Genomic DNA, 57,671 nt, shown 5'->3' on the forward strand with positions numbered 1-57,671 from the left:
TGGCTGCGGTAGTATCACCGTTTTTAAGGGTTTGATTGGTGATTGGATCAGTCACCGGTAATGCATTTATTCTGCCTGTTACCGCCGTATTCTGGCTTGTGACTCCAGCTGAACTCAGCACGACGTTGCCTGATATGCTACCTGCCGGTGCAGTAGCTGCCGACCGCACATACACCGTGGTGCTGCTTATTACGCCGCCTGTCTGTGAAAGCGTTACAGTGCCGCCATAACCGCTGCCCGCCGATAGGGACACTTCGAAGCCGGTTGGGGCAGTTGCTATTATACTACCTGTTAAACCGGTGCCGGCAACTTTAAACTGCTGGATATTTGGGCTTGCCGAAACCGTACCTAAACATGCAGAAATATTGCCGGTAGCAGCACCTGCGTTAATAGTTTGTGCTTGTACTTTGGAGAACACGGCAGATAATAATATTATTAWACTCACAGTGAACAGGCGGTGTAGGTTTTTTTTCATAATGTTGGTTTAAAAARCAGGAAATTTTAATAGCAATTAATACCTCTGCCACTRTATATAAACCGGGAGTCGGGGATAAAAAATAAAACCATGCCCATTTACACCGATAAGYGCAGCCTACGGCCTGGGTTGATCAACTTTTACCTGTACTTTTTTTGATTTTTGGTTCCTGGTGCTTGATTCAATTTTTTTTATAAAGTGACTAAGGTCAGATATGCCCTGTTCCTAAAAAAAGATATAACCCCAAAACAGCCGTAAAATAACATCGTGTTTTAACTGTTTGGTATGCCTTATTTAGGAATAGTTAATATTCAGTCGAAAATACTTAAAATGTTTTTAATCAGGCAGTAATTAGAAAAAAAAGTGCGCTGTAAAATAACGGGGAGGAAAAACCGTTGCCAGGCCTTTGAAGTCATGATCATTACGTATTGAGAGCTTGTGGAGCGGCCCTGAATGTTGCGTTTGTTATATTTGAAAATCCGCCGCAAATTTTAAAAACCAAACAACCCAAACCCAATTCTCACCAATGACCAATGACCAATGACCAATGACCAATGACCAATGACCAATGATTAAAGATTTATTTCAAATTTATCGGCGTCTTTTAAAAACGGCAGGGCACGGCGGGCTTTTTGCACCTCATCGGCGATGATGGAGAAGGTGTATACATCGTCCTCATCGCGCTTGTAGTAAACCACGTTGCCGTTTGGATCGATACAGGTTGAATCGCCTGAATGGTAAACTTCGTTGCCATCATGGCCTACCCGGTTTACACCAATTACATAGGCCTGGTTTTCAACGGCGCGGGCGGGCAGTAAGGTACGCCAGTGCGGGGCCCGGCGTTCGGGCCAGTTGGCCACAACTATTAGCAAATCGTAGGGGTTATCGGCAAGGTTGCGTAGCCAAACCGGGAAACGCAGATCGTAGCAAATCATGGGGCATATTTTCCAACCATTCAGCTCTACCATAATTTTTTTGGTGCCGGCAGTGTACGTATTGTGTTCTTTGCCTAAAGCAAACAGGTGGCGTTTATCATAATACTCATAAGTACCGTCAGTACGCATCCAAATCAGGCGGTTGTAGTAATGATTGTTTTCTTTGATGATGATACTTCCGGTAACCACGCAATCGTGCTGTTTGGCAGTTTGGTGCATCCATTGCATGGTTTTGCCTTCCATTGGTTCGGCAAGTGCAGCGGCATTCATGGTAAAGCCGGTGCTAAACATTTCGGGCAGGATGATAAGGTCTGTTTTTTCCCTTATTCCGCCAGATAAGCGTAAAGTGATATTTTGTAAATTTTTATCAGTATTTTCCCAAAAAAGGTAGCCTTGAAAAACGGTAATTTTAAGATTATCCATAAGCGGTGTTTAGTCGATAGACCATAATTGATGGCCTATAGTTTTTAAAGTTAATGGATGATAGCTAATTATCTTTAACCAGATTGTTCAATTCTGTGCTTTTACCATGGACTATCGACCATGGTTTATTAACTCAAAATTAAACTTTCAATAACCTATCAACGGCTTTATCTAAAGTTTCTTGCCTTTTGGCGAAACAAAACCTTAACACATGATGATCAATCCCCTTGCTGTAAAAGGCCGAAACCGGTATCGCAGCTACCCCAAACTCCTTGGTGAGGCGTAGTACAAAATCGGCATCTTTCTCGTCGGTGATGTTGCTGTAACGTACTGATTGAAAGTACGATCCATAGCAAGGTAGTAGTTCAAAACGTGTTTGTTCCAACCCCTGGCGAAAGTAGTCTCGTTTTTGCTGAAAAAACTCTGGTAAACCCGTATAAGTTTCTTCATTTTTTAAATGCTCGGCAATGGCATATTGTATCGGCGTATTAACCGCGAATACTAAAAACTGGTGAATTTTCCTGAATTCCTGCATCAGGTAAGCCGGCGCCATACAGTAGCCAACTTTCCAGCCGGTAGCGTGAAAAGGCTTGCCAAATGATGCCACTATAAAGCTGCGCTGCTGTAAATCGGGGTAGCGGGCCATGCTGTGGTGCGTTTGGCCGTCATATATCAGGTGTTCGTAAACCTCGTCGCTTAGTATTAAAATATCCTGGTTTTTAACCAAGGCGCTTAATTCGTCAATATCCTCCTTATGCAAGATAGTTGCAGTGGGGTTTTGCGGCGAATTAAGGATAATCATTTTGGTTTTATGATTGATGAGCCTTTTTACCATATCCCAGGCAATGCGGTAGTTTGGCGGTTCAAGCGGTAATGATTTTACCACGCCGCCCATCAGCTTTATGGCAGGGGCATAGCAATCAAAAGCAGGCTCAAAAATAATAACCTCATCATTAGGGTGTATAACTGCGCTAATGGCTGTAAATATAGCCTGGGTACCGCCCGCGGTGATGGTTATTTCAGTTTCGGGGTTGTAAACGGCGCCGTAAAGTTTCTCGGTTTTTTCGGCAATGCGCTCCCTTAAGCTCATTACACCGGCCATAGGCGCGTATTGATTATGGCCATCATTCATTGCCTTGTTAACCAGCCCGATCAGGTCGGCCGAGCAATTGTAATCGGGAAATCCCTGCGACAAGTTTATAGCACCAACCTCGTTGGCCAGGGCAGACATTACCGTAAATATGGTTGTGCCCGTTTGGGGTAATTTTGAAACTACAGAAATCATCTAAGGGCTAAAGTAAGCAAAAAACCACGAACCGGTAAACGTAATAATACGTATTTTTAGTTTTTTGAAAGTATTTAGCGTTGTAAGAAAAATAATAGCGCTGTTATAAAACTGTAGGTGAGCAGTATTTTAACTTGATAATGATTATTAATGCCGATGCGCAATTTACCCCTTAATTTTACCTCGACATCGAACAGCAAGGTTATAAAAAGTGCTTCACGATCTCTCAAGCCGCAATCCCAATTCAAAAAATAATCCTATTTTTGCACCTCAAAATATACAATCACTTTGTAGGTGATTGTGCAAACGTAATTTTATAAACTTTAAATCATAGTTGTAGATGATTAGTATTACACTTCCCGATGGTTCCGTTCGTCAGTACGACAAGGGGATTTCTTCTGCCCAGATCGCGTTGTCGATCTCTGAAGGGTTAGCACGTAACGTTTTAGCAGCCGAAGTTGATGGCGAGGTTTGGGATTCCAGCCGCCCTATCGAAAAAGATTCGCACGTTAAATTATTAACCTGGAACGATGCTTCAGGCAAATCAACCTTCTGGCATTCATCAGCCCACTTATTGGCCGAAGCTTTGGAAGCGCTTTATCCGGGCACCAAATTTGGTATTGGCCCTCCGGTTAAGGACGGTGCCGGGTTTTATTACGATGTTGACTTTGGCGATAAGGTTTTATCAAGCGATGAGTTTAAACAGATCGAAGATAAAATGATCGAGCTGGCTAAAACCAAATCGGAATACATCCGCAAACCGGTTAGCAAAGCTGATGCTGTTGAATATTTTACCGAGAAAAATGATGAGTATAAGCTGGACCTGATTAAAGACCTGGCCGATGGCGAAATCACATTTTATACACAAGGAAACTTTACCGATCTGTGCCGCGGGCCGCATATCCCAAATACAGGTTTTATAAAAGCTGTGAAGATCATGAGCCTTGCCGGTGCTTATTGGCGCGGCGATGAAACACGCAAGCAATTAACCCGTATTTACGGTGTTACTTTCCCTAAAGCCAGCGAGCTTACCGAATACCTGCACATGATTGAAGAAGCCAAAAAGCGCGATCACAGGAAACTAGGTAAAGAGCTGGAACTGTTTGCCTTCTCAGAAAAAGTAGGCATGGGCTTGCCCTTATGGTTGCCTAAAGGAACAGCCCTGCGCGAACGCCTGCAAAACTTTTTGCAAAAAGCACAGGTTAAAGCCGGTTACGAGCAGGTAATTACACCGCACATCGGCCACAAAAACCTGTATGTAACATCTGGTCACTATGAAAAATATGGTGCCGATTCATTTCAGCCGATAAAAACCCCGCAGGAAGGGGAGGAGTTCTTTTTAAAACCAATGAACTGTCCGCACCACTGCGAAATTTATAAAACAAAACCTCGCTCGTACAAGGACCTTCCGGTTCGTTTGGCCGAGTTTGGTACTGTATACCGATACGAGCAAAGCGGCGAATTGCATGGCTTAACCCGTGTGCGTGGCTTTACACAGGATGATGCGCACTTATTTTGCCGCCCCGACCAGGTGAAAGACGAATTTAAAAAAGTAATTGACCTGGTATTATACGTGTTTAAAGCACTCGGTTTCGAAAACTATACCGCGCAGGTATCGTTACGCGATCCGGAAAATAAAGCCAAATACATCGGTACAGACGATAACTGGGCCTTGGCTGAGTCGGCTATTATTGAAGCCGCCGACGAGAAAGGCCTTACTACCGTGGTAGAATATGGCGAAGCGGCATTTTATGGCCCTAAGCTCGACTTTATGGTGCGTGATGCCCTGGGCCGCAAGTGGCAATTAGGTACCATCCAGGTAGATTATAACCTGCCCGAGCGTTTTGAACTGGAATACACCGGCAGCGACAATTTAAAACACCGCCCGGTAATGATTCACAGGGCGCCGTTTGGGTCGATGGAACGCTTTATTGCCGTGTTAATTGAGCATTGTGCAGGTAATTTTCCGCTTTGGTTATCTCCTGAGCAATTTATTATTTTGCCGATATCAGAAAAATACGAGGAATATGCAAAAAAACTTTCTGATGTGTTAAAAGATTCCGATATTTGCGGGCTGATTGATTTCAGGGATGAGAAAATAGGGCGTAAGATACGCGATGCTGAAGTCAAAAAGATCCCTTATATGTTGATAGTGGGTGAAAAAGAAGCTGCCGAGGGCATGGTTTCTGTAAGGAAACATGGTTTGGGCGACTTGGGAAGTATGAGCATAGAAGATTTTAAAGAACAAATAATTAAAGAAATAAAAGTATAACTTGGCATTAAACAAACCTTTCAATAGAGGACCAAGGCTTCCTTTCAAGAAGAAAGAAGCTGAACACAACATCAATCAATTCATTAGGGCTCAGGAAGTTCGCCTTGTAGGTGATAACGTAGAGCAAGGTATTTTTTCATTAAGAGATGCCCTTGCTATAGCGCAGGAGCAGGAACTTGACCTGGTTGAAATATCTCCGAACGCCGTACCTCCGGTTTGTAAAGTAACGGACTATAACAAGTTCATTTACGAGCAGAAGAAAAAGCTTAAAGAGATAAAGAGCAATGCCAAGCAAACTGTTATAAAGGAGATCCGTTTCGGGCCTAATACTGATGACCATGACTTTGAATTTAAATTAAAGCATGCCATTAAGTTTTTGGAAGCCGGCGAAAAGGTAAGGGCTTACGTACACTTTAAAGGCCGCGCCATTGTTTACAAGGAGCAAGGCGAGATATTACTACTTCGTTTTGCGCAGGCATTGGAGGATGTAGGTAAAGTAGAGCAGTTACCAAAGCTTGAAGGTAAAAGGATGTTTTTAACCCTTGCGCCTAAAGCTGCGAAAAAATAAATTAAAGATGTGCTGATGTGTAAATTGTGGATTTACACATCGACATAATCTATTATAAAGACATTTACAGGTCTGCAGGGTTGCACATTTGTAAGTTAAACAAACAATTAAATAATAGTTATGCCAAAAATGAAAACCAATTCCAGTGCTAAAAAGCGCTTTAAGCTTACTGGAACAGGTAAAATCACTCGGAAGAATGCATTCAAAAGCCACATCTTAACCAAGATGTCGACTAAACGTAAGCGTAACCTTGGCCACACCAGCTTAGTTTCTAAAGCTGATAGCGGCAATGTTAAACGCATGCTTTGCATCGGAAAGTAATTCACAATTTTTTTTAACCAGGTATTAGAGTTTTAAGTTCGGCTGTAAAGGCAGGCACTCACTACCAAAATCAAACAACATGCCACGTTCAGTTAACGCAGTCGCGTCGAGAAGACGCCGGAAAAGGATCATGAACCTCGCCAAAGGTTATTGGGGTTCACGCAGCAAGGTTTATACCGTTGCAAAAAACACAGTAGAAAAAGGTTTACAGTACGCTTATCGTGACCGTAAAACCAAGAAAAGAGAGTTCAGGGCTTTATGGATCCAGCGTATCAACGCCGGTGCCCGTCAGCACGGAATTTCTTACTCTCAATTAATAGGTAAATTAGCAGCAAAAGAAATCGGTTTAAACCGTAAAGTATTGGCTGATTTAGCGATGAATCATCCTGATGCCTTCAAAGCCGTTATTGATGCAGTAAAATAATAACATTCGCCGGCCACTTTGCCTTTGAATTTAGAAGCCGCCTTGCATTTTGCAAGGCGGCTTTTTTAATGTACTTGTTTTTAACTTTTAAGATATGATAATAACCTCCGGTGTGTCAAAAGATGCTTCGAATCCGTTATCAAGATCCATATACTGTTTAAAGTTTTGTACATCTTTATCAACCATTTTTTTAAATAACGGGTTCAATACATGAGCTATACCGGCGCCTATGCCTCCTGCAGGTGGCTGGTAACTGATCACAATATCAACTACAGTGCCGGTTCCGTCGATGGTGTCCTGGAAACGTACTTTGCCTGCATTATTAATGGCCGAATCGGGCAACGAGCTCCAGCCTATCATTTCGTTTGGCTCATCCTTTACAATTTCGGCATGCCAGCTTACGGTTGCCATATCAGCAGGTAATTTTAAAACCCAGTAGGAATATTTAGAGTCAATCATTTCCACGCTTTCCAGGTGTTTCATAAACAGCGGCAGGTTATCCAGCTTGCGCCAAAAATTGTAAACCTTGTGCCTTGGCTGGTTTACGGTGAATGACGACCGGATATTAACGTTTATAGGGTTGGTAGAAAGTTTGCCGATGCGCTTATAAAGCTCACAATGCCCAGTAAGGCCGCGGTTTAACAGGTAACCACCCGCGCCAATTTTTAAAACACTTGAAAACGGGCTCGAGAAAATGTTTTTAAAGCCCGACCAGCCGAGTTTTACACCACCAATGATAGATGTATAACGTTCCGGCCAGTTCAGGTTTACCCTGTCATCGCCATAAAGTATGGGGAAATTATCTTTGTATTCAATTATGGTAGTTGCCATGTGCTTGTTTTAATGGTACTAAAACTAAACGCAGGATGGCGAGGTAAGTTTTGTTGAATCGAATTTTATTTAACACTAATTGCACTAATTGAGGCGAATTGCACGAATTAAGAAACGCAAATATTAACACTAATTGACACGGATAGTATCTAATTACACAAACTAAGAAACACAAATTGACTTTTTAATTGGTGTAATTCGATACCATTCGCGGCAATTCGTGTTTGTTTTTTTTAGGCCGGTGCAATTCACGTTGATAGATTACCTGCCCAAGGTTTTTCAGAAAGGGGAGGCATACAGTGGCGTACTCGTACTTGTTATCATTGTAAATACCATCCTCGTTTGACTGAACAACGGCTGTGAGTAAAAACTCCACCTTATTTTCAAAATCAACTATATAAGCGTTGTCAATATTGTAGCCGTAGCTGTCGCCATATTTATTAAAAATTCTAATGTTTGCATCGGGCACCGCGGTACTATCGGCACCATAAAACAACAGTTTGCTCATAACAGGATAATTGTGTGGCCGGTTATAGGTGGGTTTAGTACTTTCTGTGGGGAACATGCTCATATACTTGTAGATAAGCCGGTAATCTGCCTGTGTTAAATTGAAGCGTTGCGCTGCAGCGAAGGCTTCTGGGAAAAGCAGCCGTTTTAAAACCATTTGCTGATCTGCAATAGTATAAACGTTTTTCTGGCTGAAATCGAAGGGCTGCATTACCAGCTTGTCGTTTTTATCCAGGTAGCCTTTTCCTTGCAGCATGTTATCCAGCTGCATGGGGTAATCGTTGCTATCAAACAAGGCTGGTTTTTGGTAAACCAGTTTATCGCCATTATAAAAATCAATGGGGTTAGTGTGTTTGGTGCCTTCGCCGGTATCGTTTATCGCCAGCCTGCCAATAATGCGGGTATTGTTAAGCCGGTATTTTTTTAATTTTTTGTTAATCTCTTCGCGTCCCACAAACTCGTACAAACGGTTATAAGCATCATTATCGCTTACCAGCAGTATCTTTTTTATATAGTTTTCTATTGATGGCAGGCCATCGGCCGACGATGTATCTGTTTTAACTTTAGTTTGCCCAGCGAAAGCGCTGTCGGTTATCATTGTCGCGCTTTTTGTAAGGCCCTTAATTTTAAGCTCGTTAATTTTTTCGAGCGCGAAAATACAGGTTGGCAGCTTTACCGTACTTGCCGGATAAAAATATCGCTTTGGATTAAGCCGGTAACTGTATGATTTAAAATGTGGTATATTGTGTTTGTCCCGGTTGATTTGCGTATACAGGATCTGTACTTCGTTATGCGTTGGATGATTGAGGATACCTTGAAACAACTCCGGGCGAGATTGCAGCAGATTTTTGAGGAAGATGGTATCGGGTTGTTGGGCTAATGTTTTTAAACCGGTTACAATCATTATTAACAGGATGCAATATTGTTTCATTATGATAAATATACACTATGTAAATAAGTTTACGGGTATAATAACACAAATGGCCCCGTAAGAGCCATTTGTTATAAAAAAACAGTTAATGCGCCGGCTTAGTGGCGGCGCCCGTTATTAAACGAATTATACCTTTTTTGGAGGCAAATCAAAAGCGATTGCATCATGCTCAAAATGACCTTTGTGCGAGCCATCGCAAAATGGTTTGTTAGCCGATAAGCCACAGCGGCAGATGGAAACTACTGTTCTGCCTTGTAAGCCGTAGTTGTTGCCCTGCATATCTACTATTTCAAAATCGCCATCGATTTTTACAGATCCGTTGTTATTGATAGTAAGTTTAGTTGTTGCCATAAGTTAAATTTTGTCGCAAAGTTAACCAATGCCATGGCCTTTAAAGGGGCTATTTACTATTTAGAAGGGTTCCGGATTGAAGGGTAGAGCCAAGAGAAAAGAATCAAGAGTTAAGATGGGAGTGTCTGCTGCCAAAATCACAAATGACAAAATGATGATGCGCGATATCCACGCTACAGAAACAGATGTTTTAGCTTTGTTATATGCGATAAAGGCTTTCGGCCTTTTGCTTTAAAACTTTCTGCTTAAAATTACACTATGGAATACAGACAATTAGGAGCATCGGGATTGAGGGTTCCCGTATTAAGTTTCGGAACAGCCACATTTGGCGGTGGTAACGAATTTTTTAAAGCCTGGGGCAATACCCAGGTTGACGAAGCCAAAGAACTGATTAACTTATGCCTTGATGCGGGTGTGAACTTTTTTGATACGGCGAATATATACTCAAGCGGAATATCTGAAGAAATATTAGGAAAGGCATTGGAAGGCCTGCGTAACCAAGTGCTTATCAGCACAAAGGCTACGCTCCCCATGGGCGATGGTGCCAATGATTATGGTTCATCGCGCCTGCATTTAATAAAACAGGCAGAGGATAGCCTTAAGCGCTTACAAACCGACCATATAGATATTTACCATATGCATAGTTTTGATGCCACAACCCCGGTTGAAGAAACCCTGCGCGCACTTGATGACCTGGTAACCAGCGGCAAGGTGCGTTATGTTGCCTGTTCGAACTTTTCGGGCTGGCATTTAATGAAATCGCTGTCGGTATCTGAACGTTATGGCTGGAGCAGGTACATTGCCAACCAGGCTTATTATTCGCTGTTAGACCGTGAATTTGAATGGGAGCTGATGCCTTTAGCTATCGATCAAAATGTGAGTACCATAGTTTGGAGTCCGTTGGCATCGGGCAAAGTGAGCGGTAAATTCAGGAGGGGACAGCCCATACCGGCAGATTCAAGAACGGTACAAGGCGGCGCTCATGGCCCGGCAACCAACTTCGATCGCCTTTACAACATTGTTGATGTTTTGGATGAAGTGGCCGAAGAAACAGGTAAATCTGTAGCACAGGTTTCCATTAACTGGTTATTGCAAAGGCCAACCGTTGCCAATATCATTATAGGCGCACGTAACCAGGAACAGCTAAGGCAGAACCTGGGTGCCGTTGGCTGGAATTTGACTACCGAGCAGGTAAAAAAACTGGATGCAGCAAGTGATTTAACGCCAATATATCCATACTGGCACCAACGCCAAAATCCCAAACTCATACCTCCACCAATACAATACTAATATTATTATTTATTCAAGTGCCTTAGAAGCGGGCTTTAAAGTGGTTGGTATGTGAGTTTGAATCATCATGTTCAATTGCGTAAAATTACGCGTGTAAACTGCTCAAATACCGTGTTTATACTAATCTGATAACAACAGGGGATGTCTATTTTTACAAAGTAGACAGTTAATAGTTAATAATTTAATGCTCCTAAACATTTATCATTTAAAAAACAAGCAAGGCTACCTGCCGGCTTGTTTTTTTGTTTTCAGGCAAGCCAATTGAGATAACAACGGGTTGAGGTAACAGTTAAATTACAATGGTATTCAAAAAAAACGGCCTGTTTTCTTCGATGCTTTACAAAACTTAGCTAATTTGCCTGCCTGCCCTAACGGGCAATGCATTATAAACCAATTTACCTTTTACCTATGCTTAACCGAAGACAGTTCATTCAGAATACGTCAGTTGCCGGGACAAGTTTTTTACTTGCGCCCCAACTTTCAAAGGCAGCTGGTTTTTTCAAAGGTTCGCCCAACGAAAAAGTAGTTTTAGGCGCTATGGGCACCAATAGCCGCGGCCTTTACCTGGCGCAGAGCTATGCTAAAATTCCTAATGTAGAGATAGGGTATATCTGCGATGTGGACTCCAAAGTAGTAGACAGAACCATTGAAGAGATTTATAAAATAACGGGCAAACGGCCAAAAGGAATTACCGATATCCGCAAAATGCTGGAAATAAAGGATATTGATGCCGTTGTTGTTGCCCCGCCCGATCATTGGCACGCCCCGGCAACCATAATGGCTTGCCAGGCCGGCAAACATGTTTATGTAGAAAAGCCCTGCAGCCATAACCCACACGAAGGCGAAATGGCTGTTGAGGCTGCAAAAAAATACAATCGCCTGGTGCAAATGGGTAGTCAACGGCGCTCATTCTCCAATGTGCAGGCCATGGTGAAGGAATTGCATGACGGCGTTATTGGGCGTACCTATTATGCCAAAGGCTGGTACACCAACCACAGGCTAAGCATTGGCCATGGCAAGCAAGTGCCCGTACCCGCGAATTTAAACTACGACCTGTGGCAGGGCCCGGCCCCGCGTAAACCCTACCAGGATAACTTGATTCACTATAACTGGCACTGGTTTTGGAACTGGGGAACCGGCGAGGCGCTGAACAACGGCACCCACGAACTGGATGTAATCCGCTGGGGTTTGGGTGTGGATTATCCTAACAAAGTAGTATCCACCGGCGGCCGCTTCCATTTTAACGATGACTGGCAAACGCCCGATACCCAAAATATCCTGTATAATTTCCCCAACAATACTGCTGCCGAATGGGAAAGCCGCAGCAGCAACGGTTTTAATATTGAGCAGTTAAGCCGCGGGGTGGTATTTTATGGCGATAAAGGCACCCTGTTTTACGGCAGCGGCAACGGCTACCAGGTTTACGATGGCGATAACAAGCTGGTGAAGGAAGTTAAAGACGATACCAAAGTTGATGGCACCAACAAAGTAAGCCCCACCGAAGCGCTTGATGGTTTTCACCTGAAGAATTTTATCGATGGCGTTAGGGGAGTAGCGCCGCTGAACTGCCCCATTGAAATTGGTTTTAAATCAACCCTGCTGCCGCAATTGGGTAATATATCATACCGGGTTGACCGCGTGCTGCACATTAACCCAACCAACGGCCATATCCTGAATGACCCCGAAGCCCAAAAACTTTGGAGCCGGGAATATGAAAAAGGCTGGGAGGTGAAGGTGTAAACGCCATTATTGCCTCATTCCTCACCAGTATGTCATTGCGAGGAACGAAGCAATCCCGTAGAAATGCATCTCCGCCAAGTAAGCGAAGAGGTTGCCGCGCTACGCTCGCAATGACATAGTTTAATAATTTGAATAACAATACCATACCATGAAAAAATACATCTATCCTTTAGCTCTTTTACTTGCAACAGCCTCATTAACCCAGGCGCAAACAAAAATATTTGACGGCAAAACGCTCAAAGGCTGGAAACGCCTTGCTGGTACCGCCGATTACAAGGTTGAAGACGGGGCCATTGTGGGCACCGCTGTTTTAAACTCTGGCAACACCTTTTTGGTTACCGAAAAAGAATACGGCGATTTTGTTTTAGAGCTGGATGCCAAAATAGAAAGTAAACTGAGCAACTCCGGCGTTCAAACACGCAGCCATTATAACCCGGCCGGCCACGATGGCAAGGGGTTGGTTTATGGGCGACAGTTTGAGATTGATCCGTCTGACCGTAAATGGACAGGCGGTATTTATGACGAAGGCCGTCGCGACTGGCTATACCCGCTGGATTTGAATGCCGCCGCCAAAGATGCCTTTAAAGTAGGTGAGTACAACCACATCCGCATTGAGTGTATTGGTAACGAAATGAAAACCTGGGTAAACGGAATCCCGACCGCTGATGTGGTGGATACCATCGACACTAAGGGTTTCATTGCCTTACAGGTTCACGCCGTGAGCGACGAAAAACAAGCCGGTAAAAAAGTATATTTCAAAAACTTTAACCTGCAAACTACCAATCTAAAATCAAAACCATTTCCTAAAAATGTGTATGTGGTAAACCTGCAACCCAATAGCATCACCTCTGCCGAAAAAGCCGCCGGTTGGAAACTGTTATATGACGGCAAAACCAGTGCCGGCTGGCGTGGTGCAACCCTAAAAACTTTCCCGAACCACGGCTGGGAAGTTGCCAATGGTACCATGCATGTACTGCCATCTGCCGGTAAAGAAGAATCGGGCGGTGGCGATGTGGTTACTGATGATAATTACAGCGCCTTCGATTTGTCGTTTGAGTTTAAGTTGACTCCGGGAGCCAATAGCGGTGTTAAATACTTTGTCACCCTGAGTGAAGTTACCACAGGCTCGGCCATAGGCCTGGAATACCAGGTATTAGATGATAAGCTGCACCCCGATGCCAAACTTGGCCGTGATGGCGACAGAACGCTGGCTTCATTATATGACCTGATTAAAGCCAACAAACAGGAACGCTTTGTACATCCCATTGGCGCCTGGAACATTGGCAGGGTAGTGGTTTATCCCAACAACCATGTAGAACATTATCTTAATGGTGTAAAAGTACTGGAATACGAACGCGGCTCAAAGGCATTTAAAGACCTGGTTGCCATCAGCAAATACACCATCTGGAAAAACTTTGGCGAAGCCCCTCAAGGGCATTTGTTATTGCAGGATCACGGTAACGAGGTGTTTTTTAGAAGTATAAAGGTGAAGCCCCTCTAAATCTCCCCTAAAGGGGAGACTTCAAAAAGGAAGCATCGAATAAAAGTTCTCTTAAAAGTCTCCCCCTGAAGGGGGAGATTATTAGCATATGATTTGATTTTTGAAGGAACTAATGAGGGCTTCGCCGTTTAGAGGGGGCTTACAACGAATTCCTCAACGTTACATTAAAAGGAACCGCGAAATGTTCATGGCAATTGCTCAACGCAAACTCTGCTGTTTTGCTGCCCATGAGTTTAAAATCGGTTGATATGGTGGTGATACCATCCAAAATGATCTCCTTAAGGGCGGTCTCGTTATAAGATATAACGCCCACATCCTTAGCTACTTTCAGGTCGGATGCTATGATCTTCTTAATCAATTCCACCAGGTCATCTTCGGTTAGGCTGATGTATACGGTATCTTTCTGGATGGTTTCTATTGCCGACGACTCAACTACTTCGTAATCAAACGCGTATTGCCTGCAAAAGTTCAGGAAGCCTTTCAGTATCTCTTTAGAATGGTAGGTTTTCCCTGGAAAAATCAGTTTAATGTTATGATACTTAGTTAATTTGTGTGTAAGGCTTTTAAGTGCTTCATAAACATCCGACGCAAAATTTTCATAAATGGCGGCAAACTTGCCGTTTATAGCCGGTACCAGGTTATCTAACAAGATCAGTTTATCCTTGGGGATCGTGTTGATGATCTCGTGAGCCTTGGTCTCATTATCTAAAAAATGGGGGATAATAATGTATTTGGCGTAGTCGCTGTTAAAGCTTTCGGCCATAATCTTTTTAAAGAAGTAAAAGTCGTTATTGTAAATGTAAAAATCGATGGTTGCCAGTTCGCCAATTGTGTCTACAAAGGCATCGTAAATCAATTTTTTATGGGCGCTTAACTTGTTGAATAACAGGAAGATTTTCAGTGGTTTCTGAAAATCGGTGTTCGATATAAAAAAACCTTTACCCGGAACTGAACTTACTATCCCTTTGTCTTTCAGTTCTTTATAAACTCTTTCTATGGTATTGCGTGAGGTATCTAAAGCAAAACTTAAATCATTGATAGATGGCAGCATATCATCTTTAACGATATCACCACTTTCGATAGCCCTGATAATGGCGTTTGAAAGCTGCAGGTATTTAGGAGTGATGGAATACTCGTCGATAGATAATATTTTAAGATAGTTCTTCACGCGTTACAATTGGGTTACACAAATGTAATATTACCGGATTGTATTTTTTGTTTAAAAAGATAGTAGGGGATAGTGGAATGTTTGAACCGGAATTTGTCGAATTGAAGAATTTATTGAATTTCAATAATTCAATAATTCAATAATTCAATAATTCAATAATTCAATAATTCAATAATTCAATAATTTTCTCTATTACCTCTCCTTCCGCTGAAAGCTATAATACAAATACCCCAAAGCAGGCAATATAAACATACTGCCAACCAATAAACCAATCCCCAAATCATTTATAGTATTTACGGTTGCGTGGTCTGTCAGCAATGACATCGAACTACCCCCTTTAAATATTACAAACCTTGGGAAACGGGTTGATCCTACCGATATCAGGATCATACTTACCTGGAAAGCTGCCAAGAGTCTGATCCATTGCCTGTTTTTCTTTTCAGAGATAATAAACCAAAGCAGTACGAGCGATGAAGTGGCAGCTATTACGGCTACCAAACTAATAGTATTGCCAAAAATCCATTTGGATAAGCCTACGTGTTCAATTTCGGAAGCTATAAAAACCAGCCCCCCGCAAATAACGGCTACTACGTTAAATATTTTTGCCTTTTTGATATAGCGTTTAATATCGTCAATGCTATCTGTTTCTCCCACAATATAAATGGCCGCGAGGAAACCGCAAAGCGCCACGGTAAACAGGCCTACAGCTACCGAGAACCAGTTAAACCAGCTGAAAATATAGGCATGAACAAAATCTTTGGCTGCCGGGTCAATCTGACCAGATAACGCGCTACCGGCTATAATACCCAGGAACATTGGTGTGACAAAACTCGAGTAGATAAACAGGTGGTTATAAAGATTTTGCGTTCTTTCTCCTTTAATGGCATCGTAATTTCTAAAAGTGAAGGCGGTTCCACGTGCAATGATGCCTAATAATAAAATAAGCAACGGGATATGCAGGTCAGTACACATCTCGCTGTAAATATCCGGGAAACCTACAAACAGTATTACTACCGTGATGATGAGCCACATATGGTTGGCTTCCCAGATGGGGCCAATGGCCTGGTACATGGTTTTGCGGGTGCGGTGCTTATTATCATCGGATGTAAAAAGCTCGATGATACCGGCGCCAAAATCGGCCCCGCCCAATAAAAAGTATAGGGTAATGGACGCAAATAAAAATAATATAACGATGTATAACATAATATCAGCAGGTTATTTGTCGTACAATTTGGGCACCATCTCAATTTGTCTTTTCAGCAGGAAAATAACAAATACGCTCAGGGTGAAGTAAATAAATGTAAACAGGTAAAAAGTATACTGGATGCCCGGCATTTTGGTAACCGCCTCGCTGGTACGCATCACACCCTCGATAATCCACGGCTGGCGGCCAACTTCGGTCACTGTCCAACCGGCCTCTAAGGCTATAAAACCCGTTGGCGTGGCAATAATAAACAGCTTTAAAAACCACGGTTTGTTTAACCATTCTTTCTTCTTCCACAGCGCTATAAAGTATAGGATGCCGATAAACATCATCAAAGTACCAATACCCACCATCACCTGGAAGGCGTAGTGTGTAATGGCAACAGGCGGCTGATCTTTAGCCGGAATTTTATCCAGGCCGTTTACAACTGTTTTAAAATCATCATGAACCAAAAAACTCAGCAGGCCGGGTATTTCCAGGCCGTAATTAACTTTTTTAGCAGCCGTATCCGGGATACCGCCAATCACCAGTGGCGCATATTCCTGAGTATGGAAATAAGCTTCCATTGCGGCCAGTTTAGCAGGCTGCCGTTTAGCTGCTCCTTTGGCAGATATATCGCCGCTTAGGGGCTGTAAAATGGCTGCAGCCGCGCCAAATACGATGGCTATTTTAAATGATTTGGTATGAAAAGTTACATTCTGTTTCCGGTAGATCATCAGCGCGTGAATGCCCGCCACGGCGAAACCCGTTGCCGAAAATGCCGCTATCGTCATATGTAATGCTTCAGAAAACCAGGCTTCGTTAAACATGGCCTTCAGTGGGTCTATGTTGAGGTATTTGCCATTTACATAATCAAACCCCGATGGGCTGTTCATCCAGGAGTTGGCCGCAACTACCAATATGCCCGATGCTATCCCGCTTACGCCCACCACAATACCCGTAACCCAATGAAACCAGGTGTTCAACTTGTTCCACCCGTACAGGAAAAAGCCCAGGGCTATCGCTTCAATAAAAAAGGCGGTACCTTCTAAAGAAAAGGGCATCCCGAAAATAGGCCCGGCATGCTTCATAAAACCCGGCCAAAGCAGCCCCAACTCAAACGACAACATGGTGCCCGATACTGCACCAGTAGCAAAAAAAATAGCAACGCCTTTACTCCAGGCGATGGTAACGTTTTTGTAAACCGGGTCTTTGGTTTTTATCCATTTATAATGCGATATGGCCATAAAAACAGGCATAACCATACCAATACAGGAGTAGATGATGTGAAACCCTAAGGATAAGGCCATTTGCGACCTCGCTGCTATAAAGTCATCCATAGTTGTGATATAAATTATGGTTGAAAGTTAAAAGCTATATCGCACAAATGTAACAGAAATGTTAATTGATATTGAATATGAATTATAGGTATTTTAAGGTGGAGTATTGTATTTGTGGGTGAGATTTTGTAAAAAAATCTGTAAATGGTAGCTTTCAAAATATTTTAAAGAGGACAGCACAGGACAGTTTTGGAAATTATTAATGATAGTTTAGATTACCCAAATCTGGCAGGCATTTAAATGGATGCTGCCAACCCTTTATAACCTATAAGCAAAAACAAAATGAATCGCCCAAAAAATATATTATTCACGCCGTTGTTGGCTGTTTTGTTGACGATGGTAAGTTTTTTTTCATCAACGGCCCAGGTAGCGCCCATTTTGCCGCCGGCGCAGCAGCTTAATCGTAGTTTTGGCCAATATGATAAGGCAGCCTTTATGTCGCCGCCAAAAGTTTACTATCCCGAAACCTGGTTCCATTTAATAGGGGGCAATGTTTCAAAAAAAGGCATCACCGCCGATTTGGAAGCCATTGCAAGGTCGGGAATTTCGGGCATCCAGCTTTTTCACGGGCAGTTCGGCGGGCCATGGCCGGGTGTTAGTCCGCAAATTGCATGTTTGAGCCCGTTATGGGAGGATGCTATACGCCATACCGCACAGGAATGCCGCCGACTGGGTTTGCGCTTTACCATGCAAAATTGCCCCGGATGGGCAATGGCCGGAGGGCCCTGGATAACACCCGCCAACGCCATGCGACATTTGGCCTGGAGCAGAATCGATTTAGCAAGAGGGAAGGGAGTAATAAACATACACCTTGACCAGCCGCAGCCCAGCAGCGAACCCTGGCGCGATTACAGGGATATCACCGTACTGGCATTTCCAACTCCATTAGGTGATACCGGAAAACCACTTGTAGCACAAACTGTTAAGGGCAGCAGTAATATTTCATGGGAGGATTGTTTCCTGAAACAAGCAAAAGAAGCTGTGCGCCTTAAACCGCCAGCCGCAGGCGAGCCGTATTGGGCTGAAGTGACCTTTGCCGATACCGTGACCATCCGGACTATCGAATTTCCGAGTGTTAACAGCATGGGGCATGCCTGGAATTATGAGCCCGGCGTAAAAATAAAGGCGCAGGCTATCATGGCCAACGGCAAAGTAATAGATATTTTAAATACCAATATCCCCGAAGGGAACTGGCAGGATACGCAGCCGCTCTCTTTTGCCTGCACGGAAGTAAAAGGTGCTAAAACGATAAAGCTCTACATCGAAAACAAACACGATATGGCCCTCGGCTTCATCCGTTTCTTTTCGGCTGCCCGCAAAAATAGCTGGGAATCAGAAGCCGGGTGGACCTTGCGCAGCATTGACCGCAGCGGCAAAAAGTACGGGCAATCGCCTAAAAGCTATATCGATCCGGCCCAGATTCGCGATATCACCAACATGATGGATGCGCAAGGCAATTTAAAATGGGCTGCCCCACGCGGTAAATGGACTGTTTTACGCATAGGCCATGTAAACAGCGGCAAGCAAAATGGCCCCGCCCCGGCAGAAGGTACCGGCTGGGAGAGTAATAAACTTTCAGAGGCCGGTGCCAACGCACACTTTGCCGGTTATATCGGCAGGCTATCCGGATCAAATGGTGTGCTGGGCGATGGCCTGTTAAAAGGCATGCTGATGGACAGCTGGGAGTGCGAAACCCAAACCTGGACACAAAATATGGAACAGGAGTTTAACCGTGTGGAGGCCTACCCGCTGCGCAAATGGATCCCTGCTTTGTTTGGCTATGTGCTGAAAGACCAGGAAACCACATTCAAATTCCTGCGCGATTGGCGTTCGACCTTGAACGACTTGTATACCAATAAGTTTTATGGGCGGATGGCGCAGCTGGCCAAGCAAAATAACCTGGCTGTATCGTACGAAACTGCCGCCGGGGATGTTTTTCCGGCTGATATTTTAGAGTATTACAAGTTTGCCGATGTACCCATGTGCGAATTCTGGCAGCCTTTTACCAATGGCTACGTAGGCTCGTTCAATTTTAAACCTATTAAACCGGCCGCCTCCGCCGCACATATTTACGGCAAACCCAGGTTGGGTGCCGAAGCTTTTACCTCTTTCGCACTCACCTGGGATGAGCACTGGCAGGATTTAAAGGAAGTGGCCAACGTGAACATTGTTGAAGGCGTAACACACCTGGTATACCATACCTACACACATAATCCCAAAGCCGATTCGCTGAAACCCGGTACCTCATTTGGGTCGGGCATAGGTACCCCGTTCCTGAGGCAGCAAACCTGGTGGAACGATATGCCACAGTTGAACGGATATTTTGCGCGTATTAGTTATTTACAGGAGCGTGGCAGGCCTGTGTCAGATGTGCTTTGGTATCTGGGCGACGAGATAGATCATAAACCCGATCAAAACGCGCCCTTTCCCGAGGGTTTTAAATATGATTATTGTAACCCCGATGTTTTGCTGAACAGGCTTACTGTGGCAAACGGCATGCTGGTAACGCCCGAAGGGATAAGCTACAGGGTGTTATGGTTGCCATCAACCATCCATATGCTGCCACAAACATTAGAAAAACTGGAGGCATTGATCCGTGCCGGGGCAACAATTATTGGCGATGCCCCACAATACCTGGCAACACTAAGCGGCGGCCAAAAATCGCAAGTCCGTTTTAATACAGCCGTGACAAACATTTGGGGCAACGGGCGAACAACAGGCATACGCAAGCTTGGTAAAGGTACTTTAATATCAGGAACTTCGCTGGCCGATGCCTTACAGCAAATGCAATTAACGCCGGATGTTACCGGCGGGGAAGCCATCTGGACACACCGCAAGACAGAAGGTGCCGACTGGTATTTCATATGCGCGCCAAAAGGAAAAGCATTTAAGGGCACGCTTGTTTTCCGCAATACAGGTGCTGCCGAAATGTGGGATCCCCTTAACGGCACAGCCAGGGCCATAGCTGCCGAACAAAAACAAGGCCGTACATCTATAGCTTTTGATTTGCCGCAGGCGGGCTCATGTTTTGTAGTTTTTAATCATACCCAGCAACAAAACGGCGCAAATAAACCCATCCAATCAAAAGTAATTGCCACCACCAGCCTCACTGCTCCATGGGAACTATCTTTCCCGGAAGGCTGGGGCGCGCCGCAATCAACCTGGATCAATGAATTAAAAGCCTGGAAAGATCTGGACCTATCGCCCGAGGCAAAAGCATTTTCGGGTACTGCCGCGTATACCACCACGTTTATCATTGATAAAATTGAACCCGGTGCGCATTTTTTGGTTAACCTCGGCTCGGTAAATATGATTGCCAAAATTACCCTGAACGGGAAGTTTATCGGTACTGTATGGTGCAACCCTTACCAGGTGGATTTAACCAATTCTATTGTTACCGGTAAAAACACGCTTAAAGTGGAAGTAACCAGTACGTGGTTCAACAGGTTGGCCTATGATGCCGGGCTACCGGAAGATAAAAGGAAAACCTGGACGATAAGCGGGCCGGAAAAAGGTTCGCCGTTGAGGGAAAGCGGGTTGATTGGCCCGGTAATGTTGGTGGTGGAGAAGGGGTTGTAGATCTAAATGTGTACACTTCTTTTCAATTGAAGAAAATGTCATTTCGATAGAGCAGGGGAGGGCAAAGAGCGGGGCGCGAAAGAGAAATCCTATACGATTTGCATCCCACCACGCAAGTTTGAAAGCCTGATGTCGAAGATTTCTCCTCACCCCACCGCTTAAATCCACCTCTGATTCGTTCGAAATGACAACTTTTTTGATGATGATGAGTTCCAAAAGGATGTACGCCCCGGGTGGGTAGTGGGTGCAATTTTAAACTCCTCAGCTTATCCTTACTTGGCTCAAGTCGGGTTACCGTAAGTAACATTATGGTAACTTCTTATATTATATTTGTACAAATGATGATACAATGCCCGAAGTGATTATAAAATATAAAACAGAAAAAGCTTTAAAGGCCTTACAGGACCTGGCAAAACTATTTGACATGAGTATTAAAACGTCGTCAACCGGTTCTGCGATTAAGGAAAAATCAAAATCCAAAGATTTGCCAATAACTTTTGCTGAAAACCCTGATGTTACCGCTTTGGCAGGTATTTGGGAAGGAAAGGATATCACATTAGAACAATTACGTAAAGATGCCTTGGGGGATAGAATTTGAGTCTTGCGAAACCAATATTTTTATTTCACTGTTTAGAAATCTAAGTCACATATTTTCAATAAATTAAACCTCGTCGTTGATATTTTTTGCATAACAACTTGCCATTAAATAGTTGTACGACTGTCTTCTTTTATTAACGTTGCCAATTTGTGCTATATTATTATTTTGACTTACCTTCTTTAGAATATTTAAGTCGTTAGTAGCAGAAAGATAGTCTTCTCTATACTTTGACTTTTCCATTGCAAGACTCATTTCTTTAGTCCAACATTTAATTTCTTTGAGAGTTTTGTTTTCAAAGGTTGATAGAATGCTTCTTTTTCCATTTGTTAAACTTTGCAATATAGTACTTATGAAGTAGCAACATTGGTTTGGATAATCGGTAATTTGTTCTTCTGCAAATCTAATAACCACCCAATTATTGGTCGTAAAAAAATAATTGCGGTATCCGTCGATATGGCTTTTACTTTCTTCTTCATAATAATGTATAGGCTCTCTAGTTTGATAAGTATAAGGCTCGTCAATTTCGATATCAATATATAAGTTGTTTTTTTGATCGAATATTATAAAATCTGGAATCATCAAATTTTTATTATATTGTTTGATAGTCAAATTAGTTTTGATTTGAAGGTCGTTAAAATACTTTACCAAATAATCATGAAAGAAATCCTCTGTAATGCCTTTATTTGTTAAACAAACGATCTCCGGCCTGGTAGCCTTTAGGAATATATCTTTAACTAATTTATTTTTATAGTCGCTTTTCCATTTAGGATTTTTAAGGTTTTCAATAAATTCTTTACGGATTTTCATTTTGGAATAATACACCGCTATAGCCTCTAAATATTGATCGTCAATTTTTTTGAAGCTTTTTTGAGCTGATTTTAAGTTCGCTTTTTCAATAGAAAGAAATATGGAGGAAAATAGCACCAAAAATGATGAAATGATCGACACTATTGCTGAATCTGAGATTGCTCCAATTATAAAAATTGCGATACTAAACCATATGTAAGGCACACCAGTAACTTTGGGTAGGGTGTGATCAGGTTTAAGAGGTTGTGACGCGATATCGGGAAGTTCAAAATCTTCACTAAGAATCCTATGAAGAGCAGCCGGATAACATACGTACGGATAATTCATAAAGCTGAAATTTTAAAAATAACTCTACGATACCTTTTTGTTTATACTATCAAAAATTATGTTTACAAATCAGTTGCCACATCTTTCATACGTTAAATATACTTTTAATTGGGTATAAATTGAATTTGTTTACAAGAAGAAAGAATTTAAATTCCAAATATTTTAATATTATATATTCGACCGACATTTTTTTTCTTTCCATTTTTACCCCTTCCCATTCCTCGCCGTCGATCCCCTAATAATCAATTCAGGTTTTATGCTGATGATTTTTGGTTTGGATGTGGTATCGGTATTGCCTTTTTCCTGGAAGTACAGGTTGGCAACCGTATTGCCCATATAAATACTAAACTGATCTATCGTGGTTATGGATGGGCTGGTAATTTCCGAGAATCCTTCGTTGGCGTAGCCGCAAACGCCTAAAGCTGATGGCACTTTAATTTTCATCGCGTTAGCAACCTCCAAAACACCCAGGGCCGAGAAATCGGAGGTAGAGGCAAATATGGCATCGGGAGGCTGGGGGAGGCTTAATAGTTTGCGGGTACCTTCGGCGCCCAGTTCTTTTGTCCAGGCGTTTTCAACTATCAGTTCGTTAATTACTTCTATGTTATAAGCATTTAAAGCCCGCAGGTAGCCGGTTTTACGCTGTTTAAAAATGCTGAGGTTTTGTGGGCCTTCCAGCAGGGCTATGCGTTTGTAGCCGCTTTCTATCAGGTGCGATACGGCCTCGTACGATGCCTGTTCGTTATCGTTTATTACTTTCAGGGTTTCCAGTTCCTCGGCCACACGGTCAAACTGGATGAGCTGGATGCCGTGGTCAATCACGTTTTGCAGGTGCTGGTAGTCGCTGCCATCGGCCGATACCGATATTACAATACAATCCACATCCTGGTTTATCAGGGTATTTACACACTGTATCTCTTTATCATGCGATTCGCCCGATTGGCAGATGATCAGGTTGTAGCCTTTTTGATAGGWAGCTWCCTCGATACCTGCAATAACGTTGGCAAAAAAGTTTTGGTTAATGCGCGGCACCACAATGCCAATAGTTTTGGAGTGCCCCTTGCGCAGGTTTGATGCCAGGACGTTACGCTTGTAGTTAAGTTCATCGGCTGTTTTCATGATCAGCTCCTTGGTTTTTTCGTTTACCTGGTTGCTGTTATTCAGTGCGCGAGACACCGACGAAGCGGTTATGCCCAGTTTTTCGGCGATGTCATAAATGGTGGTGCGTTTTCCCTTTTTCATTATAAAGTGCAAGTTGGAAAAAATATTTTACGCAATCGATTGTAATTTTAAATATTTATTTAATTTCGTGAAGTTAAATGCCAAAAAATAAACCCGTTTTTACTATTCATGCTAAAACCCAAAACAAATCCATGTTATTATTAGGGATTGATATAGGTACTTCTTCAGTTAAAGTTAGTGTTGTTAACGCTGATACGCAACAAATTATAACGTCAGCACAGTTTCCGGACGAGGAATCGCCGATAAAAGCCGTACACCCGGGATGGGCCGAGCAATCGCCGCTCATGTGGTGGGACCAGGCGCAACAGGCACTGGCGCGCTGCCACGCCAAAGGTGGTTACAACTCACAGGATATTGCCGCCATAGGTATAGCTTACCAGATGCACGGCCTGGTTTTGGTTGATAAAAACCAGAATGTTTTACGCGATAGCATTATCTGGTGCGATAGCCGCGCCGTTGCTATTGGCGATAAAGCCTTTGCCGCCATAGGTGAAGAAAAATGCTTATCGCACCTGCTAAACTCGCCGGGCAACTTTACCGCATCCAAACTGGCCTGGGTAAAAGAGAATGAGCCGGAGATTTATGCTAAAATAGACAAGATCATGCTGCCCGGCGATTACATCGCCATGAAGCTAACCGGCGAGATCACCACCTCGGTATCGGCTTTATCCGAAGGGGTATTCTTCGATTTTAAAACCAACGGCATCTCTAAAGATGTTATCAATTACTTTGGTTTTGATGAAAGCTTGTTCCCGGTTATCAACCCGGTTTTTTCATCTCACGGAGCCTTAAAAAGCGATGTAGCCGAAAAACTTGGCCTTAAAGCCGGCATCCCGGTAACCTATAAATCAGGCGATCAGCCAAATAATGCTTTATCATTAAATGTATTAAACCCGGGCGAGGTAGCTGCTACGGCAGGCACATCCGGCGTAATATACGGCGTAAGCGATCAACTGGCTTATGACCAGCAATCGCGCATCAACACCTTTGCACACGTAAACTACGCCGAAGAGGAGAGACGTTTAGGCGTATTGCTTTGCATAAACGGAACGGGAAGCTTATACCGCTGGGCCAAATACAATTTTGGCGCAGGCTTAGGTTACAATCAACTTAACCAGGAAGCAAAAAAAGCGCCCCTGGGCAGCGATGGCCTGCGCGTACTGCCATTTGGCAACGGTGCCGAGCGCATGCTGAACAATAAACAGGTAGGCGCCCATTTCCAAAATATCGACCTGAACCTGCATACCCAGGCGCATATTTTCCGCGCAGTACAGGAGGGCATTGCCTGCGCGTTCCGTTATGGTTTTGATATCATGCGCAGCAACGGCATGAACCCAACAGTTATCCGTGCCGGCAAAAGCAACTTGTTTTTAAGCGAGCTATTTACCGAAACTTTCGTGAATGCCACTGGTGTTCCCGTTGAACTATACAATAACGACGGCAGCGTAGGCGCGGCCTTAGGCGCAGGGATAGGTGCAGGCATCTTCAAATCGCCGTCAGAAGCATTCAGCAACACCAAAGCCATCCAATTAATAGAGCCGGATCTTTCCGTTGATTTTGAACCTATTTATAATGAGTGGAAAGAGCTACTTGAGATTAGGTTAAAGGCGAAAGGTTAAAGGACAAAGGCAAAAGGACAAAGGGTTAAAAGCGAAAGGTCGGAGCCGACCGGTTAAAACAGAAGAAATTCAATAATTCAATAACTCAGTAATTCAATAATTAAACAATCAGTAATTCACTAATTAAACAATATGAAAATCATCACAGGCGAAAAGGAATTTTTCAAAGGAATAGGGCAGATAGCTTACGAAGGGCAGGAATCAGATAACCCGCTGGCGTTTCGCTGGTATGATGCTAACAGGGTAGTGGCCGGTAAAACCATGGCCGAGCATTTGCGTTTTGCCTGCGCTTACTGGCATTCATTTAATGGTAACGGCGCCGATCCGTTTGGCGGACCAACCCACATTTTTGCTTGGGACGAAAAAGCCGACGCTGTAGAACGCGCTAAAGACAAAATGGATGCAGCATTTGAGTTTATCACMAAAATGAATATCCCTTACTACTGTTTCCATGATGTAGACGTGGTAGATTACACCAACGATGTAAACGAAAACGACCGCCGCATCCAGGCTTTGGTTGAATATGCCAAACAAAAACAAGCCGAAAGCGGTGTTAAATTGCTTTGGGGAACATCAAACCTGTTTAGCCACCGCAGGTATATGAACGGTGCCGCTACCAATCCCGATTTTCATGTATTAGCCCACGCTGGCGCACAAGTTAAAGCGGCAATTGATGCGACTATCGCTTTAGGCGGCGAAAACTATGTTTTCTGGGGTGGTCGTGAAGGTTACATGAGCCTGCTTAATACCGATATGAAACGCGAGCAGGAACATTTTGCTAAATTTTTACATACCGCTAAAGATTACGCGCGCAAACAAGGTTTTAAAGGAAACTTCTTTATCGAACCAAAACCTTGCGAGCCTACCAAGCACCAGTATGACTATGATGCGGCTACCGTTTTCGGCTTTTTGCAGAAATACGATTTGCTGAATGACTTTAAATTGAACCTGGAAGTTAACCACGCTACATTGGCCGGCCACACTTTCCAGCACGAATTACAGGTAGCTGCCGATTCGGGTTTATTAGGTTCGATAGATGCCAACCGTGGCGATACCCAAAACGGATGGGATACCGATCAGTTCCCGAACGACATTAACGAGATCACCGAATCGATGATGATTATCCTGGAGGCAGGTGGTTTACAAGGTGGTGGTATTAACTTTGATGCCAAAATTCGCCGTAACTCAACCGATCAGGCCGACTTATTCTACGCCCATATTGGTGGCATGGATATCTTCGCCCGCGCCCTGGTAATAGCTGATAATATTTTGCAAAAATCGGAGTATAAAAAGATCCGTACCGACAGATATGCCTCATTTGATGCAGGTTCGGGAAAAGATTTTGAGGATGGTAAGTTATCGTTAGAAGATTTGCGTAACTATGCAATAACCAATGGTGAGCCAAAAACATTAAGCGGCCGACAAGAATATTTAGAAAATTTGATAAATCGCTATATATAGCTTATAATTGTCAATCTAACATTATTAAAACCAACTTAACCAAACAATGAACCTGAAAACCCTCTCGTACGGCGATTATGCTGTATTTTTTATCTACTTTGTTATAGTATCCAGCTATGGCTATTGGGTATACAAGCGTAAGCATAATGCCGACGCGACCTCGAAAGACTATTTTTTGGCCGAAGGGTCGCTTACCTGGTGGGCAATCGGTGCTTCATTAATCGCCTCCAATATCTCTGCCGAGCAGTTTATCGGCACCAGCGGATCGGCGTTTAAGATGGGTTTGGCTATATCAACCTACGAGTGGATGGCAGCAATTACGCTGATCATTGTGGCGGTGTTTTTTATACCGGTGTATCTTAAAAATAAGATCTTCACCATGCCGCAGTTTTTGCATCAGCGCTATAATGGCACGGTGGCCATGATCATGGCTATCTTCTGGCTGTTGCTGTACATTGTGGTTAACTTAATGTCAATCCTCTACCTGGGCGCATTGGCTATCAGCGGTATCTCTGGCTTAGATATTCACTTGTGTATCTGGCTGCTGGCTATATTCTCGGTAGTTATTACACTGGGAGGTATGAAGGTTATTGGTTATACCGATGTTATCCAGGTTGCTGTGCTTATTTTAGGAGGATTAATGGCCTCATACCTTGCATTAACGCTTCTAAGCGAAAAAGAAGGTACAACAGGTTTATTAAATGGTTTCAAAATTCTGCATACCGAAGCTACAGATCACTTCCACATGATATTTAAGAAAGATAATCCAAACTATATGGATCTGCCGGGTTTATCGGTGCTGATAGGCGGTATGTGGATTACTAACCTTAACTATTGGGGTTGTAACCAGTACATTACGCAAAGGGCGTTGGGTGCAAACCTTAAAACCGCGCGTGGCGGTATCCTGTTTGCGGCTTTCCTTAAGTTGCTGATGCCGGTTATTGTAGTATTGCCAGGTATAGCTGCTTATCTGTTGTATCAAAAAGGCATGTTCCACCAGGAAATGATGAGCTCATCGGGCGTTATGGATCCTAATAAGGCTTACCCTTCACTGTTAAATTTATTGCCAACCGGGCTAAAAGGTCTTTCATTTGCCGCTTTAACAGCCGCTATTGTAGCTTCGTTAGCCGGTAAAGCAAATAGTATTGCTACCATCTTTACTTTAGATATCTACAAAAAAGCTATTAACCCTGGTGCAACCGACAAAAAACTGGTAAGCTTAGGAAAATGGAGTGTTGTTGTGGCCATGGTATTGGGTATTCTTTTGTCCGAGCTTATTGGTAAAGCATTAATGGGCGAAGGTAAACAAGGCTTCCAGTACATACAGGAATATACAGGCTTTGTATCGCCGGGAATTTTTGCCATGTTTATCCTTGGCTTCTTCTGGAAAAAGGCTACTTCAAACGCGGCCCTGTTTGCAACCATCGGTGGTTTCATTCTGTCGTGTTTCTTTAAATTGTTACCTCGTTTTGCCGACCTGAGCTTCCTGTCGCCGTACGGTTTCTCGAAACTGGCTTTACAGGACGATAAAGTGACCCAACTGTATGAAATCCCTTTCCTTGATCGTATGGGTTTTGTATTCATCGTTTGCGTTATTGGTATGTATATCATTTCAAAAATTGACCAGGCAAGAGGTATCACTACTAACGGACTGGAAATTGATGCATCTATGTTTAAAACTTCAAGAGGCTTCCTGGCAGGTGCAGTAATTATTACCGGCATCGTGGTTGCGCTTTACTCTGTTTTCTGGTAGTGGCCAATTTTGTTGAAATATTTAACGAGCGGCGGGTTTTACCTGCCGCTCTTTTTTTTAACCGGTTTCTGAAAATAAAGTTAAAGCTGAAAATCAGAACCCTCTCCTTTGGAGAGGGCAGGGTGAGGCTCCGCAATCGTTATCGTAGATTGTTGCAAATATCGTTTCCATCCTAAACTAATGATGTGTAATTTGCCCGTTCAAACTACAATACCATTAACCTATAGTGAATAATTTAGAAGAAACATTCCGGTGGTTTGGCCCTGCCGATCCGGTTACACTAACAGCAATTTCGCAATCCGGAGCTACCGGCGTTGTTACAGCACTTTACCACATCCCAGTTGGCGAGGTTTGGAGTTTGGATGAAATCATCCAGCGTAAAAATATAATTGAGGCAGCTGGTTTACGGTGGTCGGTTGTAGAGAGCGTAAACATTCATGAAAGTATAAAAACCGCCGGTGCCGATAGGGATACATATATCCAAAACTATGTGGCTACGCTTCAAAACCTGGCGCAGGCAGGCATCAATATTGTTTGTTACAACTTTATGCCCGTGCTTGATTGGACGCGTACCGACCTGGATTACCTGCTGGCCAACAAAGCAACTGCTTTAAGGTATGATGCTAAAGCTTTAGCCGCTTTTGATTTGTATATCCTGGAGCGCCTTGGTGCCCGCGATGATTACAGCGCTGCCCAACAGCAGGTTGCCAAACAATACCTGGACAATATTGCTGCCGAAGAACGCACGCAGCTGATCAATAACCTGATGGCTGGGTTACCAGGCACCAACAAAACACTAACCATTCCCGAATTTAAGGAGCACCTGAAGCGCTACGCGGATGTTGACGCCGCGGGTTTAAAGGAAAACCTTGCATACTTTTTAAGGGGCATTATACCGGCGGCCGAAAAAGCAGGCGTTAAAATGTGCATCCACCCGGACGATCCTCCCTTCCCGATACTGGGTTTACCAAGAGTGGTATCTACCGAGCAGGATTTGGCCGATCTGGTTAACTATTACCCTTCGCCCAGCAATGGCATCACTTTTTGTACTGGGTCATTAGGGGCAAGGGCCGATAATGATTTGCCGGGAATTGTTGAACGTTTAGGCGAACATATCCACTTCCTGCACCTGCGCAATGTGCAGCGCGAGGCTGATGGCAGCTTTTACGAGGCCGAGCATTTGGGCGGCAGTACCGATATGTATGCCGTGATGAAAAATATTGTATTGGAGCAACAAAAACGTGTGGCCGATGGTCGTGATGATATTGCCATACCCATGCGCCCCGATCATGGACATAAACTGTTGGACGATTTTAACCACAAAACTTACCACGGCTACTCGGCTATAGGCAGGCTGAAAGGGCTTGCCGAGTTACGGGGGCTTGAAATGGGCGTTAAACGCTCTTTATTGGATAAAGCATAACCTACTATTGATGAAAAACTTTTTAGATAAAGACTTTTTATTAACTACCCAAACCGCGCGGCACCTGTACCATGAATATGCCGCGGATTTGCCTATTATTGATTACCATAGCCATTTGCCGCCCGACCAGATTGCCGGCGATATCAACTTTGAAAACATAACCCAGGTATGGCTCAACGGCGACCACTATAAATGGCGGGCCATGCGTGCCAACGGCGTTGATGAGGATTACATTACCGGGACGAAAACCGACCTGGAAAAATTTGAACAATGGGCGGCTACCGTACCCTATACACTGCGCAACCCCCTTTACCACTGGACACACCTTGAACTGCAACGATATTTTGATATTCACGACCTGCTGTCGCCGGTTACGGCCCGGCAGATTTATGACGAGTGCAGCAAAAAACTCCAATCGCCGGCGTATAGTATCCGCAATATCATCAAAAGCAAAAATGTTGAGGTAATTTGCACTACCGACGATCCGCTTGACAATCTGGCTTATCATCAAAAAATAAAAGCCGATGGTTACGAAGTACGGGTGTTGCCAACTTTCCGGCCGGACAAGGCAATGAATGCCGATGATTTGGTAGGATTAAACCTGTACATTGATAAACTGCAGGCAGTAGCAGGCACCGCTATCAATACCATTGATGCTTATTTATGGGCTTTAAAAGGCCGCCACGATTATTTTGCGGCAAACGGAGGCCGTTTATCCGACCATGGTTTGGAGCAGGTATATGCGGAAGATTATACCGATGCCGAGATAGCTGATATATTTATCAAGATAAGGAACAACCAGTCTTTGGATGCAACCGAAGCCCTGCAATTTAAATCGGCCATGCTGCATAATTTTGCCTTGTGGAACCACGAAAAAGGCTGGGTAATGCAGTTGCACCTGGGTGCCTTGCGCAATAACAACGCCCGCGGATTAAGCGAGCTTGGGCCTGATACCGGCTGGGATTCAATAGGTGATTTTTCGCAGGGCAGGGCTTTGTCTAAATTCCTGAACCGCTTGGATACAACCAATCAGCTTAGTAAAACTATCCTGTATAACTTAAACCCTGCCGATAACGAATTGATGGCATCCATGACGGGTAATTTTAACGATGGTTCGGTAGCCGGTAAAATCCAGTTTGGCTCGGCCTGGTGGTTTTTGGATCAAAAGGACGGCATGACCAAACAGATGAATGCGCTATCCAACATAGGCTTGCTCAGCAGGCTGGTAGGGATGCTTACCGATTCGCGCAGCTTCTTATCTTTCCCAAGGCACGAGTATTTCCGCAGGCTGGTTTGTAACCTGTTTGGCGATGATATCGAAAACGGCGAGTTGCCAAACGATATCGCATGGACGGGTAAAATAGTGCAGGATATTTGTTATTATAACGCGAAGAATTACTTTAATTTCGATCAGAGCAAATGAGTGCACCATTTGAGATAACAGCACCAAAAGGCCGCATCCTTTCATTCGGAGAACTGCTTTTGCGGATATGCCCCGATGCAGGTGGTCAATGGCTGAACGATAACCAGCTGCCATTTTTTATAGGCGGTGCCGAACTGAATGTAGCGGGCGCACTGGCGCTTTGGCAATTACCATCGGCATATTTTACGGCCCTGCCGGATAACGCCCTGTCGGCCCAGATAATTGATCACCTGGAGGCAAAAAAGGTTGATACTTCGCCCATACTTAAGCAGGGCGATAGGATAGGGTTGTATTATTTAACCCAGGGTAAGGATGTTAAAAACAACGCCCTTATTTATGACCGTGCCGGCTCGGCATTTGCCACGTTAAAACCCCGACACGTTAACTGGAACGAGGTTTTGGATGGCGTAAGCTGGTTCCATTTCAGCGCCATATGCCCGGCCATAAGCCAGGATGTGGCCGATGTTTGCCTGGAAGTGCTGGAAGCTGCTTCGGCAAAAGGAATCACCATTTCTGTTGATTTAAATTACCGTTCAAGATTGTGGAAATACGGCAAACAACCGGTTGATATAATGCCACAGCTTGTAAAATATGCCGATTTGGTAATGGGTAATGTTTGGGCCGCCGAGTTGATGCTCGACATCCCGGTAGCGCCGGATATCCATGAATCGGGACAAAAAAGCATTTACCTGAAAGAGGCACTAAAAACATCGGAAACCATCATGGCTCAATACCCCAAATGCAAGGCTGTTGCCAATACTTTCAGGTTTGATGCCGGCGAGGGTATTAACTACTATACGGCCTTATATACCGGCGATAAACTATACAACTCCAGCCAGTATGAAACCGACAAAGTGGTTGACAAAGTTGGCAGTGGCGATTGCTTTATGGCCGGGCTTATTTATGGTTTTTACAATAACGTTGGGCCGCAACAAACATTACAGTTTGCAACGGCCGCCGCATACACCAAACTGTTTATTGAGGGCGATGCCACCACTAAAACGGTTGAAGAAATTATTAATGTGATCTCAATTTCGAAATGACGGATAGTTTTGAATCTTAAGTTCTAAGTCAAAAGTGACAAATTAGATTTTGGACTTAAGACTCTCGACTTAGAACTCAAGACTCAGAACTCAATACTTAACAAAATTATGAGCAAAAAAGATATAGTACTGGATGCGATATTAACACAGGGCACCTTGCCGCTGTTTTTTTATCCCGATGCTGACGTTAGCCTTGAAATTACCCGCACATTGTATAAAGCAGGGGTGAGGGTATTTGAATATACCAACCGTGGCGCAGCTGCGCTGGCTAATTTTAAAGTGTTAAAACAGGCGCAACAAACTGAAATGCCCGATTTGCACCTGGGTATCGGCACCATTAAAAGTCTTAACGAAGCAACAGCTTTTATTGAAGCCGGGGCCGATTTTATTGTATCGCCAATTGTGAATCCAGAAGTGGGCGAATTTACCGCGAAACAGGAGTTACTATGGATTCCGGGATGTATGACGCCTACCGAAATTTATACAGCGCAGCAGCACGGTGCGGCGTTAATAAAAATTTTCCCCGCCAATATTTTAGGGCCGGAGTTTGTATCGTCAATCCGCGATTTGTTTGCCGGGCAGTTGTTTATACCAACGGGCGGCGTCGACTTGAATATCAACAGCATTAGCGGCTGGTTTAGGGCCGGCGTTTGCGCGGTGGGTATGGGCAGCAAATTGATCAGCAAAAATGTGTTGGAAAATAAACTGTACGACCAATTATACAGTGATACCATAACACTGCTTGACATGGTTAAAGCTGCCCGGTAACTTTTGTGCTGAAAGCCGAAGGCATAGTGATTAAAGCCTGATTTTAGCGCGAATTGCCCCTCGTTTGCGCCTATAAACCAATAAAATATAAACCAATTATATAATGAAAGAAGCAAAAGTTGGAAATTACAGATGGGTGATATGTTCGCTTGTTTTTTTTGCAACCACCATTAATTACCTTGACAGGGCTGTAATTAGCCTGTTAAAGTCGCCGCTAACAGATGAATTCAAATGGAACGATGGGGATTATGCCAATATTGAAATTGCATTTAAAATAGCATATTCTTTAGGTTTATTGGCTGCGGGTGGCATTATCGACAAAGTAGGTACCAAGCTGGGCTATTTTTTGTCGACTTTTTTTTGGAGCATAGCCGCAGTGTGCCACGCTTTTGTTACCAGTACATTTGGTTTTGGCGTTGTTCGTTCGGCGTTAGGGATAAGCGAGGCCGGTAACTTCCCGGCTGCCATCAAAACCGTAGCCGAGTGGTTCCCTAAGAAAGAAAGGGCTTTTGCAACCGGCATCTTCAATTCCGGATCAAACATCGGGGCCATTGTTGCTCCTTTAACGGTGCCATTTATAGCCGTTATGTGGGGCTGGCGTTGGGCATTTGTAATTACAGGTTCAATAGGTTTTATCTGGCTGCTACTTTGGTACCTTTTTTACCAAACCCCTGCTAAACATAAATATGTAACACAAGCAGAACTTGATTATATCAACAGCGACGAGGAAACAGCAACGCCGGACGAAAAATTAATTGAGGGCGAAAAAATATCATGGGGCAAACTGCTCACCTTTAAACAAACCTGGGCATTTGTTATCGGCAAGTTTTTAACTGACCCTATCTGGTGGTTTTACCTGTTTTGGCTGCCAGATTTTTTGCAAAGCCAGTATGGTTTAAAAGGTACAGATGTAGCATTCCCCGTGGCGGCTGTTTATACCATGTCGACAGTTGGAAGTGTTTTTGGCGGTTGGTTGCCAATGCGGCTGATCAGGAATAACTGGGCGGTTTTTAAGGCCCGGAAAACATCTATGTTTATTTACGCTTTGTTTGTGATCCCTATTGTTTTTGCACAGGTTTTGGGCGGCATCAACATGTGGCTTGCTGTATTGGTTATAGGTATTGCCGCATCGGCACACCAGGCCTGGAGCGCCAATATATTTACAACAGTATCGGATATGTTCCCTAAAAAATCTATAGGATCAGTTACCGGCATTGGAGGCATGTTTGGGTCGATAGGTGGTGTGTTTTTGTCAATGGCGGTACAAAAAAATCTGTTTGTACATTACCGCGCTATTCATAAAATAGAAATTGCTTATTACATCATGTTTTTTGTTTGCGGCAGCGCCTACATACTGGCATGGTTAATTATGCATGCGCTTGTTCCTAAAATGAAGCCTATAAAACTTTAACCTTATATAATAACTGCAAACGCATCCAATTGGGTTAACATAACTTAACACATTTCAGATAAATGATTTATAAGTAATTGATAATCAATATTTTATATTTAATCATGGTTAACATTGAATTGATTGCGCAATTTAGGTAAATCCCAAAATTTGTGCCTGATCCTGTTTAATAATCCAGGTCCCTTCCGTACCTGGATTATTAAACAGGATCAGGCAATAAAAACAAGGTATCGTTTGTTGCTTATATCTTCCTGATGCTATCGCTGTTAACGATTAGATGCGTTTGCACTGCTTATATAATCAAGCACCGGTGTTTGCAGCCGGTGCTCGATTATATGATTTTGTTTAAGTTTTTTAAAGCCGGCTATTTTTTTGGATGAAGTGACTAAGTCGGGTTAATTGCCAATAATTACTTTCTGCTTTTAACTATATATGAATTCAGCCCACCTGCTCTGCAAGTTCGTCAATCCAACTTGACAGGTATGGCTCAGTGCCGGTTAACCTGATCCATTCTCCATCGGCTTCCTGCGCTATCACCAGGTACAGTGTGCCATCAACCGACTTAAATTCATATGCTTTTGTAAAATTACCGTAAGCGATGGGTTGTAATGTACCATCAATTGTACTGTCGGTGCCGGTTAATGTGGCTTCAATTTGCTGTTCCATAATTTATAATTTTAATACTAACACATGTTACTGCTTTGTGTTTGCAGTATATGGGTTAGTATCAGGGTAAATCTTCAATCCCAAAAACATTATCTTTAACGCGTGAAAAACTTACAACCCGACCCCAAAGTATTGATTGATATTGTACAAACACAAATGCCTTATGGTAAGTACAAAGGCACAATAATTGCCGATATACCAATTAGTTACCTGGAGTGGATGAGCGGTAAAGGTTTTACAAAAGATAAGCTTGGGATGATGTTATCTACCGTTTTCGAGATCAAGACCAATGGATTAGGCGAGATTTTGTTTATGGTGCGCAAGTCATTGAATAAAGGCCAGGGCATTAGCCCGAAACTAAAATAGCTTAACGTGACCAATTGATGACCATCCGCTTGTAAGGTATCCTGCGTATATCCGACTAAGAGTAAAAACATAAATAATTATGAAAAAGTTGATGTTATATATTGCCGGCGTATTTTTATTTATAGGCTGCGCAAACGGACAACCTAACCAGGATGGAATGGCCCAGTTGCCAAAACCCAAAACAGGCGAAGCCCTGGCTACCTTTGGCGGCGGGTGTTTTTGGAGTATGAGCGAGGCCATGTCCGAGCTTAAAGGGGTAAACAAAGTTATTTCGGGATATGCCGGTGGAAATACCAAAAATCCGACCTATGAAGATGTTAGCACCCGCACCACCAATCATGCCGAAACAGTGCAGATTTATTATGATCCTAAGGTGATTAGCTACGCTACAATTGCCGAAGCTTTCTTTTTTGCCCACGACCCAACTACGTTAAACCGCCAGGGGCCTGATGAAGGTACAGATTACCGCTCGATAGCTTTTTACCGTACACCCGAAGAAAAAAATATCCTGCTGGCTACAATCAAAAAAGTAAATGAATCAAAGCATTATAATAATCCGATAGTTACACAGGTTGTTCCGTTTACCGTATTTTACGCCGCCGAAAATTATCACCAGGGCTATTACAAAACGCATTTAAGCCAACCCTATATTGCCTCGGTATCAACACCCAAAGTGCTGAAATTCAGGAAAGCGATGGTTGCAGAATTAAAGCCGGAGTTTGCGAAGTAACACCTTTTTAACAAAAGAAAATTGTCATTTCGATAGAGCTTGAGGGGGGAAGAGGGGGCGCGAAAGAGAAATCTTTAACGACTTGCATCGCAACCAGCCTATTGGAATACAGGGTGTCGAAGATTTCTCCTCACCCCCTGCTCTCAAGCCCCTTTCTGGTTCGCTCGAAATGACATTCGGTTTTATTAGTTCGTAAAATCTAAAAGTTGCGGATACACGGTAGACTACAGGGGAGGATCCAGGTGGGGCTTACAATTTATTAAACCACCCCTTTTTCCAAAATACATATACCTGTACAATGGCTATCAAAAACATAAAAACTATGGCATAAATATATCCATGATGCCAGTAAAGCTCGGGCATATTATCGGGGATAAGGTGGCCTTTATCGTCTTGCCGTGCAAAGTTCATCCCGTAAATACCGGCTATAAATGTCAGGGGGATGAAGATTACCGAAATAATAGTCAGCACCTTCATAATCTCGTTCATGCGGTTGCTCACCATAGATAAGTAAAGATCGATAATGCTGGAGGTTACCTCTTTGTAGTTTTCAATCAAATCCATAGCCTGGATGCAATGGTCATAGGCATCGCGTAAAAACAGCTTTACCTCGGGTGTTATCAGCGGACTGTCGGAGCGGATCATGTCGTTTATCTTATCACGCTCGGGCCAGCTTGCCCGGCGGATGATGATAAGCGTACGCTTAATTTGCTGCGAATTAAACATGATGCTTTTATCAGCATCGGTATAAACCTTATCTTCAATGGCATCCAGTTTATCGCCTATCTGCGCCAGCAAAATAAAATAGGTGTCAATTATAGTATCTGTAAGGGCATAACACATATACCCGGGCCCCGCCGTGCGGATAGCCCCTTTACCAGCCTTTAAGCGGGCTTTAACGGCCTCAAAGCACTCCACATGGTCCTCTTCGAAGCTGATGATCAGGTTATCCTTTATAATGGCCGAAAACTGGTGGTTCACCAGTTCGTCTTCGCTGTTAAAATGTACAATGCGGCTGGTACTAAAGGCATAATCTTCGTACTCATCAAACTTTGGGCGTTGATGAATATTGGCAATATCCTCTAAAACCAAGGGGTTGATATTCAGGTGCTCGCCAATTTGTTCAATCAGTCGGGCATCGCCAAGGCCATTAATTTTTATCCAGTGGGTATGGTTATCGCATTTTTTCAACTGCGCTAATATCACCTTAATGTCTTTGCCTTCGGAAGTTATCAGCTCATCCTTATTATAGCTAAACATGGCTATATGCGGCTTAAGTGCGCCATCGGGCACTCGTATCATTCCGGGGCTGTCGCCAACATTTCCTGCATTGCGGCGGGCATTGTACTTAACCCTTTTTATCACATTATTCATTTACAAATAATTTATGGCCTGTGGGCCCTGGTTAAACAGTAAATCGACAATGCTCAAATTTTGCAGGAAGCCTTGCCGGTCTTCAAAAACCTGAAAATACGGTTTTTGTTGTAACTCTGTTTCTTTTTTTGGGTGGATGGACGTACGAAAGTCTGGAATGGAAAGGTATTCGGCATGATATTCGGATGTGTACTGCGGTTCCGTTTTAATTTTGAGGAATTTTAGCAGCATTTGTAACAGCTCCTGGTTGTAATCAAATAAATAGGTTACCTGTTTTTGCTTATCATAAAACCGGGCAAAATCGGCCTCGTAATATTCAAAATAGGCCGAGCTACGGTAACACGCACCCAGGCTAAGCCAGTGCAGGCGCTGCCAGTCAAAATCGTAGCTTATTTTAACATCCTTAACTTTGGTATGTGTTTTTGAACCTTTTACCACCGGCACCACCAGTGTAAGGATACCCTCGGGCGAATAGATATTTGCCCGGTTACGATAAGTTTGTTTGGGGAAATGTTCTTCTCTTTCTATCAGTATATCAGGCTTGTACGTGTTTAATTGTACAAAGTATTCAACCGGCGGAAGATAAAACATAGGTAATACAGCACCTTTTTCAATCATATATTTTATGTTTGTGGTCAAAATTGGTTAAAATAATGGTAAAAAAAGGGTTTATAAGGTTAGGGATTTTATTTTTATACCTTACCTCGTTATTGCCCTTTTGGCTTTTATACATCATATCTGATGTTTTGTTCGTTATTATATACCACATTGTTCATTACCGCAGGGCAGTTGTACAGCAAAACCTGGCCAACGCCTTCCCCGAAAAAACAGAAAAGGAACGCCAGGATATCGAACGCAAATACTACCATTACCTGGCCGATTTGATTGTAGAAACGGTAAAAATGATTACCGTATCTGAAAAACAAATTCAAAAAAGGGTGGTAGCCACCAATGCCGGATTAGTGCACGAATATTTTGCAAAAGGCAAAAGCATCATAGCGGTAGCAGGCCATTATTGCAATTGGGAAATGGCTGCGTTGAACTTTAACTTTGTGACTAATAACAGGTTCATGATTGTTTACAAGCCCCTGAATAACGAAATTTTTAACGATTTTTTTATCCAGATCCGGTCGCGGTTTGGCGGGCAGCCCATTGCCATGAAACAAACCATGCGTAAAATGGTAGAGTACCGTAAAGAATTAACGGTGAGCGTATTGGTAGGCGATCAAACGCCGGGCGTAAACGAAGTAAACTATTTTACCAGTTTTTTAAACCAGCCCACAGCAGTTTTCCTGGGCATCGAAAAAATATCGAAAACAATTGATGCCGCTGTTGTTTTTTACGATATGAAACGCGTTAAACGCGGTTATTATACTTATACATTGGTTCCGCTGACAGAAAACCCGAAACAGACCGCAGAGCATGAGTTAACCGAAATGCATGTGCAATACCTGGAAGGAATGATCAGGAAGGAACCTCAATATTGGCTATGGAGTCACCGGAGGTGGAAGTTTAAGCCGGAGGACAAACATAAATGATCAGTGCACCAAAAGTTGCCGTAGTAATTTTAAACTGGAACGGTATCAAATACCTTAAACAATTTCTTCCTTCGGTAATGGCGTCAAGCTGGCCTGGGCTTGATGTTGTTTTGGGAGATAATGCCTCCACAGATGATTCGGTGGCGTTTGTGAAAGAAAACTATCCCACAATAAAGATCATCCAAAACGATGGAAATTATGGTTTTACCGGCGGCTATAACCGCGTGCTGGCCAAGGTTGATGCCGATTATTATATCCTGCTAAACTCCGATGTTGAGGTGGTACCCGGTTGGATTGAGCCGGTGATAAGCCTGATGGAAAGCGACGAAAAGATAGCCGCGGCGGCGCCCAAGCTATTAGCTTATGCCAATAAAGATACTTTTGAACACGCAGGCGCTGCAGGCGGGTTTATTGATGCGTACGGTTACCCGTTTTGCCGTGGCCGCATGTTTTATGAAGTTGAGAAAGACCATGGCCAATACCAGCAATCGGGCGAGATTTTTTGGGCCTCGGGTGCATCGCTGTTCATCAAAAAGAAATACTGGGACCTGGCAGGCGGTTTTGACGAATACTTTTTTGCCCACATGGAAGAGATTGACCTGTGCTGGCGACTAAAAAATATGGGCTATAAAGTGATGTATTGCGCCGAATCTACCGTTTACCATGTTGGCGGTGGTACACTTAATGCCGAAAATCCGTTTAAAACATACCTTAATTTCAGGAACAACCTTTTATTGCTAAAAAAGAACCTGCCTTTCTGGCGAGCATTCTGGGTTATCAATATCCGCTTTTTAATGGATTTGCTTGCCCTTATCCGGTTCATGATGGAAGGTAAACGTAAAGATGCCTGGGCCGTAAGCAGGGCACATCAGGCCTTTGTTTTAGGCTTATTTAAGGTGAAAGGTAAAAGGCAAAAGGCAAAAGGATTAAATAACTCACAACTCATAACTCATAACTCACAAGGCACTTTCCAGGGCAGCGTAGTGTGGCAGTTTTTTGTTAAAAAGAGACGAAAGTTTACTGATTTGCCACAACAGGATCTCGTTTGATTTCTGTCTTGATTCTTAACTCTTGATTCTTGACTCTTCTTCTACCCAACCAGGTTTTCTACCCCCAGCCTGTATGAGTCCATGCCAAAACCGGCAATAACGCCCTTACAGCTCGCGGCCAGCATGGAGTGATGCCTGAACTCTTCGCGTTTGTATACGTTGGATATGTGCACTTCGATAACCGGGGTATTGATAGCCGCGATAGCATCGGCAATGGCGATAGAGGTATGGGTGTAAGCACCCGCGTTTATCACAATGCCATCATAACTAAAGCCAATTTCATGAAGTTTATTTATAATTTCGCCTTCAACATTACTTTGGTAGTAGGCTATATCTACGGCCGGGTAACGTGCACGCAGTTGTTCAAGGTAACCTTCAAAGCTGGTATCGCCGTAAATGGATTTTTCGCGAACGCCGAGCAGGTTTAAATTGGGGCCGTTTATAATTTGTATCTTCATTGCTCCAAACTTAAGTATAAAAATGCGAATCAAGAATCAAGGAATCGAGACAAACACCCAAAAGCCTGATGTAAAAATGTCGCTTTACAAACTATTTTCTTCATCGAAGCTGCGCAGAAATACCCTAATATTGTTTTTTTCTTGATTCTTGACTCTAATATCTTGACTCTTTTCTTAAATACATTAAATTAAAATCAATTTGGATTGGCGTTCGGCAATAAAAGGTTTCCAGGCTTATTTGAAATTAGAGAAATCGCTGGCCGATAATTCTGTGGAGGCCTATAGCCGGGATATAGAAAAACTATACCAGTTTGCCGAAACCAAACCCTTTAAGCTGAAGCCGGAAACCATTACCTTAACCGATTTGCGGGAGTTTATTACCTGGGCGGCCGAGCTGGGTATGATCCCATCGTCCCAGGCGCGCATCCTATCGGGCATCAAGGCTTTTTACAAATACATGCTGATGGAGGATCTGATAAAAAGTGATCCATCGGAGTTATTGGAATCGCCCAAAATTCGGCGTAAGCTGCCCGATACACTCAGTTACCATGACATTAATAAACTGATAGCCGCCATCGATCTATCTAAACCCGAAGGCCCGCGCAACAAAGCGATATTAGAAACCTTGTACGGCAGCGGTCTGCGGGTTTCTGAATTAACCGAGCTAAAGCTATCAAACCTGTACCTGGATATTGAATTTATAAAAGTTACCGGCAAGGGTAATAAAGAGCGCCTGGTACCCATAGGTGCCGAAGCCATCAAAGCCATTAAAATTTATATCGAAAACCTGCGGGTGCACATTCCCACTAAAAAAGGCGAAGACGATATTGTATTTTTAAACAGGAGGGGGGCAAGGCTTAGCCGCCAGATGATATTTTTGATGATACAGGACCTGGCGCAAACTATCGGCCTTAAAAAAACAATCAGCCCGCACACCTTCCGCCACTCCTTTGCCACCCACCTGGTTGAAGGCGGCGCCGACCTGCGCGCCGTACAGGAAATGCTGGGCCACGAAAGCATCACCACAACCGAAATTTATACCCACCTGGATAGGGAGTATCTGAAAAGCACGATAAGCCAGTTTCACCCGAGGTCGTGAGTTGTGAGTTGTGAGTTGTGAGTTGTGAGTTGTGAGTTGTGAGTTGTGAGTTGTGAGTTGTGAGTTGTGAGTTGTGAGTTGTGAGTTGGATTATGTTAAATAGTCAAAACAATCTTCTTCAAAAGAACTTTTCCCAATGACCAATGACCAATGACCAATGACCAATGACCCTAAATAGTATAATGCGCAATCACATCCTCAGGTACCTTGGCGCTTCTTCCGGTAGCCATATCAATCATCACGTAGTCAAAATAGCCGTCGCAGCATACTTTGCCGGTGGCTTTGTTGCTTAGGCTGAATTTTACGCGGCAGCCTTTGTCGTCGATACTTTCGATGCCGGTTTTTACAATGAAGTAGTCGCCCATGGCGAGGGCACGTTTATAATCAACATGGGCAGTGCGTACTACCCAGCCAAAACCGCGCTCCATAAATTTTTCCATAGCCATGCCGTAGCAGCGTTCCATCTGATCGTACCGGGCGGCCAGTACATAATCAAAATATTTGCTGTTGTGTACGTGCTGAAACATGTCGATATCGTCCGGGCGCACACGAAACTCACTTTCGAAGGTAGAGTAGATTGGAGTATTCATGGAGGCAAATATAGTGATTGGGTTGGAGAGTGGTTGATTGGGTAAGGGGTTGATTAGGTGAGTGGTTGTATTTTAAGTTATAAAGAGGGGTGGGCTTAGTGCGATAAAAATATATTTGAGCGTTACAAAGTTGCGGCTGTTTTTCTATATTCGAAAAACTCTTATCTGCGATGAAAATACAATACAAATGGTGTTGGCTTGCCACCCTGTTTTTAAGCGTTAACTCCTTTGCACAGCAGCAACCGGTAAATATGCAATACGCTGTTTCGATGGAAAAGGCAGCCGATCATCTTTACCACGTTGAGCTTACCAATAAAACGCCAGGTAAAACACTCGATTTTAAAATATGTGCCTGGACTCCGGGTTATTACCAGCTTATTGATTTTGCCGCCGCGGTACAAAATTTTAAAGTAACCGATAGCAAAGGCGTAAATCTGAAGTGGCAAAAAGCCTCGGAAAATACCTGGCGCGTTTACCATAACAATCCTGGCGCTATAAAAATTTCATATGATGTTAAAGCCACGGTGCCCTTTGTAGGCAATATTTACCTTGATGAAACCCGGGGATACATTACTCCCGGCGGTTTGTTTATGTACCTGGATAATGAACTGCGGCATCCGGTTACCATAAAAATGACACCTTACAGCAAATGGAATGCGATGGTGGCCACGGGCTTAGATACCGTTGCAGGTAAATATCACCTGTACAAAGCCGATAATTTTGATGTACTGTATGATAGCCCTTTTTTAATGGGCGAACTTGAAGTACTGCCGCCGTTTACAGTTAAAAATAAACCACACAATTTTATTGGTTATAAGCTGCCGGACTTTGACAGGCAGGCATTTATGGACGATTTGAAAAAGATTGTGGTTACCGGCAGTAACATCATTGGCGAAATACCCTATACGCACTACACCTTTTTATCGATTGGTGCAGGCGGCGGTGGTATCGAACATCTAAACTCATCGTCGTTAAGTTTTAGCGGGGGCGAGGGCTTTAATTCGCCCGAGGCCAGGAAAAAGCTTTACAACTTTATAGCGCACGAGTATTTTCATCATTATAATGTTAAACGCATCAGGCCGGTTGAACTGGGGCCGTTTGATTATTCGAAAGCGAACCATACCAACATGCTTTGGGTATCTGAAGGGTTTACGGTTTATTACGAATATATGATAACAAGGCGCGCCGGTTTAATGACTGGCGAAGATATGCTCAAAGATTTTGAAGAAAATATTAAAAACTATGAGAATAAGCCGGGCCATTTTTACCAGTCGGCCACCCAGGCCAGTTATAATACCTGGAACGATGGGCCAAACGGCCGGGTAAATGAAGATATTAATAAAACCATATCCTATTATGACAAAGGCCCTGTGCTTGGCCTAATGCTCGATTTTAACATCAGGCATGCCACGCAAAATAAAAAAACACTTGATGATATAATGCGGCTGCTTTACTACAAGTATTATAAAAAACTTAACCGCGGTTTTACCGAAAAGGAATTTAGGACCGAGTGCGAAAAAATGGCCGGCACACCAATGCCCGAGCTGTTTGAATACGCATCAACCGTTAAGCCGCCCAATTATCCTAAATACTTTGCTTACGGTGGCTTACGGATCGATACCAATGCTACGGTTACTTATAACTCATGGGCCGGCATAAATTACAGGCAGCGACGCGATACATTAACTATTGGCACTGTTGAACCTAATTCGCCCGCATGGGAAAAAGGCATAAGGGGTGGAACAAAAATATTAACTGTTGAAGGCCAGCCGGCGACACAAAAATTGCTAAGCCAAACGCTGGAAGCAAAAAACACGGGCGATGCTTTAACCCTCACCATACAAAAAGGCACCGATAAACGGGATGTAACTATTATACTGGGCAGCAAAAAAGAAAAAACCTTTAAGATAAGCCCGCTACCCAACCCCGACCCGTTGCAGGCGGCTATTTATAAAAGCTGGATAGGGAGTCTGTAAAGTCAAAATTCAAAAATGACTTACAATTTTAAAGGTATTTGTTTGTAGCATTGTGGGGGGTAATTAAAACGTTATGAAAATTACAGAACAAAGATACCGGCTTGTTCAACTTGGTCTTGATGCGGACATACTAAACCATTACCGCGAGCCGCACCGGTTTTACCATACGCTGGAGCACCTGGACGATTTGTGCGGGCAACTGGAATTAAAAGGTTTTGCCGATAATGATACATTATTGCTTGCTACAGTATTTCATGACATTATTTATGATCCGCGTTCGGCTACCAACGAAGAGGATTCGGCGAAGTTTTTTAAAGAAGTGTTTAGTGGCGAACAGCGATTAAAGGATGAAGTTACGCAGATCATCCTCGATACCAAAACTCATCAGCCCAAAACAGAACTGTCAAAAGTGTTTTGTGATGCAGATTTAAACATTCTCACGCAGCCGTTTTATAAATTGCTGCAATATGAGCAGCAGATATTTAAGGAGTTTCAGTTTGTTGATTATGCCATTTACCGCGAAAAGAGGGCAGAGGTGTTGCGGAGTTTACAGCAAAATGTAAACAACCCCGCGCTGGAGTATTTAATTGATTACGTGCGTACCCGCCAGCCCAGGATAGCGGTTTACCCTGGTAGTTTTAACCCATTCCATAAGGGGCACTTTAATATACTGCAAAAAGCCGAGCAGGTTTTTGATAAGATAATTATAGCCCGCGGTGTTAACCCCGGTAAAGATGCCGCCAGTTATGCTTTACCCGATATTTTAAAGTACCGGCAATTAGCCACGTACGAAGGTTTGCTCACTGATTTTACTGGTAGCCTGGGCTACCCGGTAACAATAATCCGAGGCCTACGCAATGGATCGGATTTGCAATACGAATTAAACCAATACCGCTACATGCAGGAGCTTGGCGATAAAAGTATCAATATGATTGCCATATTTTGTGATATGGAGTTTGAGCATATCTCCAGCACCGGCATCAGGCAGCTGGAAAAATATGGGAAAGCCGGGGAGTATTTGGTTTAGCGGGGTGTTAAATGAGTAGTTAATTAGTGTTAAATCCGTTATTTTTTTATTCTGTTTACACATTAAACAGCCAAATTCAACGTTTACCTATTATACTAAACTTATAATCACCTATACCCATCTATGAAACCTTTTACCCTGCTATTATTAAGTATAGCATTTTTGGGCTGCCAAATTGTATCGGCCCAGGTGCAATATAACGGCAATATGGAACAATTATCTGCCGACAAAACCAAAGCCGCAGGCTGGTCTACCTATTTTCAGGCCGAACAACAAAAAGCTTATCCCGTAAAGGTTGATAGCCTGGTGAAACAGGATGGCAAATACTCATTATCAATTGAAAAGGTAAGTAACGAAAGTAGTTTCGGGGTAATTGATTACCCGATATTGAAATCATTTACCGGCAATAAAATACAGCTTAGGGGTTATATCAAAACAGAAAACGTTAAAAACGGCTATGCCGGTTTATGGCTGCGGATTGATGGCACCCCAGCCTTTGATAATATGCAAAACAGGGGCGTTACAGGTACTACCGATTGGAAGGAGTATGTGATTGATTTACCTTATGATGATGCCGCTGCCATAAATATTCATGGCGGCGCTTTGCTGGTTGGCGATGGTAAGGCCTGGGTTGATAATTTACGATTGTTTATAAACGGTAAACCCATTGAAAAGGCTACCAAAGTATTAACCAAATCCGGGATGGATACTGCTTACAACACAGGTTCAAAAATTGATACCATTCCGTTAAGCAAACAGCAAATAACTAACCTTACTGCTTTAGGCCAGGTTTGGGGCTTTTTAAAATACCACCACCCGGATGTGGCCAAAGGCAACCACAACTGGGACGCCGAATTATTCAGGGTGATGCCGCAGGTTTTAAAAGCAACAGACAACGCAGCTCTGAGCCACGCTATCGAAAAATGGGTAGATGGCTTTGAAGTTCCGCCGGTATGTGGCAACTGTAAAATCAAAGCCAGTCCGGATGAAATTAAGCTAAAACCCGATTACGGATTGTTGTTTAATAACCAGGTGCTATCGGCATCGCTTACCCAAAAACTTCAGTATGTTCTTGATAACCGTAACACGGGCGATAATTATTATATAGATATGGCCAGGTTTATTGGCAACCCGGTTTTTACCCATGAAGCCGCGTACTCCCAATTTACTTATCCCGATGCAGGCTACCGCTTGCTTACCTTGTACCGGTATTGGAGCATGATCAATTATTTTTATCCTTATAAATATTTGATAGGCGAAGACTGGAACAACGTACTCACAGATTGTATCCCCAAATTTGCCACGGCTGCCAATGCAAGCGACTATGCCCTGACTACGCTGGCATTGATAGCTCGCATTCATGATACGCACGCCAACATCTGGGGCTACAATAAAGCGCTAAACGCATTTAAAGGCAAATATCGCGTGCCTTTTGATGCTAAATTTATTGAAGACAAACTGGTAGTGACCGGCTATTTAAATGATACCCTTAATGTAAAGCAACTGGTAAAGGTTGGCGATGTTATAAAAACTATTAACGGCCAGCCTGTAAGCCAACTGATTGAAAAATATCTGCCATATACGCCTGCATCCAACTATGATACCCAGCTGCGCGATATACCGGGCACGTACCTGTTGCGCGGCAACACCGTTGCCTTAAACCTGGAATTATTAAGAGATGGACAGCCTATAAATACAACAGTAACTGCTTTGCCTGCCGATAAGATAAATTACAGCTCATTATATGACACCAAATCGCCGGGTTACTACGTAATTGATAAGGAAATTGGGTACGTATATCCCGGCAGGTACCATAACAAAGATCTATCTGGCATTAAGAAACTATTTAAAGATACCAAAGGTATAATAATAGATATGCGCTGCTACCCATCTGAATTTATGCCTTTCACTTTTGTTCCCTATATTAAAACCGGGAACGCCCGGTTTGTAAAGTTCACCAAGGCACAGGTTAATAACCCTGGCTTAATGGTAATTACAGATCCGCTGGGTATTAAGCCGGATAATGATTATAAGGGCAAAGTAGTGGTTATTGTAAACGCCGTATCGCAAAGCCAGGCCGAATATACTACTATGGCTTTCCAAAGCTCGCCCAATGTGACGGTTATTGGCAGTACAACCGCCGGTGCCGATGGTAATGTTTCGGCCATTATTTTACCCGGGGGTATTTCAACAATGATTTCGGGCCTGGGTATTTACTACCCTGATGGCACCGACACGCAGCGCAAAGGGGTAAAAATTGATGTTCCGATAAAGCCAACCATTAAAGGCATTAAAGAAGGCCGCGATGAGCTGTTGGAGCGGGCCAAAGCAATTATTTTAACAAATGATGAAGGTAAAACTAAATAACCGCGCGAAAATGATTTTTATAACCCCGGGGTCAGCAAGCGTATCAGCTACCCAATCAACCACTCACCAAATCTTTTGAATTTTGAATTTTTACTTTTGAATTTAATCACTATCTTTGCACCCACAATTAACAAAAGTATTTAACGCTTTAATATTATTCAAGTAATGTATTTAGGTAAAGAGTCAAAGGCAGAGATCTTTGCAAAACACGGTAAGAGTGCTACAGACACTGGTTCAACCGAAGGTCAGGTAGCATTATTCACACACCGCATCGCGCACTTAACTGGTCACCTTAAGAAAAACAAACACGATTTTTCTACCCAGTTATCACTGCAAAAATTAGTAGGTAAACGCCGCGGTTTGTTAGCGTACCTGTACAAAAAAGACATTGAAAGATATCGTGCTATCATCAAAGCTTTACAGCTAAGGGATATCATTAAATAATTCWCATACTTTTTATTGAAAAGCCATCCCGATTTTGTGGATGGCTTTTTTACTTTTGAAAAAATTATATACACACATAAAAACCGGTGCGCTCCGAAAGATGAAAAGTGCACCACAACAAAAAGAAGATGAGTTTAAACGTAATTAAAAAAGTTATTGATTTAGGTGACGGCCGCACCATTGAGATCGAAACAGGTAAACTGGCCAAACAGGCAGATGGCTCTGTAGTTATTAAAATGGGTGATACCATGTTATTGGCTACCGTAGTATCGTCGCCGGAAGCGAAAGAGGGAGTTGATTTTTTACCCCTTTCTGTTGATTACCAGGAAAAATACGCTGCTACCGGCCGCATCCCGGGTGGCTTTTTACGCCGCGAGGCACGTTTGTCAGACTATGAGGTTTTAATCTCGCGTTTGGTTGACCGTGCATTACGCCCGTTATTTCCTTCAGATTATCACGCTGATACACAGGTGATGATCTCTTTAATTTCGGCCGATAAAGATATCATGCCCGATTGCCTTGCCGGTTTGGCAGCATCAGCAGCATTATCTGTATCAAACATTCCTTTTAATGGCCCTATTTCTGAAGTTCGTGTTGCTAAAATTGATGGTCAGTTGGTAATTAACCCAACTTTAAGCCAACTTGAGCGTGCTACTTTAGAATTTATTGTTGCAGGTAGTGAGCATGACATCAACATGGTTGAAGGAGAATCGAAAGAGATCCAGGAAGCCGAATTGGTTGAAGCTATTAAATTTGCGCATACGGCTATTAAAATTCAATGTTTAGCTCAAAAAGAGTTGACTATTGAAGTTGGTAAAACCGAAAAACGTGTTTACAACCATGAGCACAGCAACGAGGATTTGAAAAAAGCCATCTACGCTGCTACTTATGAGCAGGTTTACGCTATCGCGTCTTCTGCATCTGCAAAAGACGAGCGCTCGGCAAAATTCAAAGAAGTTCGTGATGCTTATATCGCTACTTTAGGCGAAATTGATGATATCACTAAAGGGCTTGCAAAAAAATATTATCATGATGTAGAGTATGATGCTATCCGTAACCTTGTATTAGATGAAGGCAAACGTTTAGATGGCCGTACAACTACCCAGATTCGCCCAATATGGAGCGAAGTTGGTTATTTACCATCTGCTCACGGTTCTGCGGTATTTACCCGTGGCGAAACCCAGGCATTAACCACCGTTACTTTAGGTGCTAAGGATGATGAGCAAATGATTGATGGTGCGTTCATCAACGGTTACCAAAAATTCTTGTTGCACTACAATTTCCCTGGTTTTTCAACCGGCGAAGTTCGTCCGAACAGGGGTGCTGGTCGCCGCGAAATTGGTCACGGTAACCTGGCTATGCGTTCATTAAAACAAGTATTACCATCTGAGGACGAGAATCCATACACCATCCGTATCGTTTCTGATATTTTAGAATCTAACGGTTCATCGTCAATGGCTACGGTTTGTGCCGGTACATTGGCTTTGATGGATGCTGGTATCAAAATCAAATCGCCGGTATCTGGTATCGCGATGGGATTGATCACCAACGAAATGGGTACTAAATATGCTATTTTATCTGACATCCTGGGCGACGAAGATCATTTAGGTGATATGGACTTTAAAGTAACAGGTACCGTTAATGGTATTGTTGCTGTACAAATGGACTTGAAAATTAATGGCCTATCGTACGAAGTGTTAACCAACGCTTTAAACCAGGCTAAAGATGGTCGTTTACATATCCTTGGCGAGATGGCTAAAACCATTACAGCCCCTCGTGTTGATCTGAAACCACACGCACCGCGTATTGTTACCATTAAAATTGATAAAGAATTTATTGGTGCAGTTATCGGGCCCGGTGGTAAAATCATCCAGGAAATGCAACGCGAAACCGGTGCAACTATTTCTATCGAAGAAAAAGACAACCAGGGTATCGTTCAGATTTTTGCCGACAACAAGGCATCTATCGACCAGGCTCTATCGCGCATCCGCAACATTGCTTCTAAACCAGAAGTAGGCGAGATATACGAAGGTAAAGTGAAATCAATTATGCCGTTTGGTGCGTTTGTTGAGATTATGCCAGGTAAAGATGGCTTGTTACACATATCTGAAATTGACCACCGCAGGATCGAAAAAATGGATGGTATATTTGAGGTTGGCGACGAGGTAAGGGTTAAACTGCTTGATGTAGATAAACAAGGTAAACTTAAGTTATCGCGCAAAGCGTTATTACCGAGGCCGGAAGCCCCAAAATCAGAAAAATAACTGTAAATATCACATATGCAAAACCCTCTTTATGAGGGTTTTGCTATTTTATTTGGTTTTTTTATACTTTTTTTGAGAAAAATTAAAACAAAAGTTGGATGTTTAAACTTTGTATTAGTTAATAGATAGTTGAATAAACCATAAAATCCGATCCTGCTTGTAAAAACGATGACCCCTGCTACAAACGATCCTTTAGATTTTCTTAACAGTAATCCGCAGGGAATGCAACCGGCTACGCAAACCGATTTGGTTCAGTTGTTGCTCTATGAGATCATCCGGGTTAAAGAATTAATATTGTATTATGACTCCATTCCCAATGGAGGAGGGCAACTTGGTTCATCAATTTTGAATGAACTGGTATCAGAGGCCTATCAATCGCTTGTAAACTACGATACGGTACTGATGAAAAAGTACTATGATTTGTTGCTGAACTGCGATTAAGCTGGATATGTGCAGATATGCAGATTTTAGATGTGCAGATGTTTACTCCTTTTTTTTTAAGATAAAACTTTACAAATAATTGCCGGTTGCAATGTTGGGGATTTATATATTTGCACATGAACCATCTGATAGCGCCATCTATTTTAGCAGCCGACTTTGCCAACCTGCAACGCGATATTGAAATGATCAATAACAGCGAAGCTGATTGGGTGCATGTTGATATTATGGATGGTATGTTTGTGCCAAATATCTCTTTTGGTTTCCCGGTTGTTGCTGCCACAAAAAGGCATGCCACCAAACCGCTGGATGTTCACCTGATGATTGTTGATCCTGATAGGTACCTTAAGGCATTTAAAGATGCCGGCGCCAATGGTATCACTGTTCATTACGAAGCCTGCCCGCATTTGCACCGCACTGTACAAGCTATTAAAGAGCTTGGCTGCAGGGCAGGAGTAGCCCTTAACCCGCATACGCCTGTTGCTTTATTGGAGGATATTATAGCCGACCTTGATATGGTGCTTATCATGTCTGTTAATCCTGGTTTTGGCGGCCAAAAGTTTATTGCCAATACCTACAAAAAACTTAACGATTTAAAGGCGCTGAGTGAAAAGAAAAATCCGGGCTTATTTATTGAAGTTGATGGCGGCGTAGATCAAAACAATGTTAAAGAATTGTTGCAAGCAGGTGCAAATGTGTTTGTTGCGGGCAGTTCTGTGTTCTCGTCGGCCATACCGGCCGATGCGATATATAACCTCAAACACCCTTAAAAGTTATTACAATTGTAATAATTACTACCAACCTTATAGGATAAATTTGATATTTGCAATCAAAAAGGCTTTTGTTGATTAATTGTATATTTTTTCAAAAAACGTAAATTAATCCTATGAATTTTGTCAAATTGATTAACTTCGGCCCAACTAAATACAAAGTTCCTAATCAAGTATTCAGAACCTACAATTCGTTAATTATATGAAACATAATTTTGGTGCCGGACCAGGCATTTTACCTCAGGAGGTTTTAAAACAAGCTTCCGAGGCGGTTATTGATTTTAATGGTACAGGATTATCATTGCTGGAGATCTCTCACCGGTCGAAAGAATTTGAAGCAGTTTTGAATGAAGCTGTTGCATTGGTAAAAGAATTATTTGCTGTGCCAGAAGGTTATTCGGTGCTATTTTTACAAGGCGGCGCCAGCACGCAGTTTGCCATGGCCCCTTACAATTTATTGCCATCAACAGGCAAAGCCGCTTACCTGGAAACAGGTGTTTGGGCTAACAAAGCCTTGAAAGAAGCTAAGTTTTTTGGCGAAGTAGAGATTGTTGCCTCTTCAAAAGCCGATAATTTTACTTACATCCCTAAAGATTATACTATTCCTGCTGATGCGGCTTACTTCCACATCACTTCAAACAATACCATTTATGGTACACAGTTACAGGAATTCCCAAAATCACCCGTGCCGGTTGTTTGCGATATGTCGTCAGATATTTTCAGCCGTAAAATTAACGTTGCCGACTTTGGTTTAATTTATGCCGGCGCTCAAAAAAACATGGGCCCTGCAGGTGTTACCTTGGTTATAGTTAAAGACGATATTTTAGGTAAAGTTGACCGTAAAATTCCGGCGATGCTTAATTACCAGGTACAAATTGAAGGCGGATCGATGTACAATACGCCTCCGTGTTTTGCTATTTACGTATCGATGCTTACGCTGCAATGGTTAAAAGCCAAAGGCGGTGTTGAAGTTATTGAGCAGGAAAACATAACCAAAGCCAGGGTATTATATGACGAGATTGAACGTAACCCGTTATTTAAACCTGTTTGCGCTACAGAAGATCGCTCGCACATGAACGTAACCTTTGTAATGGAAAATCCTGAACTGGAAAAACCATTCCTGAAACTATGCGACGAAAGAGGTATAGTAGGCATCAAAGGCCACAGAAGCGTTGGTGGTTTCCGCGCGTCAATTTACAATGCATTGCCAATAACCAGCGTTTACGCCCTGATTGACGCAATGCAGGAGTTTGCTGAAGGAAATAAATAATTTAGTCATCAGTCATTGGTCATTAGTCATTTTGGATGGCGGATAGACCAATGACTAATGACCAATGACTAATGACAAAATAAGATGATCAAAATATTAGCTAATGACGGTATCGACCCAATTGGAAAACAGCTTTTAGAAGAAGCCGGTTTTATTGTTGATACCAATAACATTCCGCAGGATGAATTGCCTGTAAGATTACAAGAGTACGATGCCATTACTGTACGCAGTGCAACTAAAGTGCGTAAAGCGCTTATTGATGCCTGCCCAAATCTTAAAGTGATTGGCCGTGGTGGCGTTGGTATGGATAACATTGATGTAGAATATGCAAGGGAAAAAGGCCTGAGCGTTTATAATACACCTGCATCTTCTTCACTATCCGTTGCCGAACTTGTTTTTGCCAGTTTATTTGGCGCGGTTAGGTTTTTGCCAGATAGCAACCGCAAAATGCCGGTTGAAGGTGGTACTAAATTTAACGACCTGAAAAAGGCTTACGCAAAAGGTATCGAACTGCGCGGTAAAACTTTAGGTATTGTTGGCTTTGGCCGTATCGGCCGCGAGGTAGCTAAAATAGCTATCGGCGTTGGTATGGAAGTTTTGGCTTACGATTTGTTTCCGTTTAACCCTGAGTTGGATATTGTTTTAGGTGGTGGTACAAATGTTAAGGTAAGTGTAAAAACTTCATCTTTAGAAGAGGTAACTAAAACGGCCGATTTCATTACTTTGCACACGCCATTTATTGACAAGGCTCTGTTTGGCGCCGAGGAATTGGCATTAACCAAAAAAGGTGTTGGCTTTGTAAATATTTCACGCGGTGGTTTAATTGACGAATTGGCTTTAGTTGACGCGTTAAACAGTGGCCAGGTTTCATTTGCAGCCTTAGATGTATTTGATAACGAGCCTACCCCTCGCGAAGAGATCCTGAAACACCCCAAAATTTCTTTAACCCCTCACATTGGCGCAGCCACCAACGAGGCCCAGGAAAGAATAGGTGTGGAGCTTGCGAACCTGATCATAGATCATTTTAAGAAAGCATAAATACTAATTTCACGGATTGAATCGAATTTCACGAATTTGATTCAATTCGAATTTTTAAATAAAGCAAATGGCACGAATTCTTATTATGAGTTCGTGCCATTTGCTTTTGGTCTATTTATCTTTAAATTAAAGAAAGCAGTATTTACACATTAATTAGTTCAATTTGCAAGGTTAGCAAGTGTTTTATTCTTCGGTATAATATTATGGCCGGGATTAACTTAGGGTCTCTTTAACAGGTATGTGATACAAGCCAATACTATTGTACCTAAAACAACATACAAAAAATAAAGAGCAAACTTTCCTGTTTTTCTCCATCGGGTGTATTCAAGGAACTTCCCCTTATTTGTGCTATAAATAATGAGCGTGACTATCAATAGCAATATGAGGCCAGGGATAAAAATCATTGGTAAGGGTTATCTAATTGTGCGTTTAGCTGTTAAATTCAAAATAATAGCCTTGCGTATTTTTCAAAACTCTGTAGGAAGTCCATTGCTTAATCAATCAATTCAACTTATCAATTCTCAAAATTCGTGATAATTCGCTCCAATCCGTGAAATTGGTGTTAAATGAAATTCGTGTCAAATATCATACGTTAGATCCTTTTCCGGTATGGTAACGTTATACCCTTCATCTTCAAGGGAAGCAGCCAGCAGCTTCATGCTTTCTCCCTCGCCATGTACCAGGAATACGTTCTTTAGCTTGGTTTTATCGTGCTGTTTCACATTATCTAAAAGGTCCTGGTGGTCGCCGTGGGCACTTAGTACATCGGTTTGTTTAATAGTTGCGTAAACGGCTAATTCACGGTCTTTGATGTGAACAATAGGATCGCCCCGCAGCAAACGGTGCCCCAGGGTACCCTTGGCGCAATAGCCAATAAACAGGATAGTGCAGTAGTAATTTTGAATATTGTAAAACAAGTGGTCCTGGATACGGCCGCCCTCCAGCATTCCTGCCGACGAGATGATGATGCAAGGCTCCCAGTAATTAGAGATTTGGCGGCTATCCTTCAGGGTTTCTACATAGGTAAGGTTATCAAATTCAAACTCGTCGCCCTTATCTTTATAAAAATCCTGGGCTTCCTGATTTACCAGGCTATGGTATTTGCGGAAGATGCCGGTTGCAATGGTAGCCATCGGGCTATCAACAAAAACCTTTACAGCCGGCAATAATCCTTCAGTGAAAATCTTATTTAATGAATATACCAACGATTGGGTGCGCCCGATACTAAAAGCCGGGATAATCAAACGGCCTTGTTCTTTAATGCATGCCTTTTCAATAACTTCAACAAGGGTTTCTTCCACCGATTTGCCTTTGGTGTGATAACGGCCGCCGTAAGTTGATTCTGATACCAGGAAATCAACAGGAGGCAATTCCTGCGGATCATTTAATACCGGGTAATTTTTTCGGCCGATATCGCCGGTAAAGGCGATTGATTTTTCTTCGCCGTTTTCGGTTACTTTTAAAACAGCAGATGCCGCACCCAGCAAGTGGCCAACCGGGATAAAAGTAAGCTCGATATCACCGTTAATCCTGAACGGACGGTTAAAGCCAATGGTAACAAAACGTTCCACCGTGTCCATCACGTGCTTTTGCAAATAAAGTGGCTGTGGGCCACCGCCCGAATTGAATTTGCCTTTACCGCGTTTGCGGTTACCCTTGCCTGCCTTATTCATGAAAATGCTTACAGAATCAAGCAATAATAGCTCCGTCAAATCGGCAGTAGGGGGAGTGCATAAGATCTGGCCGTTAAAGCCAAGCCTTACCAGTGTAGGTAAATTACCAGAGTGATCGATGTGCGCATGTGTAAGTATTACCACGTCAATCTCTTCCGGCCGAAAAGGAAAGTTTTCGTTTGATTGTATGCTGCGGTCCCTCTCATAATCTAACCCGCAATCCACTAATATTTTGTATTGGCCTACCTGCAGCAAATGCATGCTGCCGGTTACCTGTCGGGCCGCCCCGTGTATGGTTAATTTCATTTGTTACGTTGAACGTTGTACGTATTACGTTATACGTTTATTTGCTGAGTAATGGCCGTTTCGCCACACATCTTAAGTTGTGAATATAATAGTTTATGCAGTGTTTTTCCAAACGTATAACGTAAAACGTTCAACGTCTCACCTAACTGGTTTGTGTTTCAAACTGCAGCTGACTTAAATAACGGTAAAGCCCTTGCTCGTTGCCGATGAGTTCCTGGTGACTGCCACTTTCGATGATCTCGCCTTTTTCCAGAACGATGATCTTATCAGCCTCGCGGATGGTTGATAAACGGTGGGCGATAATGATAGATGTGCGGTCTTTCATCAACTCTTCCAAAGCTTCCTGTACCAGGCGTTCCGATTCAGAATCTAAAGATGACGTTGCCTCATCCAATATCAATATGGATGGATTTTTAAGCAATGCCCTTGCTATGGCTATACGCTGACGCTGTCCGCCAGATAATTTCACCCCGCGCTCGCCAACAATGGTTTCATAACTCTCGGGGAACGATAGTATAAACTGGTGCGCGTTTGCCCGTTTTGCAGCTTGTATAATATCTTCTTTTGATGCATTCAAACGGCCGTAAGCAATGTTCTCTAATATCGATCCGCCAAAAAGCAATACATCCTGTGGCACTATGGCCACCTGGTTGCGGATATCGGTTATTGAGTATTCATCAGCCGCGCGGCCATCAAATAAAATAGTACCGTTTTGCGGGTGATAAAATTGTAATATAAGCGACGCCATGGTAGATTTACCCGAACCGCTTGGTCCAACAATGGCTACTTTTTGGCCTGCTGCGGCATTAAAAGAAATGCCTTTCAGGATAGTTAACTCCGACCGGGATGGGTAGGCAAATACCACATTCTCGAATGACAAGTCGCCTTTAATAGGCTGGTCTATTTTGTTATTGCTTTCTACCATCGAGATGTCTTCGCCCTTTTCGGCCAGTATCTCCAACACACGCTCGCTTGCCCCAACTGCTTTTTGCAGGTTGGCGTACAAGTCTGGGAAACTGCCCATAGCGGCGCCTACAAATATGGAGTACATGATAAAGGTGGTCAAATCGCCTACATAAATTTCTTTGTGACTTACCAAAACTGATCCATACCATATTACGCCCACAAATGTCCCAAATAAGCAGAACACGATGAACGAAGCAAAAATCCCGCGAAATTTGGCCCCTTTAACGGCGATATCAACTACGTTGCGTAATATTTTATCGTAC

Annotated in this window: 49 protein-coding genes (1 of these 49 running past the window's edge); 31 read left to right on the forward strand and 18 right to left on the reverse strand. The window is 43.0% G+C overall.

The window, feature by feature from the left end:
* The 3 genes from AC1DU2_RS23000 to AC1DU2_RS23010 form a co-directional block, all read right to left on the reverse strand.
* A partial coding sequence (locus tag AC1DU2_RS23000) for a hypothetical protein (RefSeq protein ID WP_477387184.1) occupies positions 1 to 475 on the reverse strand: 475 nt, incomplete at its 3' end.
* Positions 476 to 1,047: 572 nt separating this feature from the next.
* The gene (locus tag AC1DU2_RS23005; RefSeq protein ID WP_477387186.1) at positions 1,048 to 1,833 is read right to left on the reverse strand and encodes an amidohydrolase; all 786 of its coding nucleotides are present in this window, start codon (positions 1,831 to 1,833) and stop codon (positions 1,048 to 1,050) included.
* A gap of 139 nt (positions 1,834 to 1,972) precedes the next feature.
* Entirely contained in the window at positions 1,973 to 3,118 is a 1,146-nt protein-coding gene (locus tag AC1DU2_RS23010) for a methionine aminotransferase (protein ID WP_477363748.1), read from the reverse strand.
* A gap of 340 nt (positions 3,119 to 3,458) precedes the next feature.
* Here AC1DU2_RS23010 and thrS point away from each other — a divergent pair, with 340 nt between their 5' ends.
* The 4 genes from thrS (at position 3,459) to rplT (ending at position 6,703) form a co-directional block, all read left to right on the forward strand.
* Entirely contained in the window at positions 3,459 to 5,390 is a 1,932-nt protein-coding gene (gene thrS, locus AC1DU2_RS23015; protein ID WP_477387189.1) for a threonine--tRNA ligase, read from the forward strand.
* A 1-nt stretch (position 5,391) separates the two neighbouring features.
* Positions 5,392 to 5,958 carry a translation initiation factor IF-3 gene (gene infC, locus AC1DU2_RS23020; RefSeq protein ID WP_090647343.1) on the forward strand — a complete coding sequence of 189 codons (567 nt, stop codon included), beginning with the start codon at positions 5,392 to 5,394 and terminating at the stop codon, positions 5,956 to 5,958.
* Positions 5,959 to 6,078: 120 nt separating this feature from the next.
* Positions 6,079 to 6,279, forward strand: coding sequence for a 50S ribosomal protein L35 (gene rpmI / locus AC1DU2_RS23025; protein WP_090647347.1), 201 nt, complete (start codon positions 6,079 to 6,081; stop codon positions 6,277 to 6,279).
* Between the two features lie 79 nt (positions 6,280 to 6,358).
* Entirely contained in the window at positions 6,359 to 6,703 is a 345-nt protein-coding gene (gene rplT / locus AC1DU2_RS23030) for a 50S ribosomal protein L20 (RefSeq protein ID WP_076369188.1), read from the forward strand.
* Between the two features lie 87 nt (positions 6,704 to 6,790).
* Here rplT and AC1DU2_RS23035 read toward each other — a convergent pair whose 3' ends face one another.
* From AC1DU2_RS23035 to AC1DU2_RS23045, 3 genes are all read right to left on the reverse strand, one after another.
* Positions 6,791 to 7,534, reverse strand: a complete 744-nt coding sequence (locus AC1DU2_RS23035; protein WP_477363755.1) for an SRPBCC family protein — start codon at positions 7,532 to 7,534, stop codon at positions 6,791 to 6,793.
* A gap of 184 nt (positions 7,535 to 7,718) precedes the next feature.
* Positions 7,719 to 8,972 (reverse strand): serine hydrolase, encoded by a 1,254-nt coding sequence (locus AC1DU2_RS23040; RefSeq protein ID WP_477387191.1) that lies wholly within the window; start codon positions 8,970 to 8,972, stop codon positions 7,719 to 7,721.
* Between the two features lie 126 nt (positions 8,973 to 9,098).
* Positions 9,099 to 9,323: a CDGSH iron-sulfur domain-containing protein gene (locus AC1DU2_RS23045; protein ID WP_091375341.1), complete on the reverse strand. Its 225-nt coding sequence runs from the start codon at positions 9,321 to 9,323 to the stop codon at positions 9,099 to 9,101.
* A gap of 258 nt (positions 9,324 to 9,581) precedes the next feature.
* Here AC1DU2_RS23045 and AC1DU2_RS23050 point away from each other — a divergent pair, with 258 nt between their 5' ends.
* The 3 genes from AC1DU2_RS23050 (at position 9,582) to AC1DU2_RS23060 (ending at position 13,854) form a co-directional block, all read left to right on the forward strand.
* Positions 9,582 to 10,613 carry an aldo/keto reductase gene (locus AC1DU2_RS23050; RefSeq protein WP_477387193.1) on the forward strand — a complete coding sequence of 344 codons (1,032 nt, stop codon included), beginning with the start codon at positions 9,582 to 9,584 and terminating at the stop codon, positions 10,611 to 10,613.
* A gap of 408 nt (positions 10,614 to 11,021) precedes the next feature.
* Positions 11,022 to 12,353 (forward strand): Gfo/Idh/MocA family protein, encoded by a 1,332-nt coding sequence (locus AC1DU2_RS23055; protein ID WP_477363764.1) that lies wholly within the window; start codon positions 11,022 to 11,024, stop codon positions 12,351 to 12,353.
* 148 nt (positions 12,354 to 12,501) lie between these two features.
* Positions 12,502 to 13,854: a 3-keto-disaccharide hydrolase gene (locus AC1DU2_RS23060; protein WP_477387195.1), complete on the forward strand. Its 1,353-nt coding sequence runs from the start codon at positions 12,502 to 12,504 to the stop codon at positions 13,852 to 13,854.
* Between the two features lie 139 nt (positions 13,855 to 13,993).
* Here the strand turns inward: AC1DU2_RS23060 and AC1DU2_RS23065 are convergent, their stop codons facing one another.
* The 3 genes from AC1DU2_RS23065 to AC1DU2_RS23075 all read right to left on the reverse strand — a co-directional run bounded on the left by AC1DU2_RS23065 (position 13,994) and on the right by AC1DU2_RS23075 (position 17,545).
* A complete protein-coding gene (locus AC1DU2_RS23065; RefSeq protein WP_477363771.1) occupies positions 13,994 to 15,022 on the reverse strand; it encodes a GntR family transcriptional regulator in 1,029 nt (342 codons plus the stop codon).
* Between the two features lie 192 nt (positions 15,023 to 15,214).
* A complete protein-coding gene (locus AC1DU2_RS23070; RefSeq protein WP_477387197.1) occupies positions 15,215 to 16,225 on the reverse strand; it encodes a cytochrome d ubiquinol oxidase subunit II in 1,011 nt (336 codons plus the stop codon).
* Between the two features lie 12 nt (positions 16,226 to 16,237).
* Positions 16,238 to 17,545 (reverse strand): cytochrome ubiquinol oxidase subunit I, encoded by a 1,308-nt coding sequence (locus tag AC1DU2_RS23075; RefSeq protein ID WP_477387199.1) that lies wholly within the window; start codon positions 17,543 to 17,545, stop codon positions 16,238 to 16,240.
* A 282-nt stretch (positions 17,546 to 17,827) separates the two neighbouring features.
* On the opposite strand from AC1DU2_RS23075, the gene AC1DU2_RS23080 reads away from it, so the two are divergent.
* Together AC1DU2_RS23080 and AC1DU2_RS23085 are read left to right on the forward strand one after the other, a co-directional pair.
* Positions 17,828 to 21,124, forward strand: coding sequence for a glycosyl hydrolase (locus AC1DU2_RS23080; RefSeq protein WP_477387201.1), 3,297 nt, complete (start codon positions 17,828 to 17,830; stop codon positions 21,122 to 21,124).
* A gap of 424 nt (positions 21,125 to 21,548) precedes the next feature.
* Positions 21,549 to 21,722: a hypothetical protein gene (locus AC1DU2_RS23085; protein ID WP_477387203.1), complete on the forward strand. Its 174-nt coding sequence runs from the start codon at positions 21,549 to 21,551 to the stop codon at positions 21,720 to 21,722.
* 63 nt (positions 21,723 to 21,785) lie between these two features.
* Here the strand turns inward: AC1DU2_RS23085 and AC1DU2_RS23090 are convergent, their stop codons facing one another.
* Together AC1DU2_RS23090 and AC1DU2_RS23095 are read right to left on the reverse strand one after the other, a co-directional pair.
* The gene (locus tag AC1DU2_RS23090) at positions 21,786 to 22,856 is read right to left on the reverse strand and encodes a hypothetical protein (protein WP_477387205.1); all 1,071 of its coding nucleotides are present in this window, start codon (positions 22,854 to 22,856) and stop codon (positions 21,786 to 21,788) included.
* Between the two features lie 204 nt (positions 22,857 to 23,060).
* The gene (locus tag AC1DU2_RS23095; RefSeq protein WP_477387207.1) at positions 23,061 to 24,098 is read right to left on the reverse strand and encodes a LacI family DNA-binding transcriptional regulator; all 1,038 of its coding nucleotides are present in this window, start codon (positions 24,096 to 24,098) and stop codon (positions 23,061 to 23,063) included.
* Positions 24,099 to 24,229: 131 nt separating this feature from the next.
* On the opposite strand from AC1DU2_RS23095, the gene AC1DU2_RS23100 reads away from it, so the two are divergent.
* The 8 genes from AC1DU2_RS23100 (at position 24,230) to AC1DU2_RS23135 (ending at position 34,999) form a co-directional block, all read left to right on the forward strand.
* Positions 24,230 to 25,717, forward strand: coding sequence for a xylulokinase (locus AC1DU2_RS23100; RefSeq protein WP_477387288.1), 1,488 nt, complete (start codon positions 24,230 to 24,232; stop codon positions 25,715 to 25,717).
* A gap of 132 nt (positions 25,718 to 25,849) precedes the next feature.
* Positions 25,850 to 27,178: a xylose isomerase gene (gene xylA, locus AC1DU2_RS23105; protein WP_477363792.1), complete on the forward strand. Its 1,329-nt coding sequence runs from the start codon at positions 25,850 to 25,852 to the stop codon at positions 27,176 to 27,178.
* A gap of 52 nt (positions 27,179 to 27,230) precedes the next feature.
* A complete protein-coding gene (locus AC1DU2_RS23110) occupies positions 27,231 to 28,931 on the forward strand; it encodes a sodium/sugar symporter (RefSeq protein ID WP_477387290.1) in 1,701 nt (566 codons plus the stop codon).
* A 226-nt stretch (positions 28,932 to 29,157) separates the two neighbouring features.
* The gene (gene uxuA, locus AC1DU2_RS23115) at positions 29,158 to 30,354 is read left to right on the forward strand and encodes a mannonate dehydratase (RefSeq protein WP_477387209.1); all 1,197 of its coding nucleotides are present in this window, start codon (positions 29,158 to 29,160) and stop codon (positions 30,352 to 30,354) included.
* Positions 30,355 to 30,364: 10 nt separating this feature from the next.
* Positions 30,365 to 31,777 carry a glucuronate isomerase gene (uxaC, locus tag AC1DU2_RS23120; RefSeq protein ID WP_477387211.1) on the forward strand — a complete coding sequence of 471 codons (1,413 nt, stop codon included), beginning with the start codon at positions 30,365 to 30,367 and terminating at the stop codon, positions 31,775 to 31,777.
* Positions 31,774 to 32,820, forward strand: a complete 1,047-nt coding sequence (locus AC1DU2_RS23125) for a PfkB family carbohydrate kinase (RefSeq protein WP_477387213.1) — start codon at positions 31,774 to 31,776, stop codon at positions 32,818 to 32,820. Before uxaC ends, AC1DU2_RS23125 begins: the two co-directional genes overlap by 4 nt.
* Positions 32,821 to 32,928: 108 nt before the next feature.
* On the forward strand, positions 32,929 to 33,588 hold the full coding sequence (locus AC1DU2_RS23130) for a bifunctional 4-hydroxy-2-oxoglutarate aldolase/2-dehydro-3-deoxy-phosphogluconate aldolase (RefSeq protein ID WP_477387215.1): 660 nt from the start codon (positions 32,929 to 32,931) through the stop codon (positions 33,586 to 33,588).
* 103 nt (positions 33,589 to 33,691) lie between these two features.
* Positions 33,692 to 34,999 (forward strand): MFS transporter, encoded by a 1,308-nt coding sequence (locus tag AC1DU2_RS23135; protein ID WP_477387217.1) that lies wholly within the window; start codon positions 33,692 to 33,694, stop codon positions 34,997 to 34,999.
* Between the two features lie 438 nt (positions 35,000 to 35,437).
* Here AC1DU2_RS23135 and AC1DU2_RS23140 read toward each other — a convergent pair whose 3' ends face one another.
* A complete protein-coding gene (locus tag AC1DU2_RS23140) occupies positions 35,438 to 35,665 on the reverse strand; it encodes a hypothetical protein (RefSeq protein ID WP_477387219.1) in 228 nt (75 codons plus the stop codon).
* 102 nt (positions 35,666 to 35,767) lie between these two features.
* On the opposite strand from AC1DU2_RS23140, the gene AC1DU2_RS23145 reads away from it, so the two are divergent.
* On the forward strand, positions 35,768 to 36,031 hold the full coding sequence (locus AC1DU2_RS23145; RefSeq protein ID WP_477363814.1) for a DUF3820 family protein: 264 nt from the start codon (positions 35,768 to 35,770) through the stop codon (positions 36,029 to 36,031).
* 79 nt (positions 36,032 to 36,110) lie between these two features.
* Positions 36,111 to 36,761, forward strand: coding sequence for a peptide-methionine (S)-S-oxide reductase MsrA (gene msrA / locus AC1DU2_RS23150; RefSeq protein WP_477363817.1), 651 nt, complete (start codon positions 36,111 to 36,113; stop codon positions 36,759 to 36,761).
* Between the two features lie 249 nt (positions 36,762 to 37,010).
* On the opposite strand, the gene corA is transcribed toward msrA, so the two are convergent.
* Positions 37,011 to 38,135: a magnesium/cobalt transporter CorA gene (gene corA, locus AC1DU2_RS23155; protein WP_477387221.1), complete on the reverse strand. Its 1,125-nt coding sequence runs from the start codon at positions 38,133 to 38,135 to the stop codon at positions 37,011 to 37,013.
* A complete protein-coding gene (locus AC1DU2_RS23160; protein WP_477387223.1) occupies positions 38,136 to 38,753 on the reverse strand; it encodes a WbqC family protein in 618 nt (205 codons plus the stop codon).
* A gap of 35 nt (positions 38,754 to 38,788) precedes the next feature.
* Between AC1DU2_RS23160 and AC1DU2_RS23165 the strand changes: the two genes are divergently transcribed.
* Entirely contained in the window at positions 38,789 to 39,673 is an 885-nt protein-coding gene (locus AC1DU2_RS23165) for a lysophospholipid acyltransferase family protein (protein ID WP_477387225.1), read from the forward strand.
* The gene (locus tag AC1DU2_RS23170; protein ID WP_477363829.1) at positions 39,670 to 40,722 is read left to right on the forward strand and encodes a glycosyltransferase family 2 protein; all 1,053 of its coding nucleotides are present in this window, start codon (positions 39,670 to 39,672) and stop codon (positions 40,720 to 40,722) included. Before AC1DU2_RS23165 ends, AC1DU2_RS23170 begins: the two co-directional genes overlap by 4 nt.
* Positions 40,723 to 40,763: 41 nt before the next feature.
* Here the strand turns inward: AC1DU2_RS23170 and aroQ are convergent, their stop codons facing one another.
* On the reverse strand, positions 40,764 to 41,180 hold the full coding sequence (gene aroQ / locus AC1DU2_RS23175; RefSeq protein ID WP_477363832.1) for a type II 3-dehydroquinate dehydratase: 417 nt from the start codon (positions 41,178 to 41,180) through the stop codon (positions 40,764 to 40,766).
* Positions 41,181 to 41,379: 199 nt separating this feature from the next.
* On the opposite strand from aroQ, the gene xerD reads away from it, so the two are divergent.
* Positions 41,380 to 42,279 (forward strand): site-specific tyrosine recombinase XerD, encoded by a 900-nt coding sequence (gene xerD / locus AC1DU2_RS23180; RefSeq protein ID WP_477387227.1) that lies wholly within the window; start codon positions 41,380 to 41,382, stop codon positions 42,277 to 42,279.
* A 170-nt stretch (positions 42,280 to 42,449) separates the two neighbouring features.
* Here the strand turns inward: xerD and AC1DU2_RS23185 are convergent, their stop codons facing one another.
* Positions 42,450 to 42,869 (reverse strand): acyl-CoA thioesterase, encoded by a 420-nt coding sequence (locus AC1DU2_RS23185; RefSeq protein WP_477387229.1) that lies wholly within the window; start codon positions 42,867 to 42,869, stop codon positions 42,450 to 42,452.
* Positions 42,870 to 43,039: 170 nt separating this feature from the next.
* Here AC1DU2_RS23185 and AC1DU2_RS23190 point away from each other — a divergent pair, with 170 nt between their 5' ends.
* The 9 genes from AC1DU2_RS23190 to AC1DU2_RS23230 all read left to right on the forward strand — a co-directional run bounded on the left by AC1DU2_RS23190 (position 43,040) and on the right by AC1DU2_RS23230 (position 54,463).
* Positions 43,040 to 44,845 (forward strand): M61 family metallopeptidase, encoded by a 1,806-nt coding sequence (locus AC1DU2_RS23190; RefSeq protein WP_477387231.1) that lies wholly within the window; start codon positions 43,040 to 43,042, stop codon positions 44,843 to 44,845.
* A 73-nt stretch (positions 44,846 to 44,918) separates the two neighbouring features.
* Positions 44,919 to 45,872: an adenylyltransferase/cytidyltransferase family protein gene (locus AC1DU2_RS23195; protein WP_477387233.1), complete on the forward strand. Its 954-nt coding sequence runs from the start codon at positions 44,919 to 44,921 to the stop codon at positions 45,870 to 45,872.
* Between the two features lie 123 nt (positions 45,873 to 45,995).
* Positions 45,996 to 48,239 (forward strand): S41 family peptidase, encoded by a 2,244-nt coding sequence (locus AC1DU2_RS23200; protein ID WP_477387235.1) that lies wholly within the window; start codon positions 45,996 to 45,998, stop codon positions 48,237 to 48,239.
* Between the two features lie 165 nt (positions 48,240 to 48,404).
* Positions 48,405 to 48,683 carry a 30S ribosomal protein S15 gene (gene rpsO / locus AC1DU2_RS23205; protein WP_477363850.1) on the forward strand — a complete coding sequence of 93 codons (279 nt, stop codon included), beginning with the start codon at positions 48,405 to 48,407 and terminating at the stop codon, positions 48,681 to 48,683.
* Between the two features lie 128 nt (positions 48,684 to 48,811).
* Positions 48,812 to 50,947, forward strand: a complete 2,136-nt coding sequence (gene pnp, locus AC1DU2_RS23210; RefSeq protein WP_477363853.1) for a polyribonucleotide nucleotidyltransferase — start codon at positions 48,812 to 48,814, stop codon at positions 50,945 to 50,947.
* Positions 50,948 to 51,115: 168 nt separating this feature from the next.
* Entirely contained in the window at positions 51,116 to 51,388 is a 273-nt protein-coding gene (locus AC1DU2_RS23215; protein ID WP_147060658.1) for a hypothetical protein, read from the forward strand.
* A gap of 116 nt (positions 51,389 to 51,504) precedes the next feature.
* Positions 51,505 to 52,155 (forward strand): ribulose-phosphate 3-epimerase, encoded by a 651-nt coding sequence (gene rpe / locus AC1DU2_RS23220; protein WP_477387237.1) that lies wholly within the window; start codon positions 51,505 to 51,507, stop codon positions 52,153 to 52,155.
* A gap of 202 nt (positions 52,156 to 52,357) precedes the next feature.
* On the forward strand, positions 52,358 to 53,425 hold the full coding sequence (gene serC, locus AC1DU2_RS23225) for a 3-phosphoserine/phosphohydroxythreonine transaminase (protein ID WP_477387239.1): 1,068 nt from the start codon (positions 52,358 to 52,360) through the stop codon (positions 53,423 to 53,425).
* Between the two features lie 84 nt (positions 53,426 to 53,509).
* Positions 53,510 to 54,463, forward strand: a complete 954-nt coding sequence (locus AC1DU2_RS23230; RefSeq protein WP_477387241.1) for a D-2-hydroxyacid dehydrogenase — start codon at positions 53,510 to 53,512, stop codon at positions 54,461 to 54,463.
* 578 nt (positions 54,464 to 55,041) lie between these two features.
* On the opposite strand, the gene AC1DU2_RS23235 is transcribed toward AC1DU2_RS23230, so the two are convergent.
* Positions 55,042 to 56,442, reverse strand: a complete 1,401-nt coding sequence (locus AC1DU2_RS23235; protein ID WP_477387243.1) for an MBL fold metallo-hydrolase — start codon at positions 56,440 to 56,442, stop codon at positions 55,042 to 55,044.
* Positions 56,443 to 56,584: 142 nt separating this feature from the next.
* On the reverse strand, positions 56,585 to 57,671 hold the 3' portion of the coding sequence (locus tag AC1DU2_RS23240) for an ABC transporter ATP-binding protein (protein WP_477387245.1). Its footprint extends 746 nt past the window's final position; 1,087 of the gene's 1,833 nt are visible here — the last part of the coding sequence; the start codon falls outside the window, past its right edge; the stop codon is at positions 56,585 to 56,587.

The organism is Mucilaginibacter sp. P4_C11 (assembly GCF_056402115.1).

Coding starts and splice junctions, on each gene's coding strand:
- AC1DU2_RS23005 (WP_477387186.1), bottom strand. CDS start 1,833: ATGGATAATCTTAAAATTACCGTTTTTCAAGGCTACCTTTTTTGGGAA.
- AC1DU2_RS23010 (WP_477363748.1), bottom strand. CDS start 3,118: ATGATTTCTGTAGTTTCAAAATTACCCCAAACGGGCACAACCATATTT.
- thrS (WP_477387189.1), top strand. CDS start 3,459: ATGATTAGTATTACACTTCCCGATGGTTCCGTTCGTCAGTACGACAAG.
- rpmI (WP_090647347.1), top strand. CDS start 6,079: ATGCCAAAAATGAAAACCAATTCCAGTGCTAAAAAGCGCTTTAAGCTT.
- rplT (WP_076369188.1), top strand. CDS start 6,359: ATGCCACGTTCAGTTAACGCAGTCGCGTCGAGAAGACGCCGGAAAAGG.
- AC1DU2_RS23035 (WP_477363755.1), bottom strand. CDS start 7,534: ATGGCAACTACCATAATTGAATACAAAGATAATTTCCCCATACTTTAT.
- AC1DU2_RS23040 (WP_477387191.1), bottom strand. CDS start 8,972: ATGAAACAATATTGCATCCTGTTAATAATGATTGTAACCGGTTTAAAA.
- AC1DU2_RS23045 (WP_091375341.1), bottom strand. CDS start 9,323: ATGGCAACAACTAAACTTACTATCAATAACAACGGATCTGTAAAAATC.
- AC1DU2_RS23050 (WP_477387193.1), top strand. CDS start 9,582: ATGGAATACAGACAATTAGGAGCATCGGGATTGAGGGTTCCCGTATTA.
- AC1DU2_RS23055 (WP_477363764.1), top strand. CDS start 11,022: ATGCTTAACCGAAGACAGTTCATTCAGAATACGTCAGTTGCCGGGACA.
- AC1DU2_RS23060 (WP_477387195.1), top strand. CDS start 12,502: ATGAAAAAATACATCTATCCTTTAGCTCTTTTACTTGCAACAGCCTCA.
- AC1DU2_RS23070 (WP_477387197.1), bottom strand. CDS start 16,225: ATGTTATACATCGTTATATTATTTTTATTTGCGTCCATTACCCTATAC.
- AC1DU2_RS23075 (WP_477387199.1), bottom strand. CDS start 17,545: ATGGATGACTTTATAGCAGCGAGGTCGCAAATGGCCTTATCCTTAGGG.
- AC1DU2_RS23080 (WP_477387201.1), top strand. CDS start 17,828: ATGAATCGCCCAAAAAATATATTATTCACGCCGTTGTTGGCTGTTTTG.
- AC1DU2_RS23085 (WP_477387203.1), top strand. CDS start 21,549: ATGAGTATTAAAACGTCGTCAACCGGTTCTGCGATTAAGGAAAAATCA.
- AC1DU2_RS23090 (WP_477387205.1), bottom strand. CDS start 22,856: ATGAATTATCCGTACGTATGTTATCCGGCTGCTCTTCATAGGATTCTT.
- AC1DU2_RS23100 (WP_477387288.1), top strand. CDS start 24,230: ATGTTATTATTAGGGATTGATATAGGTACTTCTTCAGTTAAAGTTAGT.
- uxaC (WP_477387211.1), top strand. CDS start 30,365: ATGAAAAACTTTTTAGATAAAGACTTTTTATTAACTACCCAAACCGCG.
- AC1DU2_RS23125 (WP_477387213.1), top strand. CDS start 31,774: ATGAGTGCACCATTTGAGATAACAGCACCAAAAGGCCGCATCCTTTCA.
- AC1DU2_RS23130 (WP_477387215.1), top strand. CDS start 32,929: ATGAGCAAAAAAGATATAGTACTGGATGCGATATTAACACAGGGCACC.
- AC1DU2_RS23135 (WP_477387217.1), top strand. CDS start 33,692: ATGAAAGAAGCAAAAGTTGGAAATTACAGATGGGTGATATGTTCGCTT.
- AC1DU2_RS23140 (WP_477387219.1), bottom strand. CDS start 35,665: ATGGAACAGCAAATTGAAGCCACATTAACCGGCACCGACAGTACAATT.
- msrA (WP_477363817.1), top strand. CDS start 36,111: ATGAAAAAGTTGATGTTATATATTGCCGGCGTATTTTTATTTATAGGC.
- corA (WP_477387221.1), bottom strand. CDS start 38,135: ATGAATAATGTGATAAAAAGGGTTAAGTACAATGCCCGCCGCAATGCA.
- AC1DU2_RS23160 (WP_477387223.1), bottom strand. CDS start 38,753: ATGATTGAAAAAGGTGCTGTATTACCTATGTTTTATCTTCCGCCGGTT.
- AC1DU2_RS23165 (WP_477387225.1), top strand. CDS start 38,789: ATGGTAAAAAAAGGGTTTATAAGGTTAGGGATTTTATTTTTATACCTT.
- AC1DU2_RS23170 (WP_477363829.1), top strand. CDS start 39,670: ATGATCAGTGCACCAAAAGTTGCCGTAGTAATTTTAAACTGGAACGGT.
- aroQ (WP_477363832.1), bottom strand. CDS start 41,180: ATGAAGATACAAATTATAAACGGCCCCAATTTAAACCTGCTCGGCGTT.
- AC1DU2_RS23185 (WP_477387229.1), bottom strand. CDS start 42,869: ATGAATACTCCAATCTACTCTACCTTCGAAAGTGAGTTTCGTGTGCGC.
- AC1DU2_RS23190 (WP_477387231.1), top strand. CDS start 43,040: ATGAAAATACAATACAAATGGTGTTGGCTTGCCACCCTGTTTTTAAGC.
- AC1DU2_RS23195 (WP_477387233.1), top strand. CDS start 44,919: ATGAAAATTACAGAACAAAGATACCGGCTTGTTCAACTTGGTCTTGAT.
- AC1DU2_RS23200 (WP_477387235.1), top strand. CDS start 45,996: ATGAAACCTTTTACCCTGCTATTATTAAGTATAGCATTTTTGGGCTGC.
- rpsO (WP_477363850.1), top strand. CDS start 48,405: ATGTATTTAGGTAAAGAGTCAAAGGCAGAGATCTTTGCAAAACACGGT.
- pnp (WP_477363853.1), top strand. CDS start 48,812: ATGAGTTTAAACGTAATTAAAAAAGTTATTGATTTAGGTGACGGCCGC.
- AC1DU2_RS23215 (WP_147060658.1), top strand. CDS start 51,116: ATGACCCCTGCTACAAACGATCCTTTAGATTTTCTTAACAGTAATCCG.
- rpe (WP_477387237.1), top strand. CDS start 51,505: ATGAACCATCTGATAGCGCCATCTATTTTAGCAGCCGACTTTGCCAAC.
- serC (WP_477387239.1), top strand. CDS start 52,358: ATGAAACATAATTTTGGTGCCGGACCAGGCATTTTACCTCAGGAGGTT.
- AC1DU2_RS23230 (WP_477387241.1), top strand. CDS start 53,510: ATGATCAAAATATTAGCTAATGACGGTATCGACCCAATTGGAAAACAG.
- AC1DU2_RS23235 (WP_477387243.1), bottom strand. CDS start 56,442: ATGAAATTAACCATACACGGGGCGGCCCGACAGGTAACCGGCAGCATG.